The following is a 57,671-nucleotide window of genomic DNA, read 5'->3' as shown; positions in this document are numbered from 1 at the left end:
GGTAACTCAACCGAATGCCATCTTTAGGCTTCGATTCAGCAAAGAAAATTCTGGCGATGTTATGATATTGCTGGATCTGAATAAATACCAGGAAATTAAATCCCCTGGATATCTTCAAACGTTCATTCGCAATGATTGATCTGTAAGTAAGTAGCCGGGCCAGCGACATCCGTTTTAACTTATAGTACAGATAGGCTTTTTTCGGATATAGGGAATCAAACAAAACAGCGTTCAGATCTGATCCTTTGTTCTCATTTCCAAGTTTCTTCTCACCTTCTTCAAAAACCCTGATACTTTCCTCCAATTTCTTGTTTTTCGCCAGGTTTAGCGCATTTTGAAAAACCGTTTCATAGTAATCATATTTACCAAATTCCTCTCCACGAGCCACCTTTGCCAGGACCTCCCGGGAATATATATTGGAGAAAAAGTCCTCACTGGCTATATTATACATGGCTGTATTCATTACTATTACTTTTATCAATTATGTTCAACAGTTTCTTCAACACTATTTCCTTCTTCTTTTCCTCGTCAAAATCGTATACACAATAATCTTTTCCTGCATTCTCGATGGCGTGTTGAGAACAACCTCCATTACACAATGGCATGATAGGACATTCCAGGCAGGGCTTATTTTTAAACTTAATATCCATCCTGGTATGGAATTTTGAATTCCATTCAATACTTCCATCATCCTTCAGCACTCCTTCCTTAGCATCTGGTGCAAAATTTCGCGCGGTGCACTTATACACATCACCATTATAATTAATCGTTGCATTATTTATTTTATCCGCATAACAGGAGTGCCTTACATTATCCGGAACAGCCCCTTCTGACGACACGAATCCGATGTCTCTGACAAGCCTGATCAGGCTTCTTACCCTTTCAGACATTGCTTTATCATCGCTCACCTGCCAGACTTTGTGAAATGATATGGTGGCAAAATGTCTCTTTTCATTAGAAATAGCGCACAGATCGTCAAACACTTCTTCAAAACCGTCCATGTTGGTGGCAGTATAGTTCACTCTTATACCCACGTGAAAGTCGTTCTCACACAACTTCACAATATTACTTATAATGGTATCGTACGACCCCCTGGTGGCACTAACATACCTTACCGTATTGTGTGTTTCCTTATTTCCGTCCAGCGTAATCTGCAGGCCGGTTATCGTATATTTCTTCAGCGATTGAATAATCTCATCCGTAAGCAGAAAGCCATTAGTAGTCATATGGCAGGAGAGATAAATGTTATGGATGGCACAAAAGTCCTCTGCAAAATCCATGATAGGTTCGATAACATCCCGGTAATACATCAGCGGTTCTCCACCAAACCATGCAATATGAAAAGATTTAAGGTTGGGATTGGATTCAATTATATTCGCAATTAAAGAACAGGTTTTGTTAACTGTTTCCTTATTCATCTTCGATCCCTTCACGTGCGACTCATAACAATACCAGCATTTAAAATTGCAGTTCATGGTAGGGTTAACGATCAATTCAAAATGGGTATCGTTCTTATCAACTTTGGCACTCAGGTCCTTCACTTTCTGGATCTCATCGACATCATCGCCGACAAAAAATCCATTTTTACAAAGAGAATTGTACAAAGTAGGATGATACTCGGAAAGCTCTTCTATATTCTCCGGCGTTCTGATAGCGTTAAAAATGTCAGAAATTGTCGGATCTATGGCAATGAATTTATTGCTGAATGCATTATAGATATAATTTTTGTTTTCATAAACCAGACTGGTGTTAAACTGACTTTTTTTCATAATACATCATTTAAGTATGATAAGAAACAAAACAACATTATCAGAAGTCGAACAAAGAATAGATCGTATCTTAGAAATGAATAGCCTGTCTTTTCTTGATCTGACAGGCTATTCATCTATTAATTGAAGGAATGCCTTCCAGAAATAAAGCTTCAAGCCAGCATATACTATTCAGTAGGCTTGGTAGGGTTAGTAGTACAATGACATTTAGAGATATTAATGTCACCCGCGCTGAGGCTTTCGGCATCCAAAGCATCTGAAAACCCGCCTGCTAGCTGACCAGCTTCATTTTCACTCAATTTTTCAAAATCGAGGGATTTAGCTGCTTTCTCAATAGCTGATTTTTTTTCTGTGGACATAGCTGTAAGATTTTAATTTTTTAGCCTACTCTTTATAATGGTTTTCGGCAGCCCCATTGTTGCAACAAGCATTTTATTTAGCCTGCTTCTCTCGTCAGCACTGCTATTTCCTTGTCGCTTTTGAATAAAATACTTCTACCAGATTACAACAGATGATCAGGTTGTAACAGGCGTAGAAGTACAGTGGCATTTAGAAATGTTAATTTCGAATCCACCATCATCGGCGTCACTTTCAGAAATAGCTTCTGAAAAGCCTCCGGCTAATTGGCCGGCTTCATTTTCACTCAATTTTTCAAACTCAAGAGATTTAGCAGCTTTCTCGATAGCTGATTTTTTTTCTGTAGACATAGTGTTAAATTTGAAAGTTGCGCCTACTCTTGGTAATGGTTTTCGGCATCCCCATATTGTTGCAACCAATATTTTATTTTAGCCTGCCTTTTTCATCAGCATGCTAATTTTTGTCGCATTTGATATAATATCTTTTACCAGATTAAATCCTATTACGCTCAGGTAGTAGTAGGCGTACCGGTGCAATAACATTTTGAAATATTTAGTCCTCCACTACCCTCATCACTCTCAGAAATAGCATTTGAAAAACCTCCTTCTAACTTGCCGGCTTCATTCTCAGTCAATTTTTCAACTTCAAGAGATTCAGCAGCTTTCTCGATTGCTGATTTTTTTTCTGTAGACATAGTTTTAAATTTGAGAGTTGTGCCTACTCTTTGTAATGGTTTTCGGCATCCCCATATTGTTGCAACCAATATTTTATTTTAGCCTGCTCTTTTCATCAGCATTGCTACTTTTTATCTCTTTTGATTTAAAGGCTTTCCCCAGGTTGAAGTTGTACACCGATGTAATTGACAGAACACGGCTTTGTTCTTTCTGTCTTATGCTGATAACCGATTCATTGTAATAGCTCGTCGCCTTAAAGTTATTTGTGTAAAAAATATCGCTTACAGATGCTTTTACAGTAAGTTTATTGTTCAGGAGTCTCTTCTGTATACCGAAGTCGATACTTGCGATACGTCCTGTAACGATATTGCCGGTAACGATCCTCGGTGTATAAAACCCATTCAGGTTCACACCAAATCCATTTGGAAGGCTGATGTCCTGTTGTGTTTGCAGTACGAATGATCCTTTTTTAATGGAAAACTCAGGTGCAATAGATTCCGTATAGGTTAACAATAGATTATTGCTCGTATTCCACCAGTCAGTAATTTTCACAGGAATGCTGAATGTGCCGGTGTATACGGTATTACTGCCCGTATTCTTCCGCAATATGGTCATTTGCTTGAGGGCAGGATCATTTTCGATCACCTGGTTAATAACATCTTTTGTATGAGAATAACTTAAGCCAATATAATACTCACTTTTAAAAATGTATCCCAGTTCAACAGCATCGGTGAATTGTGGATTTAAAAACGGATTACCTGTTTGTATCGTATAGTTATCAATGAAGTATTTATATGGGTTCAACTCAAAGTAAGAAGGACGCTTAATTCGCCTGTTATAGGACAGTGTAAGCGCATTGCTTTCATCTTTATTGAGATTTTTCTTTAAAAAGACAGTTGGGAAAAGATTAAAATAATTCCGCTTCACAATGGTATCCTGCCCACCACCTGCCAGGGTGCCGGAAATATCGCTGTTTTCACCGCGTAGCCCCAGCTTATATTCTATACCAGCCGCATTTCCACTAAAATTCACAAAGCCGGCATATATCTTCTCGCTGTATTTGTAATTAAATCCAAGCCCCGGAATATGTCCCCATTCGCCGTTATTGTAATTCTCATAGGTATTGTCATTATCAATATCGGTAATGGTGGCTTTTCCTCCGAAAGACAGCGCCCTTCCGTGCCTGAACACTTTGTTATACTTAACATCTGCCGTAAAGATCTTCGCAATACTGGGATACAGGAAATTGAAGACAGTATCTGCAATTACGGCATTATTAAAATCAAGTGTCTTGCTATAGGTTCCACTTATCCCACTTCTATCGTTATAGGTATAGTCAGAAACAAGGGTGAATTTAGAACCTAAAGAATCTGTCGTGATACCGTAATTCAGGCCTACATTCGAAAACTTTGTTTTTGTAAAGGAAGGGAATATCCCTTCAGAAACGGTATTATTCTGTTGGAGTGGATAATTTATAGTGGTTAGTGAACGACTGGTGTCCTTATACCACCCAAACTGACCCGTATAGTCAATTGCAATGTATTCTTTATTGCTGATATCGTAAGTAGCGCCCAGTTTTACATTATTCGAATTCCTCCACCCGGTTGAAGATGTAACCGCATGGTACTGTCCATTATCAGTGAAAGTCCGGTCCTGGGTGATATCCTGAAAATTCTTCTCCCGTCCGTAAGAATAACTTCCACTTAACCCTACTTTCTTCTTTCTGTAGTTCAAACTCAGATAAGGCTGATAGGCGGGGTATTTTCCTATACCAATAGAATAGTCTGCGCCTATATAACCATTCAGGCCACTGTTCAGATTCTTTTTCAGCACGATATTAATAATACCGCCACTGCCTTCTGCATCATACTCTGCCGGCGGATGAGCGATAATCTCTATGGACTTAATATCGTTTGATTTCAAATTAGCCAGATAGTTCTTTAAATCATCCCCTTTCAGATTAAGCATTCTTCCATTCACCATTACACGGGTACCCCATACGCCATTGATAGAGATATTACCGTTGTTTACAAAAACTCCCGGAGCTAAACGGAACAGGTCGATAGAGGATTTGCCTGTGGCGATGGCATTATCCTGCACATTCATTACAACGCGATCTATCTTTCTGGTAACGAAAGGTTTACTAGCTGTCACTGTTACTTCGCGTAACTGTTTCTCACCTTTCTTCAAAACAAATACTTCCGCATCCAATGAAGCTTGCAGGTCTATTTCCCGTGAAAATTCTACGTATGATGTATGGCGGATTTTAATTGTATATCTACCAACACTATCAATCATGATCTTAAAACTTCCATCTTCAGAGGCAATTTTTTCGCCAACGACTAAAGTGCCCTTTAATACAGCAACTGAGGCAAACGAAGCAGGTTGCCCCGTTTCGTCAGTAATTTTTCCCCCAACAGAAACTGCCTGCGCACTGGCTCCCATAACAAACAACATACTCACCAGGTAAAAAACGATAATTTTCATAAAATAAAATTTGACAATGACCATGTCATTTGAAGCAGTTATCCTTATCTGAACTGAATTTCTAAAACATTCTTTTGACTAGAAAACGACTTCGATGAGTATATGGGGATTTTCGACGAGAATGGGGAGTGGTTCGATCAAGTTGGTTTTCCGGGGGGAGCGCATCAGGAATAAACACACTGTTAATCAATCCATTAACAGAAATGACGGCATATATAGAAACAGACCTACTGAACAGCCAGCAGGGTCAATTCATCAGCTAGTTTGGACAAGTGTAAATCAGTACTTTATAGCTGGTCCGAAAGTCCACTTCCAGACACTAAAAACGAGAGACCCGCCGTTACAGCGGGTCTCTCGTTTACATTCTTTTTCACTTCTCGCTGGTGTCAGGTTATATTTCTTCCAGGTAAAAGTGTAATACTGACTGTATGTTCTGCACCTTCGGCACAATTACCGGAGTGAGCTATCATCCACGCAGCCATTTTATCATGCGAGGATATGCCGTCTCATCAGATTTTATCTGTTTTTCAGCTGTACTCATACCAATGCTCTGCAACATAAACATTCCTATATATTCGTTCTTACTACAACTATTCATTATAGCATTACTGCCGCCCCGGTAACCATCCTCATGAAAAACAAATACAGGGTCTATCATCAGATGCATGCAGGCTGCATACGACCAGGCAATAGCCATTACTTCTTCCGCCTCCCGATCTTTTCTTTTGATGATCGCTTTTTCTGTCAGATGAAGGCGATCTGCCGATGGCACAACTGCAATATGACCGGCTTCATGCAGGAGATCGCCCGGATATTGCAGCATATTTTTATCAATAAAGATTGTCCCATTTTCAATCAGAAAACCAGGCAAAAAACTATCCTGCCCTACGCTGCGATAGAATGTCTGAATACCTATATCATTAAGAAAAGTAATACATCTCTCAAATGTGACCATTTCTTCATGTCTGTTATATTTCATATCTGTGTAAGGTATGAATACAAAGCGACAATAGCTTATTTATGCTGTAATTTTCCTAAAGCGAGCACCGCCATCGATAATAATTCAAAGAATATTAAATTAGGTAGCCAGAATAATAATCCATACCTTTAGAAAGATCAAATGTTTGAGTCTACCCGCACTTAGTAAGCAAGTCTCCTTTCTCAGCTTTCTTTTTTACCACCTGCGTTATCTCAATCAACTAATTTTCCAAAATTAAAATTTCAAGAAATGGATATTTATGTATCTAATCTGAGTCCTTATGTTTTAGGTGAGGATTTAAAAAAACAATTTTCCAAATTCGGAGTCGTAAGTTCTGCAAATATCATCATTGATAAATACACGAATCGCAGCAGAGGGTTTGGTTTTGTCACCATGCCCAATGATGCAGAGGCCGAAAAAGCCATCCTGGAAATGGACGGCTCTTCGCTTGACGGCAAAGCAATAGCTGCTAGTAAAGCCAGGCCCCGGGAGGAAAAAACTAACAGGTCTTCCTATAATAGTCGTTGGTAAATTTTTAGGGAAAGGGTTAAATAACCCTTTCTCATTACTAAAACATGAAAATATGACAGTAAGTGATATATACGATAAATTACATAGCAGGTCCTACTATGAAAAAACGGGACAACATAAATTTAGATTTCTCAACAGCTGTCTTTTTTTAGATCGCTGCGCTAACATTCCGATTGTAATTCATATGTTAGATGGGATCTTCTATCTGCAGGCAGCAAAACAAATTGCAAATGAGAGTTTGTTTCGCCTTGAAATGAATGGTGATGAGATCATGTTATATGGCGAGAATAAGGATAATCCTTTATGGACCCTCGAATGAACCATACATGCACCACGATTACATTCCTGGCTTATATTGTACCCATTGTATTTCAATCTATCGACACTCCGCAATCAATAAAACGTTTTGTAGCCCGGTCTGGAAATACTGATCAGTTCATAAACATAAAACGAAGTATATGTATAACAACGAGGAAAAACTGCTAACTAATTTTGACAGGACAGCACTTGCCTCTGTCAATGCCCTATATGTGGAATTCTTATCTTCAAGCAAAGATGTAGATAGACTCAAAAATGAGGATACCTTCCAGTTGTGGATACGTAAATACGTAGAGAAGCTAAAACGAAGCCTGGAAGGAAAAGCACTGGAATATATTTCAATAAACAGAGATTTGCCTACAATTGACTGGTTTCATAAAAAACTGGCGTATATGATCAGGCTGTATCTTCAGGAATTTTTACAACGAACCAAATCATTTAAATATCGTTTATTAAACGATGTTAACTGATCATTCCCAGATCAGCGTTTACTGTCCATCACCTCAGGCACATTTTCCAGTATCCGCGCATCTGGTCTGCGATAGCTGAATTCTATAACGCCAACTAAGCAACAGGCAATATCATATGCAATGTTGTTTCCCGCTGATTCTGCACTTCTCAATGCCAGACTGAACACCTGGCTATTATCAATTAATGGATTATGCCTCCACGGACCATTCGGCGCGGGCGATAGCTCCATCTCGTACTACGAAAAAGGCCCTTGTATTAAAAGATTGGTTACGATGAGTGCATAACCGTTATCCTACCAGGAAACATCCCGGCAGGATAAACCGGTTATACTAAACCTCCAGAATAAAATAGCTTAATCAATCGCTCCTGCCTTCATCTTTTCCTTTTGCTGGGGCAGCGTGCCTGCTACTCTTCCATTTACTTCCACTTTTATCACCGTAGCAATCTTGTCTGATGCACCGGCAGGCACCTCTATCGCCAATCCTTCACTGTCGGCGCCTGTTTTCAATGCTTTATTATTGGCAAGTAATTTTGCTGACGTCACTTTATTCTTTAAACCTGGTATCACCAGTTTTCCATCTTTGGGCCATTCAAATACCGAGAAATAAAGTGTGGTATTGCCGGCGCTTTCTTTCTTAGTACAACGTCCCCAGGTAAATAACCCAAAAGGACTGGCTTCTGTATCATAGATAGCCTCGCCGTTCACCTTCATCCAGTCGCCTACCTGTTTGAGCAGATCAATGCTCTCCTGTGGGAAGGTACCATCTGCTTTAGGCCCTACATTCAACAGATAATTGCCACCTTTGGAAGCTATATCCACCAGGTTACGCACCAGGGTTTCTGAACTCTTCCAGTTGTTTGCATAGCTTTTATATCCCCAGGTTTCATTCATCGTCATACAGGTTTCCCAATCCTTTCCATCCAGTTCATTCAGGCTCGGGATCCTTTGTTCCGGCGTTTTATAATCGCCCGGGTAATTAGGCCGTTTGAGGCGGTCATTGGTAATAATCTGAGGTTGCAGCTTTAGAAGTTTATTGAACTTCTCTGCGTACTCGTCGGTCATGTTGGTGGGTGTATCCCACCAGAGAACAGCCACATCGCCATAATTAGTCAGCAGTTCCTTTACCTGCGGTACCGCCACATCATCGATGTATTGCGACATGGTTCTGGTAGTCTGAGCAGGATCCCAGTGACCATTGTTTGCAGCGGTATAAGCGTCGATGCGGGCAGAATCAGGATTAGCCCAACCTTCGGTGGTTACCTTACGGGAAGCCGCTCCGCCAGGGTTGTTCCAGTCCTGCGCCTGCGAATAATAAAAACCGAGTTTGACGCCATATTTACGGCAGGCTTCAGCCAGTGGCTTCAACAGATCTTTATGATACGGCGTAGCGTCTGCAATATCCCAGGTACTGGCTTTTGAATCGAACAGGGCAAATCCGTCGTGGTGTTTGGCGGTAATGACAATGTATTTCATACCCGCATCTTTCGCCATCCTTACCCATGCATCAGGATCATATTTTGTGGGATTAAACTGTTTGGCGAATTCCTGGTAATCCGCCACCGGTATTTTACCACGGTTCATAATCCATTCGCCAATGCGGTTGATGCGCTGACCTTTATAAGTACCGGCCGGAACAGCATATACGCCCCAATGGATAAACATACCAAAGCGTGCTTCGCGCCACCATTGCATTTTTCCGTCATGGTTAACATTCTGCTGAGCGGAAAGCAGCTTGGGGGTGAGGGAAAGCGTGAATAAAAGGATAGCAAGTTTTTTCATTTTAAATTTTCTACGATTAATTAATATAGGTTGCTAAAAATTTCGACCTGTTACTTTACGGATGAATGCTTCGAATAGCTGCCGCTTGCTGCTTATTCAGGCACTTTATAGATTACCCTTAGCAGTGTATGAGCAATAAACAATTATGCACGGAACCATCAAAGGAAATCTATCGTACAACTGCAACCATAGTTATGGCAGCAGTCAACGCCGATTCCATCCCAGATATTTTTCCCTGAGATTGGAGATGATCAGTTGATCAACACATCATACAAATTCAGCTATTGCTTAAACGGCTATGGCCATATCCTGATAGATATCATTGACAGGGGAACAGTTTTTCATACTCCGCGGAATCCAATACAGGAGCAGCTATGCGCTGTGCTCCCTGATCAATACAACATCAGGTTAAATACTGCCGTAAATGGGTAACACGCATCCGGGCTGCTGGTTATTCGTGCTTTTCTATCAATCGTAATGCGTTAAAAATTCCCGGTTCCGGGCATTGGCGTTTATTTTATGCAAACGTTAGCATAACATTTCAAAAAAAACGTGGATTTATTTAAAATTGAAATTATGGATTAATCCATGATATTAAATATCCAATTTTCGCCAAAGCTGATTGTTTTTTAACACAGAAAAAATTGATCGGCCTGATCGGGTAAGAAGATAAGCACATTGTCATACCTGTATTAAAGCGATGTACTTCGTTATTGTCTTCTACATGAATTTCAAGAGAGCCAGTATCAAAAGCATGATACTGGCTCCTTTCATTCGGGTACCTGATGGAGTCAGGTAGCGGCTCCCACTCCCCGCACCTTAACCGCGTTAGGCTCACCGGCATTTCACGTTATTTAACCTGCATAAATCCCTGGCTGTAACCGGTCATTGCGACCTCTGTTCTAGTCTGTTCTATTTTCTGTTTGTCCAGCACTATTTACACAACTACAAAATTGTAGTTTCGTGTCCTTGAAAAACCATCTCCATTACTAAAAGAACCTTCTTACCAATGAAAACGCTAAGACAATTTAGCCTTGCCTTCCTGGTTTTATTCCATTTTGGTTGTGTCAAAACGCAGATCGCGGAGCCTGCGTTAGATGGCAGCAACAACCTGAAAGCAAAGATGACATCCAGTGCTGCTGCAGTTCCGGGCGACCTCGCCGATGGGAACATTAAGTACTTCGGCCGCTGGGATTTCAGTAATCCGGCGGAATATGCAAGTTACTGGGGCGGCGCTTACTTCCGTGTAAACTTCACCGGTACTACCGTGAAGATCAAAGTGGGATATCCTACCCACTATTATGCAAAGATCGATAATGGTCCCTGGGTAAGTTACTATAACGCTTCGGGCATCATCAATCTGACACCTACCCCCCTGGCCAGCGGTACGCATACCCTTAGCGTAGCACAAGGCAAAGACTATGACTATCAGTTTAAGTTCCAGGGCCTGATACTGGATGCCGGCGCTGCTACCAGTGCCCCTTCCTCATTCGCCGAGCTGATTGAATGGATAGGTGACTCTATCACCTGCGGCTATACTGACGAACAGGCCAACGTCTCAGGTTATGGCTGGGTATGCTCAGAACAACTCTTACATACAGAGCACACTCAGATCGCATATCCGGGTATACGACTGGTAAGCGGTGATAACGGCCCCGGTATGGACGTACAGTACTTCAAATTGCAGAACCCTTCTTTTAGCACTGCACCGGCCTGGGATTTCACGCGATATATCCCTAAAGTGATCGTTATTAACCTCGGTACAAACGATAACGGTCATGTACCGGAAAATCAGTTCCGTGACGCTTATATCACCTTCCTGGCTAACATCCGTGCAAAGTTCTCTAATGTAGAGATCTTCGTGATGCGCACTTTTAACGGCTATCTGGTAACGCCTACAATAGCTGCTGTAAATGCCCGTAATGCTGCCGGTGACACCAAAGTACACTACATTGACACCAACGGCTGGTTGACGAACGCTGATTACACAGATGGTCTGCATCCCAGCGTAGCAGGCAATATCAAAGCAGCTAATCTGCTGCAACCTATCCTGCAGCCTTATCTGACAGGTACAGCAAACAGCGGTGTTACATTTTACCGCGACACTGACTATGGCGGACCGGCCAGCCAGGTTTTACCCGTAGGCAACTACACCCTGGCACAACTGGCAGCGAGAGGCATGCCAAATGATTGGGCGTCTTCCGTAAAAGTACCTGCAGGAAGAACACTGATCATGTACGCTGATGATAACTTTAGTGGTACCTCCTGGACAAGAACAGGCGATACACCTACTTTTACGACCCTCAGTCCGAATGCAAACGATCTGGTATCATCTGTACGCGTGCAGTAATTGTTTAGTCCTGGCTTGATCATACCAATTTAATTATCAGTCGGCCCTTTTTCTGGCAAAGGAAAAGGGCCGACCTTTTGCTGGTCAGCCCCTTCATGTAGCTATCGGTATCCGTTCACTTAACCCCCTTCTCCGCATTCCAGTTCCCTGCCTGCTTACGGATATAAAGGATCTGCCCCGTATGATAGGCATTATGCGCGTTCATATTCGCAATATTCTCATACCATGTTTGCAGCTTGGCATCATCGGCTGCTGCAATCGCCTTCTCCCAGTCTTCCATCACCTGCTTTAGTTGCTGCACGGTAGCATTCCAGGAAGCTTCTGTAAAAGCATCAAAGGTCTCATTATTGTTTCCGCTGAATGCGTCTTTTGCTTTTCCGTTGAATTCGTTGAGCAGCCGTTTATTCCAGAACAACAGGTGATATGCCAGCTCACCAACGGAATGACTGGAATCTGAAGGCTTCCAGGAGGCTTGTTCTGCAGTAACACCTTCTATTCCTTTGGCAACCGGTACAAACCACTCCTGCTTATCCCAGGTGGTTTTATATTGTGCCAGTAAAACGGATTTCAGGGTAGCCGGTGCTTTGCTTTCCTTCACTTGCGCGAAGCTCTGTTGAAAACAAAAACAGCTGAGGAGAAGAATAAGTCTGAACATGCGTGTAATTTTTTAGGGTTGAAGTTGCAGCAAATATAATTTATATAACGATCACTCAAACTGCCGGTAGCCAGGTACAGAACACTGATCGCTTCAACGCAAAAGAAGTGTACCGGCCGCTCGCTAAAAGGGGTTAACTGCCTCCCATTTTCCCCACCCGCTTGCCTAATGCAAAAAAAAGCCCTATATAGTGCCTTATTTTTGGGTTGTATTGGACAATAAGCATTATATAGATCAGGAGTTGTTGCAGCTTGTGGCGGATGGCGACAGGCATGCCTATCAGTACTTATTTGAAACTTACTGGAATCAGGTATTCGGCGCCTGCCTGCAGCTGACAAAGTCTCCCGAGCAGGCCAAAGATCTGACCCAGGACATTTTTCTGAAGATCTGGGATCACCGGCAAAAACTGCCGGCAGTCAGAAATTTTGACAGTTATTTATATACTATTGCCCGCAATCTGGTGCGGGACCAACTGAGAACAACCATATTCCGGGAATCCAACCGGGAATTCCTGCAACACTATTTTTCCACCAAAGCCGTCTCCCCACAGGAGATACTGGAAGGAAAACAGCTTAGCGAAAACATGAAAGCGGCTATTAGCAGACTGCCCCTCAAATTGCAGCAGGTATTCACACTTAGCCAGCTGGAAGGACTGAGCCATAAAGAAATTGCCGGACGCCTGGAAATATCCCCCCTTTCCTCCAAAACCTATATGGTGCGCGCCCTCCTGATGTTACGAAAACTGCTCGTAAAGGACGCTGACAGCTTATTGATCATTGCCCTCCTGCACCTGGGACATACCTTTTTTCATTTTTTTTAACAACCCATGTTTTCCTTTTTACAACTCATCCGTCTATTTATGGAACGGGGTATTTCCTGTTGAGACACTACCATGAAAAAGGAGGAATTCGAACAATTATTGAAACAATACCGGGATGATACCCTGCAGGAAGGCGACCTGGAAAAGCTGTATGCCTGTATCCGGGAAGGTAGCTATCCGGAAGTTATAGACGAGTGGCTGGATGAGACATTCCAGAACCCGGTGTACGCCGTTCATACGAAGGACTACGATCCTGCGGAGGTATTTGCTTTGCTGGAAACCAGACTGGAAAAAAAGAAACAGATCTTCCGCTGGTGGAAACCGGTAGCAGCAACAGCAGCCGCAGCAGCGATCCTGTTGTTTGTCACCATCTCGCTACAACAGCGTAATAAGCCTGTGCCCATCAATGTGACGGCGGCGACTGATTTTGATGCACCGCCCGGCAAGAACGGCGCAGTACTGACACTTGCCAATGGCAGCCAGATACTGTTGGACAGCTCGTCCAACGGGGTACTGGCGCAACAGGGTGATGCCCGTCTGTTGAAAGAAGAAGGACGACTTAATTATCGTAAGGATGGCATACAAGGGAAAGGGACGCCTGTATATAATATGGTGACCACCCCACGTGGCCGGCAGTTCAAACTGATGTTGTCTGACGGTACACAGGTATTGCTGAATGCCGGCAGTAGTATCCGGTTCCCTACCGTATTCGCAGGCAGGGAACGCAGGGTGGAAATATCCGGAGAGGCCTACCTGGAGGTAGCACAAACGGCAGATATGCCATTTGTAATACAGCTGAACAAATCAGAAGTGGTAGTACTGGGCACCCAATTCAATGTGACCGACTACAGCGATGAAGATAATTCCAGAACCACACTGTTGGAAGGCGCCGTAAAACTCCGCACCGCTGCCCAGGAAATGGTACTCAGGCCAGGCCAGCAGGTGCGCATGGACAGGAACAATGGTCACCTTTCTGCAAAAACTGTAGATACAGATCAGATCATCGCATGGACAAGGAACAGGCTGTCTTTTGACAATACCGATTTTGCGGACCTGATGCGCCAGATATCGAGGTGGTATGATGTAGATATAGTTTATAAGGGAAAAGTCCCCGATATCCACTTCGGCGGCTCCCTGCACAGGAACGTGAATCTATCAATAGTAATGGAATTTTTAGGAGCAAATGGCGTACACTATAGCGTTAGCGACAGAACAATAACGATACTGCCATAGCTGCCATAGGGATCACTTTTCCACGAATATGTTTTTTCCACAATTAAACTGAACCACGTATGGACTATTAGCCGACTTTTTATCCAGCATACGGAGATTTACAGAATGCGGATCCTGATTGCAGTCAGGACCCGCGGGGATGAATTTTCCGTTATCCAACCAAGTTGCTTGAATTGACTGTTTAACTATTAAATCCACTTTCACAAAAGTATGGAACTACACGCTTGCGGCAAAGTACCCGCCAGGGGAAGGCGTTTGCCTGCCAAATTGCTATTAATTATGAGGATCACTGCTACACTGCTTCTTTTCGGATCATTGCATGTATGTGCTGCCGGTTTTTCTCAAAGCCTGACCATTTCATCAAAAAGGATCACGCTTGAGAAAGTATTCAGGTACATTGAGGCCCGCACTGACTATTCTTTCCTGTGGAATGAAACAGTGCTGGACAAATCCACCGTTATCAGCATAGATATTAAAGATGCTTCCCTTACCACTGCCCTGAATGAAAGTCTGAAGGGCTTACCTGTCACCTATACTATCCGGGAAAAAGTGGTATTGATCGAAGCCAGTCAGCGGCAGCAGCGGGACACAACGGCGCCTGCCAGTTTTGTCCTGCGTGGAAAAGTATCTGATGAAAACGGCGTACCACTGGCCGGAGCTACAGTGGCCATCAAAGGCACCACCAATGGCGCCATCACCAATGAGAAAGGAGAATTTACCCTGCAGCATGCAGCGGCTAATATAACAATAATAGTGTCATATCTCGGCTACCAGGAAAGAACCATTGCCGTAGGCAACAGGAACCAGGTCAGCGTAACGCTTTCTGCATCCGGTACCACCCTGGGCGGTGTGAATGTGGTAAGTGTTGGTTATGGTACCTTGAACAAGAAAGAAGTTTCCAGTGCTATTACCCATCTTTCTTCCAAAGAGTTGTTATCTGTAGGTGGCAACGGCGCATTGATGTCCATGCAGGGTAAAGTAGCTGGTCTGACGATCTCCAACAACGCGGCGGCAGATCCCAACTCTACGCCCAGCATACAGTTACGCGGTGTTTCCTCCCGTAATGCGGGACTGGGACCTTTATATGTGATCAATGGTGTTCCCGGTGGCAATATCGATAACCTGAACCAGAACGATATTGAGTCTATAGATGTGCTGAAAGGCGGTGCAGCTTCTGCCATATATGGTACACGTGGCAGCAACGGCGTAATCGTTATCACTACCAAGAAAGGCACCGGCGATTCCCGTTTGTTCTACGACGGATACATGGGTCTGGATTTCATCACCAACAAACTATCCGTACTTTCCAGGGATGAATTCCTGGCACACAAACGCGGTGTAGACCATGGTGGTAATACCGACTGGCTGAAAGCGGTAAGCAGAAACCCTGCCCTGTCGCAGAAACATACGTTGCAGTTTTCCGGTGGCTCAGAACGTACCAATTTTATGGCGTCTGCTGACTACCGGAAGGCCAATGGTATTGATTACCGCTCATCCAAAGAAGAATATGGCGCACGCGTCAACCTGAATCACAACTCTGCCAACGGTCTGTATAGTGTAAACCTGAACGTGGCGCCGAGGCTGGCGAAGACCAACATGGCAGACTATTCGGGCTTCAACTATGCGCTGACGCTAAATCCAACATTGTCGCCCTATGACAGTGCCGGCAGATACGCCTATATCAGGACTGGCTTCTTTTCCAATAACCCGGTGGAGGCAGCAAAAACGGTACTCGCAGAGCAGGATATCAAATACCTGGACATCAACGGTTCCTTCAAGATAAACCTGTTGAAGAACCTGAATACCATCCTCACGGTAGGTCAGGTGAATTCCGTTTTCCGTGAAATGCATTTTACGCCCAGTACCAATACGAACGTAGCTCCTATCAACGGAGGAACCGGCAGGAACACTGCTTCACAGAAATATGACGAGAGAGACCAGAAGAGCTTTGAATGGATTGGCAACTACTCTCTCAATTTTGGCAAACATGCTATCAGACTGCTTGGCGGTTATTCCTTCCAGCAGTTCACCTATTCCGGCTTGTCCGGCTCCAACGAAAACTTCCCATCTGATGTGCTGACCTGGAATAACCTGGGCTCAGGCTTGTGGAACCTGGAAGAGGGGCAGAACAATGTTGGCTCGTACAAGAACAGCTCCAGGCTGGTGGCCTTCTTTGGCCGCATAAACTACGACCTGGATCAGAAATATTTCCTGTCTGCCAGCATCAGAAGGGAAGGTTCTTCCAAGTTTGGTCGCAATAACAAATGGGGATATTTCCCGGCAGTATCCGCTGCATGGAGGATTAGCCAGGAGAAATTCATGGAAGGCATTTCCTGGTTGGATGAGTTGAAGCTGAGGGCTGACTATGGCGAAACGGGCAACCAGGACTTCGACAACTATCTGTCGCTGGATACATATAGCGGTTATGGCTATTACGTATTCAACGGGGTGACCTACCAGGTATGGGGTCCCAGCCAGAATACCAACTACGACCTGCACTGGGAAAAAGCGCTCAACTTCAACCTGGGTTTGGATTTTGAGGTACTGGATAGCCGTATTACCGGTAGCCTGAACTACTATATCCGCACCAACAAAGATTTGCTTGGATATTACGCCGTATCCAATCCGCCAAACATTCAGGGCCAGACATACGCCAACGTAGGTACTATGAAAAATTCCGGTCTGGAATTACAGCTGAATGCCAACGTAATAAAGCGGAAGCATTTCAATTACAATGTTTCTTTCGCGGGAGCCAGCAACAGCAATAAATTCGTTTCCTTTTCCAATGAGCTTTTTCAGGGACAGAAGTATATAGATGTAGTGGGTATGCCTGCGCCGGGCAGTCCGGGTAACCTGCAGCGTTTGCAGGAAAACAAGCGTATCGGTAGCTTCTATGCACTGAAATCGGCCGGTGTAAATGACAATGGCGCACTGCTGGTGTACAACAGAAAAGGAGAGGTTGTTACGGCCGATAAAGCCAATAATGACGACAAACAGTTTGTAGGTAACGGTCTTCCACAATTCACTGCCAGCCTGGGAAATACGTTTACATACAAGCACTGGGACCTGAACATCTTCCTGCGCGGTTCCTTTGGATATAAAGTATTCAATACTGTAGCATTCTACCTCGGCACGCCGGCAACACAATCAGATGCCAATGTACTGACCACCGCCTATGATGGCAGCAAATATTCAAAGCTGACCAGTGCTTCTACCAGCTCTGCCTTGTCTGACTACTTCCTGGAACCCGGCAGCTTTGTCAAGATAGATAACGTGTCACTGGGATATACGCAACCTGTGCGGTTCAGGTACCTCAGCTCCCTGCGCATATACGTTACCGCCAGGAACCTGTACACGTTTACGAAATTTACCGGAGGGGATCCCGATCTTATTCCTGTGAATGGCTTGTATCCAGGGGTCAACAGCAGCCTGAATTATTATCCTGCTACCACGCAACTGCTTTTTGGTGCTCAACTTAATTTCTAAAGTCTAATTCCGTCTGAAAATGAAACGCAATATAAAAAGCTGTTTTATCCTGCTGGCAGGATTACTGTTAAGCGGCAGCTGTACTGATCTCGATGAAAAACTATATGACAGAATCACTTCCGATAACTTTCTGCAGACAAAAGCGGATGTGATACGCGACTTCCTGCGTCCCTTTGAACACTCCTACTGGAGCATACAGGGTGGCGCTACGTTCATGCTGCAGGAGAACAGCACAGATGAGCTGATGACGCTCAACAGGCAGGGCGACTGGTACGATGGTGCACAGTATCAGCGTGTGCATTATCACACCTGGACGCCCAACGACAACTACGCCAGTGATGCCTGGAATGCCCTGTACCAGGGTATTAACCTTGCCACCAACTCGCTGGAAGACCTGCAGGGCATTCAGGATCCCGGCAAATTCGGGATGACCCAGGCAGAGCTGGACGACTACATTGCAGAACTGAAAACCTTGCGCGCCTGGCTCAATATCCGCGTGCTTGATCTTTACAGGAATATGGTGATCGTTACCAAAGTGAAAGGACAAACACAATCCGGACCGCAGGTAACGCCACAGGAGGCTTTCGATTTCATTGAAAAGGAACTGAAAGATGCTATCCCTGCCCTGCCTACCAGGCAGGACCTGGGTATCAATGCCATCGGCCGGTGGACAAAGGGCGGCGCGGCAGCACTGCTGGTGCGCCTTTATCTGAATGCGAAGGTATATACCGGCCAGGAAAGGTTCACTGATTGTGCTACGGTATGTCAGGATATCATTGATGGTAAATATGGTACTTATGCACTCGAAAGCAGATGGGATGCTCCTTTTGATTATAACAACAGTCAATCGGCAGAAACCGTTTTCGGTTTCCCGGGCAGCTTCGGACTTACACACTGGCAGTATTCAAGTGATATGTATTTCTGGATGATGCCTTATCAGGCTACCCGTTATCTTGGCTTTACAGATTTTGGCGAAGCAAATCCGAAGTATGCTTTACAGCCAGGCCGCGATGTGGATAGTGTAGAATATCCTTTCGCATTGGGGAAACCCTTCATAAAGTTCCAGCGCTATCCGGACGACTACCGCCTGCTGAAATACAAAAACCTGGGCAACAGTAAGCGAGAAGGCATGTTCCTGTATGGCTACCTGCCATACGTAAACGCAGACGGAAAGACGGATACAGTAAGAGGTAACAAGGGGCCTTATCCCTTGTTCCTGCGCGATCAGGTAGGTATGTTCCTGGGTACACCGCCGGGCACTAAGATCAGCGACAAAGAGTCGAATATGAACCATGGCGATCATAACTCAGGCATATTCCCGATAAAATATCCTTACTATCCCAATAATGATGATAATAAAATAAGTTCTGCCTATGCAGAAATAAGGCTGGCGGAGATCTATTACTCCTATGCCGAATGCAAATACAGGGCGGAAGATCGCGCTGGTGCAGCTGCCTTGTTAAACGCAGTGCGTGCACGCAACTATCCTGCAGGTTCACCTAGCTTGTACAAGGCTGACGGTAGCCAGCTGACAGACCAGGAGATGCTGGATGAATGGGGCCGTGAGTTCCTTGTGGAAGGCAGAAGGAGAACAGACCTGGTTCGCTGGGGTGTTTTTCATACAGGCACCTGGTGGGACAAACAACCAGACGCAGACGATCATACGACAATATTCCCGCTGGGTCAGAATGTGCTGAACGCTTCGCGCATATTGAAACAGAATCCCGGTTACTAAGTATCATAAGATGGCTCTTAGCAGCCAATAGCTTTTTTAACAGATTTCATATCTGGCAGGTTTCAACCCCACGTTACCAGGTACACTGGTGGAAGGTCGGAGATTTCTCCGGCCTTCTTTATTTCATTCATCTGCTTAAGGTCGGGTTAGCTGTCATGTGGAAGTTTAGTAAGTTTCCGCAATTGCATAATTAGTGCATAAGCTACCCGGTCATACAAATAAACCAAAGAGAATAGCCTGTGTCTGGTTTTTGATACAGGCTATTCTTTTTGCGGCTACCCGACGGGTTGTGTAATCTTTTATGCGCTTCCGAGATGGTTTATTTTGACACATGCTCTTCTTCGCTTGTTATAACAGTTCAATTAATAAAAGAACTGTTCCGATACAATTTTTCCCTCTCTAACCTGGAATATACCGATCTCTTCCAGCTGTACGCGGGATTTATTTTTAAACGTAATATCCCTTTTCAGTATCACACTGAAGAAGTCGCCCGAAACAAATGGTTCGCTGCAGGATTGGCTGTGCAGCTCTTCCCGTAATTCACGAAAAGCAACGCCTTTAGCCACTACAGCTGGTTTCCCTTTTGTAACGATCTGCATTCCCTTTAAGGCAGCGTGTTCCGGTTCTACGGAGATCACGTTGTCATCATAATATTCATCCTGTATCCGGATGTATTGGTTTTCGCAAGCCAGCTCATAATATTTGTTGGCAATTTCTCTTGTAGTCATATATGTCCGTTTTAGTATGTAGGACAAAATTGAAAGACGGGAGTGACAACCCTATGTCAGCAGGATGGACAGGAACGGAAAAAATTTACGCAAGAGGGCTGTCAACAGGTCGTTTTGATTGCTAACAGCTTCACGGGGAACAATTTTGATCTGAGCTTCATAATCCTCCTCAGAATATACAATCCTGACGGGATCTATCTTATCGAAGTCTGCTCTTGTCATAAAAGGGATCTGATTGTCAGCCGTTAAGCCACTATTCAGGAAGGATATGAGCGCATGCAGGTTTTGATAACGTCTCAGCGGTGCATCCCGCTCAAGTTTCTCCCGCTCTTTTTCTGTCCACTCCCATGGTTTATCCCCCTCTGATTTGTACATTACATAATACAGCTGATTATAATAGCTATACCACTTACGCCAGGTATGATCGACCTCTCTCGGCTGAAAAAGAGTTTTCTCTCTATTTATTTTATTGGCTATGATCTCATATTGCCCCGACGTAATGTTAGCAAACCAGATTAAATGATTGGGATTAGGATTATTGTGCGTCGTACAAAGATAGATTTGCCTTTTTTTGACTGTCAGTACATAAGAGCCATCGATATAGTATGAAGGCCATTGGATCTCAAATCCATACTTATCGGTGGTGGGTACGGTATCAAACTCCTCAGTCAGGTACAAAAGGTCTGGCTGCATAGAGAAAATACTGTCAGGAATGATGGATGTCTTATTAACGGAGTCGTAGGTCGCTTTAAAAACCTTCAGATTGTCAAAGGGTCTTTGCTCTGTCGTTACTCTATTAAGTAACATTACAATTCCAATGATCAGGCACTGTTGCAACATAAGCTAATCAATATTTTCTTTTAGGTTAAATGGGATCTTTAGATTTTCACCAATTGGCCATTACGGATGGGGGCCGGCAAGAGTATGATGCCCCGGTGGTTGTCATGCCGTGCGACGGCCATTTGAATATCGATCGGCAAAGCATAACTCTTAAGGGATGACAGGAGAATAAACAGGAAGTTCATGAGGTAGTTTATAACCAGATGCGGAAAGGCTGTTTTTCCACACTTTTATTTCAAAAAAATTTTACCGACGTTAGCCGCATGTATAGCATTATCCTCCATTGTCTGCAGACGGGGAGCTACTAACCAAATAAAAAAGCCATCTCATGGTTGAGATGACCTTTCTATTGACTTAAAATTACACACAATTATTTCCAGGCCTTCTTCCTGTAATTATTCTCCATAAAGATTAATAGTAGCTGTTCTTTGGAAATCAGCGATCCAATCCTCCGTATACTTTATCAGATCCTTTTTCTCCGGACTTGTTTTCAGTTCTCCCTGGGCGCCAAATACGATCAGTCCGAGCGCAATACAATGTGCCATACTAAGTCCCAGCGCCAATCCGGTACTAAAACCAACTATATAATTCAAACGAGCATCCGGCGCCGCTTCTATTTCATGATCCACTATTTTCCGGGTGATGACAAATTGCTCTTTCTCTGTAAATACCAGGGCATTAGAGGCTGAATAGATCAATACACGGGCAATATCCATCGTTCTGAAAATGGAGTAATATTTCTTCCGGAGATCCACATAGGTTTGTTCTCCCAGTGAAACGTCTTTACTGACACCATTCAGCATCTTCCATAAGCTGACAGCCTCACTTTCATCAAGGGCAAAAGTCACCCGGCCATGTAATGAAAAATCGCTTACAATATCGAGTGCTTCACCGACCTGAAAAGACAGCTTCGTGCCCGGGTCTCCAAGGTAGAACAGGAATTCAAGATCGTCCCGCTCGAGAGGTTTGATCACATCACAAAGCAGCCCGTCCCATACACTCGAAGCACTTGCAATGGCAGACCAGTTGTCAAAACCCACCATACAGCAATTTCTGAACAGGGATTGCAGCTCCCCTATCACTTCATCTTTTCTTAGATAAGGCCATAAATACTCTTCCTTATTCGCTTCGGGGACGTCAATGCGCAATGCATTTAATCGTGTACGATCATAACTACTATTCACGATAAGGCTGCGAATACCTAACACCTGCAATATCTCGGGCAATGTATCTTCCATGATACCCAATGCGTTCCTGTGAAGTGCTGTAGCAGAGCGGTTTAAAAATACATATTCCGGAATAGCTTCTTTCTTTATTGTTACAAGCAGGTCGTCCAGTATTGGACCCACGTTTACCACATTCATGTTGTTCGTTTCCATCAGGTAAGTTTTGAAGGGGGAGTGTTTAATGTTCCATTTTATCCTAACTATTCCTTGCAACGGACATGCCACCGAATATAAAGCATGATTATCAATAGCTTACACGTAAACATCAACAACTCGGCGCACTAAATATCGCGTCATGGCGGTGGGATTGACGAAATACAGTGAGCAGATATCACTCAACTGCAACTACTCTTTTTTGGGCCCTTACATAATATAATTTTCGATTCTTAAATGATTTTTGATATATTTAAATAGCCCAACGCAAGTTAACCATGAGAAAACGCCCGATTAGTACCCAGTTGCCCGGTTAGCGCTCAGCCAACATCCGGGGTAAAACCCTTTCTGCAGAAGATACGTTCACATACAGCATATTAACCCGTTTCCCGTTTGTGACGTCGATCGTTTGCAGCCCTGTGTATGTGTCTATAGCATTCTTTTTTCTTAATATAAACCCTAATTACATGAAGAAAGTTCTACTCTTTGCATTGTTGTTGTTATCCGGAAAAATGTACGCCCAGATCAAATACGATAATGGCGGTATTTCCCTAACTAATCCCCAGATAGGAGAATATACGATCCAGGGTAATAGCTGGGATCACCGGATCATTACTTACTTTTTTCAGAACGGAACAGATGATATTGCGGGCGACCAGGAAAGACAGGCTGTCCGGGATGCATTTGCCTTGTGGGCGGCCCAGACCAATCTCGCTTTTGTGGAGAGTTGCGCGGCGAACGCGGATATCGTCATCAGCTGGGTAACAGGAGATCATGGCGATGGTTATCCCTTTAATGACGGCGCAGGCGGCGTGTTGGCCCATACTTTCTATCCGCCACCTTCTGGTCCAAATGGTCTTCCGGGAGATATGCACTTTGACGATGCCGAAACCTGGACCCTATCCACCAGAAGTGGTAGTTCACAGCCTATCGACCTGGTGTCGGTAGCGGCCCATGAAATAGGCCATGCGTTAGGATTGGCGCATTCTACTGTGGAAGGAGCTTTAATGTATCCTTATTATAACGGAAGCCATAGGTATTTAGCTCAGGATGATATCAATGGCATAAGGGCTATTTACGGCGCTCCAACTGGTACACTGTTGAGGATCGATGGCAACAATAATGTTTGTGGCCCTACCGTCTATTCTCTACCTAATGCCCATGGCGCCCTGGACATCACCTGGACGGTGTCATCCGGCGTAGTTACCTTAGCACCAGCAGGTAACCAGGTAACGTTGACGAGGACTGCATCTATGGCAAATGCTACCATTACTCTAAACGCTTTTATTTGCAATGGCACTGCATTACTGGCATCCAGGACGATCAATGTGGGGCCTGACAGGCCAGTAGTAAGCGCTGAGTATGATCCCCTGCACAACCGTATTATGGCCAGCGCAACTTCTAATGGTCCGGGTGTTACTTCTTACGAATTTCACCTGGATGGGCACGTAGTGACAACAAACACCTCCGGCGGAGCAAGGCTTAATATTACTAACAGTTTCTGCAACCATGAAGTAGCAGTAAGGGTAAATACGGCTGCCTGCGGAACATCCGATTTCGGGTATGCTTTCGTTAACTCCTGTACAGAACTTGCGGCAGATAATTTTAATGTTTATCCGAATCCGGCAAGAGGCAGTATAGCGATATCAACCGGGGCTTCACAGACGGGTAAAACTGCTAAACTGGCAAGTACCGCGGGTGATATACGGGAAGTGCGTATTATCGGGCAGAAAGGAGATGTGGTGAAGATACAGAGATTTGGAGCGGGCACACGGCAAACAACTGTTGATCTTTCAGGTATTATACCGGGTACTTATATCGTCCGCATTTTTGATGGTAAACAGTGGGTGGCGAAGCGGCTGGTGGTAGTGGAGTAGAAGGCACGATGATGGTGTTGGAAGTCTAATCTGCTTATTAGAAGAATAAACAACAAGGGCAGGGACCGGGGAACTATTTCACGGTTCTTGCCCTTGCTGTTTATTTACATTAATCAATCACCCTTCCTCTCACTTCTTCACCTCCTCTCCATGGTTCGCCAGTCATCTCGGTCAGGGTCCATTCAATCACCCGGCACATTTCATTCAACGCAAGATCATTTGCCTCTATCCCAAACGGATCTTCAATCTCATCTGCTATTGCCTCCAGGGCAACAAACGTATAAGCGATAAACGTCACGATAAACGGGGTAAACCAGCTAAGGCTATCCACCAATCCGAATGGCAGCAGAAAACAATATATGTATACCGTGCGGTGCAGGAGTACGCGGTAGCTATATGGAATAGGCGTAGACGCGATCCGTTCACAACCACCTATTATGTCGGAAAGCTTGTCAAGGTTCTGATCTATAGCAGCCTGCTGAATAGTATCTATCTTTCCCTGCACCTTCAATTGTTGTGCCCATTCGGCCATCAGTTGCATAATAATGACAGGCTTGAACCGTGCGTTCATAACAGTTTGAAACTGCGATTCCGACAGTCTTTTCTTCAGATCATCCTGTGCATCTGTCCCTCTCAGTTGGTGTTTGAGCGCATAGGTACAAGAGATCAGCAGTTGTACAAAGTTAAGGGCCGTCTTATCGCCATTAGCGAAATTGGTAAAAGACAATGCTTGCCGGGCCAGGGAACGTGTATCATTAAGCAATGCACCCCAAAGCTTGCGCCCTTCCCAAAAACGGTCGTAACTCGCATTATTGCGGAAGCCCAGAAACAGCGCCAGTGCAATTCCAAAGAGGGTGAAAGGCGCCGGATTAAGGGGAATTTTATATGTCAGGAATGTTCCGTGAAAATAGACCACCCCTACAGCCACGGCAAAAAGGAGCGTCAATCGTGGTAACAGTTTGGGGAGTACTGAGCCATGCCAGACAAATAACATTCTGAACCAATGTTCTCTTTTACGGATGATCATACTACAAATGTGCGCTTATTTTACAATAGATTCAGTGAGCTTTATCAAGTTTTTAAGTGCATCGCCAATAGTATTGTTGAAATAAACATAAACGGTCTTCCCTTCTTTTAACCAGGCATCGATCTTATCTGCATATACCTGTAACACTTCATCAGTATAACCGCCTTTATAGTCACCTGCAGGTCCGTGAAACCGCACATATTCGAATTTGAGCCGGGATGCTATCTGCGGAGGAAGGGATTTAGGCATATCGTGCATGACCATTGCCGCGTGATATTTCTTTAACAACTTATAGGTCTCCTTCTGGTACCACGACATATGTCTGAACTCAATACATAAGTCCCATGTCTTCTTCGGATCGCACTGCCGGATGCTGCTCAGCAGACGTTCCAATTGTGAGCAACTGTCGTAATGAATACCGGCAGGGAATTGTACTAATAAAGCGCCTTTCTTGTCCCCTACCTGATCAATCACATGCATAAACTTTTGTACCAGTTCCTCTTCAAAAACAAGCTCTTTATTATGGGTAATGCCTTTGAATAATTTAAATGTAAACTTAAAGTCCTCCGGTACTTCTGTTGCCCATCGCCTGGTAGTAGTAGGCATGGGAACCTTATAAAATGAGCTGTTCACTTCCAGACTGTTGAACATAGACGCATAATAGGAAAGCCTGCTTTTATCCTTGTAAGCTGGCGGGAAAGCCAGCTTGTTTGCAACGGGCAGCACCAGTCCGCTCGTGCCGGAGTAGAATTTACCTTTTGTATTCATCAGTCAGAGCCATTATTCCCGTAAAAAGGTTCAAATATTACGCCAGTGGTGCGCTGTTGCTAAAGTCCCCAACCAAAAAAGGCCGCCTCTCCCGAGACGGCCCCTTTTCATTTCACCTATTTAAAACTACATGCGAACTACCTTCGCACTTTCTTTACGCGTACCAGCCGCATTAACCGTCTTAATAATCCACGTACCCTGCGGCACGCTACTAATATCAACACTGATCAGTTGCTGACCTTTTCCATTAGCCACATACTCCTTACGCAACACAGGTTTTCCGCCTTTAATCCCCCATATCTCCACATAAATCTTCTCAGCCGCTGCTGCATTCACCTGAATCTGCATGGTTGAACCAGTGACAGGATTCGGATAAACAACCAGTGACTTAACCACCGGCGCAGGACTGACAGTTTTCACATTTACAGCCGCCAGCTTCGCACTGCCGGAACAAGCGCCCAGTGGCTTCCACCAATAATCCGCCGTTCCCGGTGTTACATTATACAGCCCATTAGCGAGCGACTCATACAGATAACCATTATACACCACCTTGTCGCCGATATTATACACAGAAGGATATGCTGCATAAGCAGCCACACCGGCACAGTTACCTGTTCCTCCTGATCCGTTCACTGTGATATTCACACCAGCGCTGGTAGTGGTAGCGCCACCATTATCTGTAGCAATCGCAGTCAGCGTATAACTGCCTCCTGCTACATTGGTCCAGGTATAAGTATATGGCGCACCGCTCGCTTCACCCAGTTTAGTACTACCATTATAGAACGCTACTTTCGCAATACTACCATCTGCATCGCTTGCAGCAGCTGTAATAGTCACTGAAGCAGGAGCTGTGAATGAAGCACCACCTGCAGGAGAAGTAATACTTACTACAGGAGACGTGTTACCTGGATTGGTACCACCACCGCAATCTCTTTCATACTTCCACACCTGTCCATCACCACTATGCGTATCAGGTTGTTCATTCTGCGTCCACCATTTAGCAGTATATATTTTGTTGTTGTAAACAACCTGCATGTTGCCGGTATAAACTGCGCTGGCAGACCATGCGGCAATACCATCACAGGAATTACCACCAGTGCCGTTTACTACAATAGCCACAGTCGCAGAAGTAGTAACCGCGCCAGCGTTATCAGTAGCCTTGGCACTCAGCGTATAATTACCAGCTCCTACATTTGTCCATGTATAGCTATAAGGGCTGGAAGTAGCCTCTCCCAGCTTAACACTGCCGTTGTAAAACTCCACTTTAGTAACGGATCCATCCGGATCAGAAGCAGATGCTGTGATAGTAACAGCAGCCGGTGCATTAAATGAAGCATTCGCTGCAGGAGATGTAATATTCACTACCGGCGCTTTGTTACCTCCGCCGCCACCGCCTCTTACAATCACCTGATCGTGGATAGCGGAAAGCAGTGAATAAGTGCCAACAGCATCCTGGGAAAGTTCCCAGATCATAATACCACTACCCTGATCCCAGGCCAGATCAGTCTTGCTTTTCATAGTAGTAATACCGTTATAACCAACACCGTTATAAGTGTCTGCATAAGGACTAGCACCTCTTGCTATCAATGCAGCATAACTTTCCCAGCTCGGACGACCATAAAAAGGCACACCCAGTACAGTCTTGCTCGCAGGCAATCCCCTACCCTTCCAGTAAGCTATGGATTGTGATGCATATGCATAAGTGGAGTGATCAAAGTTGTTAAAATCATACGCCATCAGGTTCAGGAAATCTACCTGAGAAAATACGGCGCTTGATACACCTTCACCACCAGTACCTATAACAGCCGCAGTCAACAGTTTACCCTGTGCATGTAAAGCAGTGGCCAGCTGTGTCATCAACGCAACATAGTTATTGGCAGAAGCTCCCGGATCCGGATACTCCCAGTCAATATCAGCACCATCCAGGTTATACTGATTAACAAAATTCATGATACTGTTAGTGAAGTTGGTACGGTAGGTACTATTCGCTGCTAACGATTCAAATCCGCTGTCATCTCCATTGTTCCAGCCACCAACAGAGATCAGTACTTTAACGCCATTAGCGTGGGCCAGAGAAACAAGGCTTTGCAGCTTGGAAGGATTGTCAACGCCCTGCAAGCCACCTGTAGCGGTGGGTAATACAAATGCGTAATTAATATGAGTCAGCTTACTGTATTGCACAGCATTTACATCGCCCGACCACGAGGGCACATATCCGATCACTCTAAACTGCGCAAAAGATAATAGGGAGGTCATCATAAAAGCAAAGGACATCACCCCTGCTCTGATCCATTGTTTTGTTCTCATTGATTTGATTTTAAGGCTTGATGCTGAGTGGTCTACACCAGGGTAGCCCCGCACCTTTTCAAGGATAGCTAATGGTTATTAATAGGATGTCAATAAGATGTCGTACTAGTAACCGGATAGTACCATTTCTGAGAAAAAAACTAATGCTGCCCCTCTACCCCTTCTTCATCAGATCCTCCACATCCTGCGCACCGGGCTTCGTTTTATTATCGGCATACTCTTTTGGCGTTACCTTAAACTGTTGTAAAAAACACTTCGAAAAATAAGACGGTGAACTAAATCCGGTCATATAAGCAACCTCCGTCACGGTATGCTCGCCTGCCTGCAGCAATCTTGCCGCATGTTTCAGCCTCACCACCTTTATCAGCTCATTGGGTACATATCCCGAAAGGGATTTCAGTTTCTTATGCAGATTGGAACGACTCATCGCCATATCCCGGCTCAGTTCCTCTACGGAAAGTTGCGGGTCGATGATACGTGCTTCAATAATGCTTACCACCTTCTCCATAAATGCCTTGTCGCGGCTGTTAGTAGCCAGCACACTCACATCACTGTTGGGTTGTTCTGAGTATTTCAGGCGCAGCTTTTCTCTGGAAGCGATCAGGTTCTTTACCACCGCCGCAATATGTTTCCACTTGAACGGCTTCATAATATAGGCATCAGCGCCCGCCTCTATGCCCTTCAGTTCCGATTCGCTGTTTCCCTTGGCTGTAAGCAATATGAAAGGAATATGACTGTATTCGATATTGGTTTTCACCTGGTAACATAACTCCAGACCATCCATCTCCGCCATCATAATATCGGAGATGATCAGATCTATGGAATGAGCCTCTATCAGCTGCATGGCTACTTTCCCATTAGCTGCTTTCACCACATTATACCCGCTTTCCTGGAAACTTCCTGCAAGGAATGCTTGTATGGACGCATCGTCCTCCACCACCAAGATCAATGGTTGCTCTTCGTCCATCATTCCTTCTTCATAGTGCTGCTCCTGCCGTACCGGGTGCTGTTCCGTGACCGGCAGTTCCAACGTGAAAATAGTCTTCTCACCTTCCCTGCTTTCCACCAGCAACTTTCCACCGTGCTTCTCAGCTAGTGAACTGGCCAGCGCCAGGCCAATGCCTGTGCCACCCAGATTGTGGTATTCCTGGCTTTCCCTGGCTGTGGTAAAAAACTGTTTGAAGATATTCTTCATATTTGCAGCTGGTATACCAATGCCGTCATCCTCCACACTAATGCAAAGACGCGGTTCTTCACCTTCAGCACCTGCCATATCAAATACGGTGATGTTCACTTTCTTCTTTGCAAACTTGAATGCGTTGATGAGAAGATTACTCAATATCTTGTTCAATACTTCAGGATCTGCCTGCAGCAATAACCGGCTCACCCGGGTACTCATCGTGAACTCAATATCTTTCTGGTAAGGCAGGGAAGAAAAACGGGAATAGATGGACTGCACCAGCGATATGATCTCCACCTCCTCTTTCCGGATCTCATACGCATCACTTTCTATTCTGCGGAAATCGAGCAGCTGATTTACGAGGTCCATCAATCGCTCCGCATTCTCATCCATAATAGCCAGTTGCTCTTTTTCTTCGCGTTGCCATTTATTCATAGCAAGCAACTTCTCCAATGGCGCAATGATCAGTGATAAAGGTGTTCTTATTTCATGCGCCATCACCGTAAAGAATTCAATCTTCCTGGCATAAAACGCCTGCTCTTCCTTGTTCTTCAGACGTTCTATCTTAATCTGATTTTTTCTGCGGATGTAATTGGACGAATACCGGTATATACAGTAGGCCACCGCCAGCGCCAGCAAAGTGAATATGATATATGCTACTGTGGTTTTGTAGAATGGCGGTCGTATGACCAGTTTCATCGTAGATTCAGGCACATCCCAGTTATTTTTTTCAGCCGTAGCCTTTACCCTGAACGTATAAGAGCCGGGCGACAAATTCGTATACGTTGCCTTGCGCTGATCACCCACGTAGTTCCAGTCCGGATCAAACCCTTCCATCTTGTAGGCATAGCTCAGTTTCTCCGGCGCACTGAAATTGAGGGCTGCAAATTCAAAGCTGATGACCGACTGGTCATGCTGTAACACAAGTCTATCGGTGTAATTGATCTGCTTCTGCAATGGCCCGTCTTCAGACACAGGTACCTGCTTATTGAATAGTTGGAAGTTGGTGAAAGATACACGGACCTTATCTGTAGCAGTAGCTACCTTCTCAGGATAAAAAGCATTAAAGCCCTTAATACCGCCGGCAAACAGCTTACCATCAGATGTTTTATAAAATGCCCTGTAATTGAACTGCCGGCTTTGGAGATTGTCCTGCGGGGTAAAGTGTCTCGCTTTCCCTTTTGCAGGATCTATACTATAAATACCGTTATTAGTAGTGATCCAGATCTGCCCTGCATCATCCTGCCGGATGCCATACACCACATTCGCATTGATGCCTGCTTTATCATTGTATGGCTCCACCTGTTTTGTGCTAAAGTTATACTTATGCAGGCCTCCACCATCTGAACCGATCCAAAGATTACCCTGGCGATCATCAAGCAGACAAGTCAGCTTGATCATGCCATCTGCCGTTACCTTACCCCACTGCTCCGTTTTCTTGTTGTGGTATATCAGACCATTGTTATAGGTGGCAAACCATAAGGTTTTATTATCGTCTTCATAAATGTCATAGATGATAGTATTGTTTACGCCTTCCTGCAGTACTCTTGTAAAATCACGACGTCCGCTGTCATACTGGTCTAGCCCCTTGTCCGTCCCAATCCACATCGTATTATCCCTGTCCTGGTAAATGCAGAAAACATGATTACTGTTTAGTGAATGAATATTTTCCGGCTGATGCTTAAAATATGCTACCCTGCCTGTTTTTGGATCAAGCACATTCACACCGCCGGCAAACAAACCTATCCAGATGTTACCAGCTTTGTCTCTTAGTAATGTATGAATATTATGATACGATAGTGGCTGCTGACCGGGCAGAAAAGGGTATTGCTGAAAGGTGCGTGTGAGGGTGTTGAAGTATTGAAGACCGCCATCTTCCGTACCTACCCACAATTTCCCCGGACCATCTTCCAGGAAAGAGCTCACGGCACGGCCGGACAGGGAATGTTGCTCTCCTGTAGGATAGTACAGCTCAAAAGCCGGCCCCTTCTCATTAAAGTAACTGGCTCCTCCAAAGAAGGTACCCACCCACATGGTGCCTGCCTTATCAGGGAACAGTGAATAGATAGCATTATCGCTGATGCTGAACGGATCGTTACCATGGTTGGTATATACAGTGAACCTGTCTGTTGCAATATCAAGCACATTCAGCCCTTTCTCGGTACCTACATATAGCTTGTCGGGAGACACCTGGCACAAAGCCCGTACAATATTGTCGTTAATGGAATAACCACTTCTGTCATTACGGTAAGCACGGAAAGTGCGTTGCTGCGGTTGCCATTTACACAAACCACCATTCATGGTGCCTACCCACATTACACCATCCGTTCCTTTGTATACCGCATTGATGAAATCATTACTCAGACCACTTGTTCCGGAACGCACGTTGGTGAACGATCCGGTTGATGGGTTGTAAATATCAATACCACTTCCAAAGGTGCCAATCCAGATATTCCCATCGTCATCCTGCGCCATCCGGGTAACCTGGTCGCTGGACAAGCGTGAATTGCCAGCCCTGAAATTGTTCAGCATTTTTTTCACAGGATCATAGCGGTATAAGCCATTCAGCCGCGAGGTATACCAGACGATACCATCTTTATCCCGCATGATGTCAAAAACACTTTGTTCCTTCGGTGAACCGAAATGAGAGAACTGCTCTTTCTCCAGGTCAAGTATGTAGACGCCGTTTTCAGTACCTATCCACAAGTGGATACTGTCTATCTGCGCGATGCAGTGTATGAAGTTGTTGCCCAGGGAAGTCGAGTCATTCTTTTTATACTGGAAGTTCCTGAACTGGTAACCGTCAAAACGGCTGATCCCGTTCTTCGTACCAAACCAGAGATAACCCTGATCATCCTGCGCAATAGCCCGCACAGTGCTGGAGGGCAGCCCTTCTGCCACCGAATAGTTCCGGAAGCGTATCTGCTGCCCAACGCTCTGATTGTATAGGAATAGCAGACAGTAAAAAATCAATCTCTTCATCCACTAATGTTTGTCCTTTTCGTTCCCTTATGGAACCTCACATGAATACTGCTTTTATTTACACAGCTTTTTTATAAAGGTCTCTTCCTCTTTACTGAAAGGTGTTCCATCTTTTCTGTAAATGTCATGGAACCATAACTGCGGTTCTTTGCCATCTGGCATTGGCGTATCCCAGGCATAGATGGTATTGGTTTTCCCACTTACAAATCCCCAGTTGATAGCACCTACATTTTCCGCCTTCAGCAACGGCATGATCAGCTGGAATAAACTGCCGTTCCTTCTCGCCATATATTCCGTACAGATCATAGGCCTGCCGTACTTTCTCAATGTATCGATGGTATGCTTGTGATCGTCAATGTACGCATAATTGTGATAGGTAGTCACATCCGAATTTTCCAGCTGGAATTTGTTCAGTTCTTTAAAGGCAGGCCCATCATTCCAAACGCCCGCGCTTACCGGCTGCGAAGGTCTTACTTCCCATGCCCATTGAAATACCTTTTGCAACAAAGGCATGCTTTTACCGAACTGTTTGTTGTTGCCCGGTTCATTGTAAAGGTCCCACAGCAGGATGCGGTCATCATTTTTGAAAGTCGTCAGCACGTCCTTTACGTATGCTTCCAGTACTTTCATGGTATCTGGATGGGTGTAGATCATCGTGCCCGGATCTCTTACCCAGCCGGAATTATGCACACCTGTTTTAGGCGCCGGCTGTTTTCCCAGCCAGGCCGTATCATTCCAGCAATCATCAAAAAACACGAACAGGGTTTTAATGTGGTGCCTGGAAGAGATCGCCAGATAGGTATCCAATCGCTTCTTGAATCCGGCTTTATCTGCTGCCCAGGCCAGGTGATGCAGGTATACCCTCATCACATTGAGCCCCAGGTTTTCGGCCCAGCCGAGCTCGCGGTTGATAGTAGCGGTATCAAACGATTCTGCCTGGAACATCTCCAGCTGATTGATGGCAGTGGAGGGCTGGAAATTACTTCCTCTCAGCCATCCCTGTTTAGCATACCATTCATTCGCCTTTTCGGCAGACCATCTGTTTTGTGCTGAAACTATGTTGATAAATAACAGGCTACAGGCCATCAGCATCATTACTCTTCTTGTAAACATGTATTTTACTTTTTACCGGGTTTAGGAAAAACATTGTGTGTATTGGCCCACTGCCTCCATTGAGCGGCCATTCTGGAGACTACATCCGGATGCTGGCCAGCCAGGTTGTTCAGCTCCGTTTCGTCCTGATCAATCTTGTACAAACGCCAGGTAGTATCGCCGGCCAACGATACCAGTTTCCACTCTCCTTCACGTACATAGCGGGCGTTGAAGTGCTCGTTGTACAATGCTTTATGTTCCTGGCGTTCCTTTCCTTCAAATGTGGGCAGCAAGCTGACACCGGTATATGGCGTGATATTATGCCCCTTATAAGTTTCAGGATAACGGGCTTTTGCCACCTGCAGGAAAGTGGGCATAAAATCCATCACATGTCCCATATGATCCGTAAATCCTCCTTTCGCCTTCACACCTTTGGGCCAGTATACGATCATAGGCGTGCGTACGCCTCCTTCATAAGACTGTGCCTTGGCATACTGATACGGCGTATTCGCCACATTGGCCCACCTGTCGCCAATGGAAGCAAAAGAGGTCTGCGGACCAGGGAGTACATCTTTTTTCACAGGATAGTGGATCTCCTGTCCATCCCTGGTTTGACCCGGACGATCAAAGCCAGGTCCATACCGCATACAGTTTTCAGGACTTGCACCATTGTCGCTCAGGAACACGATGATCGTGTTGTCTAGCTTACCGGTTTCCCGCAATGCCTGGATGATGCGGCCAATACCCTGGTCCATGCGGTCTATCATCGCCGCATGCACCGCCATCGCTCTTGCATCCCATTCCTTATCGGGATTGTTTTCCCAGCTCAGGTTCTTGTTGAGACGAGGTGATAAGGGCGTAGTCGCCGGATTGATCAGCCCTTGTGCCACCATCTTTTTATAGCGGGCTTCCCTGATGGCATCCCAGCCTGCTTTATAGGTCTGCTCATATTTCTTTATATCCTCCGGCAATGCCTGCAGGGGCCAGTGTGGCGCTGTTTGCGCTACATACAGGAAAAAGGGTTTATCGTTCTTACTGAATGTTTTGATATAGCTGACAGCAGTGTCATTGATGGCGTCTGTATGATAATAGTCTTTAGGCACATTCTCGACAGGTGTAGTGCCATTCACCAGACTGAAAGGATCAAAATAATCCACCACCCCGAAGATGTTGCCATAGTACTTTTCAAATCCCCTGTTCACCGGGTATTGCTCCACGGGCGAAAAATAAGGATGGGAAGCCTGATGGTTCAGCCATTTCAACTGTGCTTCGGCTGACGGCTGCTCAACTGTATTGGATACATGCCACTTGCCCGACATAGCGGTGTGATAACCCGCATCTTTCAGCACTTCTGCCAGCGTAACGGTGTTCTCTGTAATGTAACCACGGTACCCTGGTTCGCTCCTTTCTGCGGTCATTTCGCCAATGCCCGCCTGCTGGTTATATAAACCGGTAAGCAATGAAGCCCTCGTAGGACAGCAACGCGAAGTATTGTAGAAACGCCTGAACCGCAGGCCGTTTGCTGCCAGGTAATCCAGGTTGGGCGTTTGTATTTCGCCGCCATAACAGCCAATGTCAGAATACCCGAGGTCATCTGCCAATATCAGTACAATATTAGGCCGCTCGTCCGTGCCCGCTGCAGTCTTGTTGTTCTTACGACTTCCCGCACAGGATAATAAAACGATCGATGATAAAAATACAGCCAGCGCTTTCATAGTATTATTTTTTCCAGTTCTGCTTTCAATGCTTTTACAATTTCAGGATGCTGATCCGCCACATTATGCTTTTCGCCGGGATCCTTTTTCAGATCATACAGCTGTGGCACCTGCTCCAGCCCCGGTTCAATTTTCTTGTTCTTCAGCCATTCAGGTACCGGATTCTCCTGCGGAGCAATATACTTCCACATATGCCTGCGGAGGGAAAGTGTATAAGACTCTTCCAGCAGATATGTCCGGCCCTGCTTTGACCTCCCCAACCATACGTCCAATGCATTACGACTATCCTGCCCTGCACCTGCCGGCAGCTGTTGACCAGTTAATGCTGCCAGAGATGCCAGCAGATCTACCTGTGAACTCAGAGCAGCCGAAACGCCGGGCTTAATGGTTCCGGGCCAGTAAGTGATGGTAGGCATCCGGGTACCCGCTTCAAATGCACTGTATTTGCCACCTCTGAATATGCGTGCGGGCTGGTGACCATTGTTGCGCTTATCGGCAAGGTCTTCATAGCCGTCATTCAGCACAGGACCGTTATCGCTGCTGAATATAATCAATGTATTTTCTGCTATCCCCAGCGAATCCAGTAGCTGTGTGACCTCGCCCACCATCCAGTCCATCTCCGCAATCACATCGCCGCGGGGACCCAGCTTTGTTACACCTGCAAATCGCTTGTTGGGCGCCCGGGGCACATGTATATTCGGGAAAGGATAATAAAGAAAAAATGGCTGGTTCTTATGGTGGATAATAAAATCCTTTGCCTTATCGTTCAGAACCAGCGGAATGTCCTCATCAATCCACCTGGCCTGCTTTCCTCCTGTCATAAAGCCAATCCTGCTGATGCCATTGACAATGGTATTACTATGCTGCGTATCGGCGCGCTGCTTCAGCAACTGCGGATCTGACAGCCCGGTAGGTTCATTTCCGATCTTTCCGGCGTAACTCACAGCGATAGGATCTTTTGGGTCCAGGTTAGGTACGCTCCCATTTTCCACAAATACCGTGGGTACCCGGTCTGTTGTGGCGGGAATAATAAAAGAGTAGTCAAACCCAAGCTGGTTAGGTCCCGGCGCAATATGTCCGTTCCAGTCAATGACACCATTACCTAAACCTAAATGCCATTTACCTATTACGGCAGTGGTATACCCGGCCTGTTGTAACATGCCGGGCAAGGTAACTGTACCCGGCTGGATCAACAGCGGAGCATCGCCTGGCAGCACAGCCGCCTTCTTTCTGAAAGCATAGATGCCGGTAAGCAATGAAACCCTCGACGGCGTACAGGTAGCTGCAGTACAATGTGCATCGGTAAACCGTACGCCCTTAGCTGCCAGACGGTCAACATTGGGCGTTTTCACAGCTGATGCGCCATAACATCCCACATCGCCGTAGCCCAGATCGTCAGCATACAGGATAATGATGTTGGGCCCCGACTGGGCCGCTGCATCTGTCCATCGTACTGCAAAAAGCGCAAGCAGAAGCAGTATGATAGCACCTTTATTTTTTCTTTCCATGATTGACAATATCTATAAAGTCATTAAACCATAGAGGATTGGGCGTATAGGACCCATCTGCCTGCGGCTGCAGGCTTTTCATAGGGAAGATCGGATTGACGAACCATATAGCAGTGCCGGGACCGACCTTCGCAGGCGCAGACTGGCTAAGGTATCCGTAGGTAGCCAGCACTACACCATACTTCCTGAAGTACCTGTAATACGTCTGCATAAAATGTGGCGGAAACCAGGAACGCGATGCAAACAGATCAGCCCATTCACCTGCGCTTACCTTCTCCGTATTGGCCTTGCTATACCACTGGTACAACTTCATGCCGGGAGGATAGTGATACTTGTTGGCAAAGTTGATACCTGCTTTACTACTCCCTAGTTCATCTGACACATGGCCGTTATACAGGCGGAAGAGAGAGTACTCCGGAACAATGATTGGCTTGTCTGGCATGATACTGCGAACAAAGCGGAAAGCATTTTCCATGTCAAGTGAGTCGCTGATGTGTAAATGAATGGCCAGTCCTTTAATGCGGCTATTCTCCTGTGCCAACCGTATCAATCCTGTCACACCCGGTTTCTGCTGCTGTTCTTTCTCAAAAAGGGCCGGTAATGAGCCCGCATAAATATCCGGCCGTTTAAGACCCGGATGCTGCCTGTAATACGGCTCCACCACTTCATTCAACAGCCGCTCCGTAAACCTTACCAGCGGCGCCACTCCTGCTGTATTCAACTGCAGGTCGGGTTCCATCGTCTCAAGATTGGGCTCATTGCCTAACTTGAACATATCCACATAAGCGCCTACACGATCGAGTATAGCAGTTGCTGTTGCGAAATACTTTTTCTCTTCTGCGGAGCCGGGTTCAGGAATCCGCAATTTATATTTCTTAAAATCCCAGCGAAAACCGAACGCTACTTTATAACCAGCTTTTTTGGCGTCAATTACCTTTTGCAGTCCCGGTGCCGTAGCTGGATCTTTCTCGCCTCTTATATACTCAAAAATGTAAGGAGTGGTGCGGATCCATTCTACAGGCGTTTTCCGCAGATATACAAGATCAATGATCTCAGGATCATGATTAAAGTTAGCGCCTATTTCCTGAGCATACATCACAGTAGGAAACAGTGCAATGATAGCTGTAAATATTTTCCTGATCATGTTTAATTTGATTTTATAGCGCTGTAAAAACTGGCCGCGCGCTCAGCATCTGGCCTTAATTTACCATCTGCCCACTTTACCGGCACCAGGCCAGGCCTGCATGTTACCGTAAACTTTGTACCCATGATCCCCCTTGGATTAAAGAAGGTGGTTGACCACCACTGGCCACTTTTGTCCTTAAAGATATTGTTATGACCACCTTGTAAAATAGCAGCATAACGGGGACCGTAAGGACCGTAAATATTATCAGCTTCTGCTACCACTACATCATAACTGTATAAAGAATCCTGCCTGTTCTTATCATTGCGCAGATAAGTAAAAGTGCCATCCGCTTTTTTAACAGACCAAACGGTTTGCAGCAACTGATACCTGTTGTTATGTTTCGTGATGAAAACGCCTTCAATATACGGGTCCGGATTGTAGGGCTTTTCTATCAGCTTTCGGAACGGCTCGGCCACATCGCTGAGGTCCGCTTTCATTCTCGCAATAAAGTGATTGTGCCCTATCAGATATACCTGACCCTTCTCATCTTCAAAAAGGCTGAGATCAATATTGGGAAAAATAGCCTTCCGCTCATTCCCTTTAATATTCCTGTATGGTCCTTCCGGCTTACCTGAAATGCTTTCCAGCACAAAAGAACCGGCCCCGCCATTCATACAGGCTATTAACAACCACTTCTTCTTACTGCTGATGTAATGCAACTCCGGCGCCCATACAGCACGATAAAACGAATCCAGCAGATCTTTGTTGGGCGACATGGCGCCCGGTTCCAATGGTTTTCCTTTTTTCTGCCAATCTGCGGCGTCCTTGTCAAAGCTCCAGATCAATCCCATGGCCTCCCACTGCTGCAGGTCTTTCGACCGCCACAGATACAGGCCATCATTGTAATCCCAGCAATGCACCCGGCCGGCCGGGAATGAGCGGCCGGGTGTTGCAGTAGTACCTGTCATGTAATAATATCCGTCCGGTCCTGTCATTACGTAAGTGTCCCGCATCCACTGATCCATCACCGGTACAACGGATGATGGCACTGTTAAAGCCGGGTTGCCTACAGGCGCTGCCGGGTTACTGTACTTATCAGACTGTCCATAGGATACTTGCGCAATCAGGCATACCAGTCCTGCAATTGCAATACTTAACTTCATCATGTATAATACTTCCTTTAGCTAACGATGTTGATCAATAATCCGGGTTTTGCTTACACGCGCGGTTCGCATCAATCTCTGTCTGAGGTATAGGAAAGACCTTATGTTTATCAGCAGCAGCGGTAATGCCTCTTGCCTTCGCCAGAGAGATGAATTTATCATGACGAAGCAGGTCTTCCCTTCTCAGTCCTTCGCTGTAGAACTCCCATGCTCTTTCACGGAGTATCAGGTCTTTGAATACCTCTTTACCGGTAGCTTCCGTCGAAGTAAGGTCGGCAATGCCCGCTCTCCTTCTTACCTGGTTGATCAGATCCAGCGCTTCCTGCGTAGGGCCGGTCAATTCATTCAAGGCTTCTGCACGGCTCAACAGAATATCTGCATACCGGATGATAGGCACATCGTTGCCACTGTGATTACCCACGGTAGCATTGTCCCAGTATTTCAGGCTTCTCACATTGTCGGGTGTAGATAGCAGGTTTACCCATTGATTGTTTGCATTCACGTAGTGACGCAGCAACAGTATCGACCGTTTGTCGTTGATGGTATCGAAGGTGTTGGTGAATGCTGAGCGCATTCTGTACTGTGTGGCAAAGTTGGCCATTGATGAAGTCCATACATACTCGGGGATCTGGTCAGATGTTCTGAAGCCTGGAGGCAGCGCTCCTGCTGTGTACCAGTTGCCAAAACCTTCCTGGTTCCGGCAGGGATGCACCAGGATCATTTCCCTGTTCCCTTCGTTCTCCACTCTGAACATATTCTGATAAGCCGGGAACAACTGATAATAGTTAAAACCGATTACCTGCTGACAAGCATCTGCTGCCTTCTGCCACTGCCGGGTATTGAGATAGAATTTTGCCAGCACACTCCAGGCCATACCTTTGTTGGCCCTTGCGAAAGCCTCTTCCTTCCCGGGTTCCGGCAGATCGGTAATAGCTGCTGTCAGCTCTGCTTCAATAAAAGTCTTCATTTGTTCGTCAGTAGCTCTCGCAAGCGTGGCTTCAGAAGCTGTTGATGTACGCAACGGAACAGGGCCAAACCATTTGTACAACAGGTCATAGGCATATGCTCTCAGAAACCGGGCCTCCGCAGCGTATATCTTGCGGTTTGCATCTGATGTATTTACATTGGCAATATTCTCCAGTACAATATTCGCATCGCGGATAGTGCGGTAGGTAGGCGCCCATACATCCGCCTGCAAAGTGCCCAGCGACGCATCCCATGTAAAATTGATCAGCTGCACCAGGGTCAGGTTCTCTGCGCCACCGGTATTATAACCGATGTCTGTAGTCACTTCTGCATTATTGATCAGGTAACGTGAAGGTGTCGGATTTTGTATACCGGCATAGGAAGAGAACAATACAGAACGGATACCTTTTTCCGTTGTCAACACATTGCCCGGCGCAAACTCCCCCGGAGGCGTTACGTCGAGCGTCTTCTCACATGCTGTATGCGTTAGCAGGGAAACGATAATGAAAGATAGTATGATGAATTTCTGCATAAAACCGTTTTTAGAATTGAACATTTACCCCAAATAAAAAGCTGCGGGTCATCGGATAAGAGCTGTAGTCTATCTTCAGGATATCATCACCGATAGAGTTCACAGCCGGATCAATACCTGAATAGTTGGTAATGGTGAACAGGTTCTGACCTGTCACGTAAGCCTGCAATCCTTTTATCACTTTGTTGCGCAGGTTGAAGTCGTAGCTGAGCCGCACAGATTGCAGACGCAGGTAAGACGCATCTTCCACCGTCCTTGAGTTGACCGTTTGCTGTCCCTGTGAAGTAGGGTTTACAAATGATGGGTATTTGTTGGTAGGATTCTCCGGTGTCCATCGATTCAGGTAAAGCTCTGCCAGTTTGTTTCTCCTGAAGCTGACAGGGAAATAACTGTCTATGGCGGCATTGTTCAATATGCTGGCGCCCTGTGAGCCTTCCAGGAATACTGACAGAGAGAGCCTTCTGAATGCAAACGTATTGGTGATACCGTAGGTAAAGTCTGGTAATGACTTACCGAGGATAACCCGGTCGTCAGCATTGATCTGTTTATTATTATCAAGATCCCTGTATTTCATATCTCCCGGCTTAACACCTGTTGGCGCATTGGAGAAGTCATCGTGCGTTTGCCATACGCCCAGCACGTCATATCCGTAATAAGATCCCAGGGAGGCACCTGGCTTGATGATGCTGGCATTAGCAATAAAGCCTGCACCACCGGTAAGGATCTGCGACAAGGGTCCAAGGCTCAGCACCTCATTTTTCACGGTAGACAACACAGCACCTATATTCCAGTTAAATCCTCCCTTGCTGCGTATTACGTCGCCGGCAAGATGCAAGTCTATACCGGTATTTTTCATACGGCCGATGTTCTGTGTTTTTACACCGAAACCGGTGCTTAAAGGCTGCGGAAGATCCAGCAACAGGTCGGAGGTACGCCGGTCATAATATTCAATGGAACCCGTAAGGCGACTGTTGAACAACGCAAAGTCGATACCGATATCTGCCTGTTTAGCCGCTTCCCATTTCAGGTCAGGATTGGCCACACGGGAAGGCGCCAGGGAAGTATAACGGTTTCCACCAAATACAGCATCCCCTCCACCGGAGAATGTAGTGATATAAAGATAGTTGGCGATGGATTGGTTGCCGATTACACCATAGCTCACCCTGAACTTCAGTTCATCAATAAAATTGGCTCTCTTCAGGAAAGATTCTTCATGCATTTTCCAGGCCAGCGCGGCAGAAGGAAAATAGCCGAAGCGGTGATTGGGACCAAACCTGGAAGAGCCATCTGCCCTGAAGCTGGCGGTGAGCAGGTAACGGTCCTTAAAGGTATAGTTCACTCGTCCCAGGAAGGAAACGATCTTCGTAGACGCCCGGCCGCTGCCGATCTGGTTCAATGTACTGTTGCCGGTGCCTATCGCATTGTAGGTAAGATCAGGCAAGGCATACCCGCGGCCATTGCCGCCGAAGGAATTGGAACCGAAGTGCTCATATGTGCTACCCGCTACTGCGTTCACGACATGGTCCTTTCCAAAGTCCTTTTTGTAGTTCACTGTCGCCTCTCCCATGTAATAGTTCACATTACCGGTGTTGATAGAGGCGACACCTCCGGTAGGAGATCCGAGTATCGTGGATGGGTCCAGCCAGGTATTCCGCTGGGTGATATTCACATCGCCAGATCCCTTCAGCTTAAGTGAAAGACCAGGTATAAAGAAATACTCGCCATACACGGTACCGAAGGTCCTGAAACCATCACTGTTGGCATACTGCCCGTTTATGAGTATCAGCGGATGGTCGATGGTGGTCATATAAGGCGAGCGGTTATAACCACCAGTCTCATTATACACCGGATAGGAAGGATCATAATTGATAGCGGCATACAATGCGCTGCCGTTCTCATTCACGCCTATACCGATGGAATTGTAGTTATCCCTGATATAAGATGTATTAAAATTAACACCGAACGCGTATTTCTGTGCAACGCTGTTCTCGAGGTTGAACCGGGCGGTGTATCGTTTTACGGAAGAATTTTGCACCACGCCCTCCTGGTTGAAATAACCCAGGGATGCGTAGAACCGTGTATTGTCCTTCCCGCCGGAGAAAGAAAGGTCATGACTTTGCACATTGGCAGAACGGTACAGCTCCTGTTGCCAGTCTACATTCACCGGGTCGTTGGTCACCCTTTCGGAGGCCACCCCACCGCCGGCATCAATGATGGCGTTCAATACCTCTTTATATTGCGGGCCTGTCAGCAGGTCCAGCGAGTTGGAAGCTTTCTGCACACCATAGTAGGTGCTGTAGTTGACGCTTAACTTTCCGCTCTTGCCTTTTTTGGTGGTGATCATCACCACACCGTTGGAACCACGGGAACCGTAGATGGCCGTAGCGGAAGCGTCCTTTAATATCTCGATGGACTCAATATCCGAAGGGTTCAGACTGTTCAGCGGGTTACGGGGATTGGGCGTGGCCACAAAACCGGCTCCGCTACCTGTTACGGGGGCAAGGTTGTTCACCGGCATTCCGTCTATCACATACAAAGGGTCGTTGCCTGCCGTAATGGAACTGGCCCCACGGATCTTTACACTCATCGCGCTGCCCGGCTCACCACTTTTCTGGTATACCTGCACACCGGAGGCACGCCCCATCAATGTCTGTTCGACGTTAATATTGGCGCCGGGTGTGAGGTCTTTCGATTTCAGCGACACAACAGATCCGGTGACGTCCGACTTTTTCACCGTTCCGTATCCCACCACGATAACTTCGCCCAGGTTCTCGTTTTTCAGTTCCAGGGCCACGTCCAGCGTAGTCTTGTCCCCTACCGGGATCTCCCGGGTAGTATAATCCACTAAATAAAACAACAGTACGGCATTGTTGCCAGGTACAGGGATAGAAAAGTTACCATTTGCATCAGTTGTAGTCCTGGTATTGGCCCCTTTTAATAATACTGTTACATTGGCCAGCGGCGCCCCTTTGTCGGCCGACGCGACCTTCCCCCTGACAGTACGGTTCTGGGCATTGGCCAGAAACGTGGAAAATAAGAGCAGCTTGACAAGCAGCAAACATGCGGTAATTTTTGGCATTTTGTTCATATAGAAATTGGTTTTAAAGGGGGTAATGGCAAACCGGGATGCAAGACTGGAAGTCTGAGGATGGATGGTGGATTGTCGCTCAGTTCCTGGAATAGAATTAAAACTTGGCCGTAGGTGGTGTTGGCCAGGTAAGAAATGCAACACAGGCATAAGCCATGTTACGTGCTTACATAACGTGATACTCTCTTCATGGTGGAATTTTGTATTGTCGGTATAAAGTACCGATCAATACGTCGCCGGGGCTGTAACTTTTGTAGCAAAAAATGAGAAAATTGTAGCGACAGGAACAGGACAAAACACTCAACTAATTGATTATCAAACAACATACCTTAACAACGTTCCAATGCTTACGATGGAAATAGTATCGTCGTTCGTCATTGCCATGGCGAGGCCAAATACTGTCTGAACTGGTTATGTCCTGCATGTAACTAGCATATGACTAGCATTAACCTCCGATTATCTTCCGATTTGATCGGAGGATTATCGGAAGTTAATCCTGGTCATATGCTAGTTACATGCTAGTCACATGCACACTTGAACCGATAATAAGGGACTTAAAACACAACCTTTTTTTAAACCCTGTCTATTTTATAACACCTCCCCAAACTCATATCAGCATTTTCTCTGGAATCAGATATTACGTATCGTCAAAATATATGTTGGTTCATCCTCATTTAATATATCTTCACTTTAATAAGCTGGCACGACAGGAGCTTCGATCTATATGCGATATGGCCGGGCGGTATAACTTTTAACAAAAACAGGGAGCCATTGGCACCGGATGCTATGACACATACAGGAAAAAAGATATTGATCATTAATGGTTCCCTCCGGGGAGCAGCAGGCAACTCAGGAGCACTAGCAAAACAGGCGGCACAGGTGCTGGTAAACGACCTTCAGCAGGAGGTATCCGTGTTGACGCTTACCGACCCCTTGCCGGGAATCCGGGAAGTCTATGACCTGCTGACCAGTTGCGACGGCTTTCTGGTAATAACAGGCGTATATTGGAATAACTGGAGTTCACCCCTCCAGCAGTTTATTGAAGTAACTACTGCTTTTGAAAATACGCCTGCTTTTTTCGGCAAGCCGGTTGCCTGTGCGGTGACGATGGATTCGGTGGGGGGTATCGAGGTGGCGGGAAGATTGCAGGCCGTATTTGGAGGTCTGGGTTGCTGGAGTCCACCCTGCTCAGTGATCGTATTGTCGCGAACGGGTCAGGAAGCAGTGGCTGCCTCTGCCGGTCAGGAAGATGATCCGAACGAAGATGTGTGGCGCATGGCCGACCTTTCTGCCGTGCTCCAAAACCTGGTTACAGCTGCGGGCATGCCCCGCAACAACTGGATTGCCTGGCCTCATTCAGCACTCACGATTCCCGATGGCCCCTGGCCTGGCAAGGGACCACTCGATCTGGGCTCTCCCAGATTCCTGCCGTAACCAGTACCCTGGTAATTCCGCCCATCCGATTTCGGGAACAACATTTGTACACTTACTAATAAAAACATGTTACTTCCGATAGGCGATGACAACAGGGACAGGAAGATTTTCCCGATAGTTAACTATATGCTTATTGCTATTAATATCCTGGTCTTCATCTTCCTGCAGCAGGCGGGAGCAAATCTGTACTTTACTTTTGCGTATGCCGCTGTACCGGCAGAAATACTGACAGGACGCGATATTGTTACTCCGGACCAGGTACTGATCGATCCCTATACAGGAAACTCCTTTCCTATGCCTGGCTTGCAGGTAACTGGGGTATCGGTCTTTCTAACCCTGCTTACTTCCATGTTCCTCCATGGAGGCTGGGCGCACCTGGGAGGTAATATGTTATTCCTGGTCATTTTTGGAGACAACCTGGAAAATGCCATGGGGCACAGGAATTATCTCGTCTTTTATCTGCTCTGCGGGGTGCTGGCAGGGCTCAGTCATGTCTTCACTACATTTATCCTTGGACAAGACCCACTGATCCCGGTGATGGGAGCATCAGGCGCTATCTCCGCAGTATTGGCAGGGTATATGGTATTATTTCCCCATAAAAAGGTGCATGTCTGGCTATTATTCTTCATTATTTCGGTGCCCGCGTTAATAGTTGTCGGACTCTGGTTCATATTCCAGGTGGTGAACGGACTTGGAACCTTAGGCGGACAGGAAGCAGGGGGTGTAGCATATGCTGCCCATATCGGCGGGTTTATATTCGGGCTTTTGCTGGTAAGGAAATTTGCTAAAAAGTTCCTGCTCCTCCGGTCACGGTCCTCGGGCAGATTTCGTTAAACCGCTTAACGCCCGATCGCCGTACGTATGTTTGTAGTCCTCCGAAATATTCTCTAATTTGGATGCCGATATCCCAACTTGAAATAAAAACCAAAGAATGTTCAATACCCTTAAGGATCTTGTAGGACTACGGATCGACGATGACAAAATCAAATCATTTATTGAGAACAATGGATTCAAATACCCTAAGAAACCCTTTATTTCCAATCGCAGTACCGACACCAACTATTGGGTGCAGAATAAAAAACTGGAGATCGATCTGTTATTTGAAGCGAAGACCTATCTTGACAACTATCCCCTGATCCAGGGAGATAAAAAGGGAATTTTTGTACCTGTTCTGAGCAGCGTAAGATGGTATGGCAATAAATCGAATACAGAATTCCCCCTGGAGCTGGATTTCAAGGCCAATTTTGAAACGCTTAAATTGAAACTGGGCGAGCCAACATTAAAGAGCAGTGAGATTTCCCCTATCTGGTTAAATGACGATGGAAGTGAAAGCTTCTACAGATGGAAAAAACCTTTAGACGCCGGGGGGGATATTGTCTGGGGCCTCGAGTTTACTGATGATCAAACCATCGGGTATTTTTCCCTCGGACTGAATTACGTCAAGCCTCTCTACTATTTCTATTCTGAATGGCAGTATGAGAGTTTTGAAAAGTTCCTGTCATCGAAGCGTTTTGACGACACAGCACATCTGATGTTCCTGCAGTGGGCCATAGCGCATGACCTAGTAAAAACCGATGGACATACGTCAGCCCTGGCAAAAGATATTAAAGAAGGCAAACAGCCTGTTACCGAGTGGGTACGTGCCCTTAAAAGAGGATATATCCTGGAAGATGATTTTTCCGCTGAACAGGCTTTCATTCATGCTTATCTCAAAAACCTAAGGCACGATATACTTTATACCCGTGATGTTGCATATGCCTTCTTAGAAAGCGCCGAACTAAAAGAAAACTACTTCGGAGCAGCTGCAACAAAGCAATTAAATGAGATAGCCTATAATGAAGGCAATTATCAAATAGTGAAAGCGATCATCGACAAACGGCTGGCAGAATATAAAGAGCATAAATTCAGTAAGAGTCCACAAAGCTACTAGTCAGGCAACATAGACATGTCTACAAATAATAACAATAAACCCCGGACAATCATCCCGGGGTTTGTTGCTTTCAGGAGGTCGTGATCACTGCCCGATCTGTCCCGCGCTACGCTCTACAAATCAGATCAGCATGATGGCTATTGGTAACAATTGATAGTTCGTCCTGCTTTTATCTGGATGTCAGTCAACTGCGGCAATAACGGCAGCAACATGTACATCTTTTATCCCGAATGTTAAACCGATCTGTACACCATTGTTGCTCTTAATCTCTAAATCTCCTTCCAGCTGTGTGCTTAGCAGATGAATAAGCGAAAGTCCTAAAGATCCGCTGGATGCGACATCGAAGTTTGGCGGTAAACCTACACCGTTGTCACTGATCGAGAAAAAGATCCTGCTTCCCACTACCCTTAAAATAATATCTACCTGTCCCTGTGAACTACCGGGAAAAGCGTATTTAAAAATGTTGGTAACTGCTTCATTTAAAATCAGGCCCAATGAAACGGCCTTGCCAACGTCAAGATCTACTTCGTCCATGCTCAGATTAAACCGCATACGCCTGCCCGCACCGAAACTATCTTTTAAATACTCCAGCATCTCATACATGTAACTTTTGATATTGATCAGTCCTTCATTCTCTCCCTGATATAATTTCTGGTGTACTAATGAAATGGACCTCAGGCGATGCTGGCTGTCATTTATAGCCTGGATGGCGGCTTCATTATTCAGATATTTGCTTTGCGTATTCAGTAAACTCATGGTTAGCTGCAAATTGTTCTTTACCCTGTGGTGTATTTCTTTCAGCAGGAACTCTTTTTCATTCAGCAACTTACTTTTCTCTCCAACCAATTTTTCCTGGGCTAAGTATGCAGTGCGGATTTCCGCTTTCTGCCCTTCCAATATGGCATTGGTCTTTATTTTAACTCTATAACGGTTGTACAACAGCGCTAGTAACAGTAACAGAATAACACATCCGGCAATAATGACATTTCTGACCAGTGTTTCTTTTTCTATGGTCTTTGCTTGTAGTGCACTTTGCTCTCTTAATAGCTCATTATCCTTTTCTTTATTCTGTAAATCAAACCTTGCCTGCATCTCTTCCGCCTGTTTTACCTTTTCGATAGCAAAGGCAGAATCAGCCAGTTTATTATAATGCTGTAAGTGTTTCATTGCCGACAGCAGATTTCCCGACGCTGAGTCCACTTTAAATCGCAATAAGCTAACTTCCCTGCTGGTAGTCAAATCCCAGTGCTCCGGATTGTCATCCAGTATTCTTTTCAAATAGATAGCCGCCTTTTTATACTGCTGACGCCCTAAATAAAACCGGCAGATCTTAATCAGATCAGTGTTCACATCATCCCCTGACCCTAAAATATCCGCATACTGCAGGTAATAGAACTCAGCATGATCGTAATCTTTCAGTGCCAGGTAACAATCTGCAGTAGAAAAAGAAAGGCTGATCCTGTCATGAATATCTGCTGGCGGTTGCTGCTTATTTACAAGCAATAAAAGATCAAGCGCCTCCTTCACCTGGCCGCTGATGATAAGCTGATCAGTCAGTTCGGCCAATACATGATATAATAAGGCTGAGGGATGGTTCAATTGAACAGACAGTGATTTTTTCAGGTACTCCTGATTTTTCACATGATTTTTAGCGTCTTTATAAGCTACAGCGAGGCGCCAGTAAAAAGTACCCAGCATCGCGGAATCTTTTTGCTTCTCAGCGGCCTGTATGGCCGCGATAGCATTTTCCTGCGCTTTGGCAAAATCCCCCTTCCAGTGATAGACGGCTGAAAGCAGATCATAAGTGAAATAGATCCTTTTATAGCCTAAATCTTTATATATGAGCAGTGCCTGATTTAATTCGTTTTCAGACAATTCATATTTACCCTGGTTTAAATGCACATCAGCCATCTCTTTCACTGTTTCCGCTTCCTTTAATCGATTATTTACAGACCGGAATAACTTTAAGGCCTTGTCCTGATAAGTCAGTCTGATATCGCCATCATCTTCACATTTGGCCATTTCTATCCACAGAGCGGCTTCTTGTTCCTTATAACCTGCCTTTCTACAAAAGTCAATTCCTTTTGCAAAAGCGGCCCTCCCCTTCTCCGGCTCTCCGCTGTTAAAATACATCACACCCAGGTACTCAGCTATGTCACTTTTCATCCAGTACAGGTCCTGTTGCATGATGATCCTTTCAGCCTCACCCAGGTACTTTCTGGCACTGTCCATATCCTCTTTTATACTACCAGGCTTATATTCTGTTTTAGTTCCCAGTGCGATAAGGAGCTTGGCTTTTACAGAGTCTTCCGGCTGCTGATCGATCAGGCGGAGCAGCTGCTTACTTGACAGCTTGTAAAGCTCCCAATACGTCATGTGGCGTATATCCTGGCCCAGACAATAATAGTTGGAAAGCAGGAACAGGACGGCCGTCCAATAAATGGTTAAAATTATCTTGCGACACATGCATCCTAAGTTTTGAATAAGTTTCCTGATCCTGGCATCTCTCAGGACCGGCATCATCAGCTAATTTGAATAGTATCAATATAAAATCAGACAGTCTGGGAAAGCTGTCATTCATCCCGAAAATCGGCTCTTTGTATACGATTATTGTTAATTGTACAATTCACACGACAAAATAGAGAAAAGTATATCATAATACAAAAGTGGCATGATAAAACCTTATCATGTTAAATTATACCATCTCAACATTAGTCAGGATAACTAATTATTCTACGTTACTGTAAAATGAGATCACCGAACAACAACCGCTGCCCGGAGATCTTTTTGAAAACAGTAGATGTGTTTACCCGTATAAGAGCTTACAGCGCGAAACAGAGCGCAGTAAATATCACTTCAATGATGAGAGCTATGAAGTAAAGTTTAAACAGGAAATGCTTGTAGCTAAGCTTTTCGGTATATTGGGTTGGAGAACAATTTTTATACCTGTGCTGGTTCATTGGATCTTGCTGCGTATATGGCATAAAACGCAAAAAGAGATTGGCATCCGGACCGTAGAGGGTATATCTGTGCAACAGGTTTCACCGCTGCTTCCAAGCCATTGATATCTTCATTCAGCTTCCGGCAAATGGTGTCCCGAAAATGCCTACTGCCAGCTCCGCCCAGATCAGGAAGAAAACAACAAAAAGAACTACACATAAAACCAAACGCGATTGCAGGCTCTTCGCCCTTCTCATTATTAACTCTAATAGCAGCCCGGCGCCGAATAATAAGAACCCCGCAACAATGAAATCGGACAGTGTCCATTTCACTTCGCTGGTGAACTGCATCGCGATCAATGGCACGAGCAATAGCAGTCCCGCGGTAAGTATAATACCGGCAAGTCTTTTGTTTTGTGTGATCATAGTATTGGATTTTTAAAGCGAAAAACTCATTAATAAAGCACTTTGTTATTCAAAGTAACTAAATATTTTTGAGATTAACAAATGGAGATGTTATATCCATAATGGTTTATCCGGCAGCAAAGCTGCTGGCAAAGGTTGGTTTAGATGAAATCCGCAACGGCTGACTGAGCAACGGGCCGGTTCTCTTGTTGGCTCTATAAGGATTTATTTCGAACTGAGTTCAGGCTTGAAGAAGAGTAATTCCGTCCAGCGGAATTTTACTGCACCGGCATAATCTTTCAGCCAGGTGTCAAATCCTCCGGAACCATGAGTCTCATCGAATCTTACTGATAGTGGTTTACGGTAGTCGGTAGCTAATTCTTTTAAGCCCTCCCTTAATCGTGTTACAGCAATATAACCTGGCTCTCCCGAAGAGGCCACTGAATAGACAGCGACAGATTCCTTACCGCCTTCCCATACTTTTTTCAATTTCCTGATAAGCTCCTGCACATCTGCAATCTTACCGGGATTTGCTGTTACATGGTTGATCACTATCTTGTCCGCATAGTCAGTAAGTTGTACAGTACTCAAATCTCCCTGGAAAACGTAATATCCACCCTTTGCACGACCATCGGTCAATGGCATGATATTATTGTTCCAGTCTGCCGTATGTGCGGTACTAATATCGCCCCGGCTGTTCAGTGAATCCCAGGTATTAGGCCCCTCAACGATCAGGTAGCCACCGAAGTCCGGACCGGATTCAATACTCCATACCCGCCAGCTCAGATCTCCTTTATGAAATCTCTGCGCATGGCTGGCAAGTGCTTTTTCAAACTGGACTACCTTATCATTTTTTGCAAATACGCGGTTAGTTGAAAGAACCGTTTTTGTTGTTTGTCCTGTTCCCAATAAAGGAATAAGCAGGAAAAGGAGGAAAACCTTTTTCATGGCGTATGATTTTGGTGATAAAAAAAATGGAGCAGCTACAGACAGTAGCGACAAAAGCTATGATTAACCAGCGCTTTATACACTGCTAAAGTTCGGAGCATAGAATTTCATTGCACTGCTTTGTTTCTTGCGAATTCGCGTTGCTGATAAGTGGATTTGCCCAATAGTAACAAATTGGTTATTTAATGCTTGTGCTCATTCAACAATACCTGTATACTATCCCGTCTTTCAGGTAGAAGCCTGTTGCTGTTTTGGAGTTGTTTATTAAGGAGAATCTTGTCTTAAAGGTACGCATATTTTTTGTTAATGTCCGTCGGCACTTCTGCAGTGATGGTTGTTTTTCTTTGATCTCAACATGCTTCCTCACGCCAGCAGCCTGATACACAACGCACCTCTTCGCAGCAGCAAATATATGAACAGCATGATGACTTATCAGGCGAAGCAGCAACCAAATCAACAGACTTATCCATATTAGTCGCCCTAGATATACTGACTGCTGATATATTAAACTTAATAACCCTATAGCCAGCTCCCAGAAACGGCTCGAAGGTCCCATCCAGACGCCGTTTATCAGTCTTCTGAATTTAAAATCCACATTTAAAGTTGTTTTTATTCAAAAAAAGCCTAACTTAATAGTAAAGTCACTTCCTTAAATTCTTTGTTATGGATACTGTTAGAAATATCCTGCAAATAAAAGGAAACATGGTCTACACGATCTGCACCACCTGCACCGTGTACGAAGCACTGGAAGTACTCGAAGAAAAAAATTTAGGCGCACTGGTAGTAGTGGACGAAAGTGGACAACTGATAGGAATATTCACAGAACGGGATTACGCACGCAAAGTCATCCTGAAAGGACGCTCCTCCAAAGAAACACTAGTCAGGGACATTATGACCGATAGTCCGGTATTTGTTACACCTGATACAGAAGTAGAATACTGCATGCAATTGATGACGAATAAGTTCATCCGCCATCTCCCCGTTATCGAAAACAATCAACTGACCGGCCTTATCTCCATCGGTGACATTCTGAAATATGTCATCAGCAACAAGGACTTCATTATTCAGAATCTTGAACATTACATCATTAGCTAAGTACTAAGTACGTTAGACTGTCTGTACCACTTCTGCGCTTTCGTTAGTCAGGTATACGGTATGTCAAATCGGATTAAGGACCATCTTTCTTTTTTATTAAAAGAAGAGGGTACCCCTGTATTCCTCTTCCGGGAAAATTTTACGTTATGGGAAACGAAACACAAGGTATTCCCTTATGGCCTCTATTGCTCTATTCCAGCCTGGTAGTCATATTACTTGCTGCTATCCTTTCATTGTCCTATATACTTGGACAACGTCACAATGACCGCGCCACCAACAGGCCCTATGAAGGTGGTATAGAACAGACAGGTTCTGCACGCATTCGTTTCTCTGTACAATTTTATCTGGTCGCCATGTTGTTCGTCATCTTCGACGTGGAGGCCGTTTTCATCATGCTATGGGCCCTTGGCTTCTATGACCTTGGTTGGCCCGGTTACATCGGCGTTGCTCTTTTTATTGCGCAACTCGTAGTCGTATTGATATACGAATGGGGTATCGGCGCTCTCAACATAGGAGCTGACGCAAAGAAAATATTAAAAGCCCTCAAACAAAAACAGAAACAAAATGAAATGGTGGCTAAGTAAAGCAGGCGATCAGTCGGGCCATATCTCGGGAAACGGCAGCATGGAAGAAGCTGTCAGCAGAAGTATTATGCTCACCACCGTCCAGGACCTCCTGGCATGGGGACGCAAAAATTCCATGTGGCCATTCCACTTCGGTTTAAGTTGCTGTTTCGTTGAAATGGCTACCAGCATTACCAGTAAATACGACGTTGCAAGATTCGGTGCTGAAGTGATCCGCGGCACTCCCCGCGAAGCAGACGTCATGGTGATCGCCGGTACCGTTTTCATCAAAATGGTTCCTATTATCAAACGGCTGCATGAACAGATGATGGAGCCCCGCTGGGTCATTTCTATGGGCAGCTGCGCCAATAGCGGCGGCATGTATGATATATACAGCGTCGTCCAGGGCGTAGATAAATTCCTGCCCGTTGATGTATATGTGCCCGGTTGTCCTCCGAGACCTGACGCCTTCATGCAGGGACTCACACTGCTCGCAGATGCAGTAGGTAAGGAAGCCCGCCCCCTCAGCTGGACCATCGGTGAGCAGGGAGTAATAAAACCACACATGCTTTCAATGAAAGAAAGCAGACGTGATATACGTACTAACATGACCTCCTTCCGAGGAATCGACGAAATATAAAACCGGATAAATATGCTGGAGACGGAACATTTAATATACGGACAACTGATACAACGCTTCGGCCCCGATACATTTCAACAACAGATAACCGCCGATGGAATACTTACGCTATGGACCAGTAAGAGAAGTATTCTATCCGTTATCGGATACCTGAAATCAAATCACTTTCTGTTCCTGTACGATCTATGTGGGATAGACGAACGGGACAGGGCCGGCAAAGAGAAACTACCTGTTGCTGATTTTACCGTTGTTTATCACCTGTTCTCTTTCAAACATAATGAGTTCATTCGCATCAAGGTAGCACTGGCAGGCGAATACCCAACCCTCCCTTCTATCACTACCATCTTTCAAAATGCCAACTGGTATGAACGCGAAATATATGACATGTTCGGCATCCGCTTCGAAGGCCATCCTCATCTGAAACGCCTGCTGATGCCCCTCACCTGGGAAGGCCATCCCCTCCGTAAAGAATACCCCGCCAGAGCAACAGAAATGGGCCCCTTTCGCCTGTGGGACGAAAAACAGGACAGGGAACAGGAAGCCCTGCGCTTCAAACCGGAAGAATGGGGTATGCAATCACAAAGCGACGACTCCGATTTCATGTTCCTGAACATAGGTCCGCAGCACCCCGGTACCCACGGCGTACTGCGCATCATCCTCCAACTGGACGGTGAAGAGATCGTAGACGCTGTGCCCGAGATCGGCTTTCATCACCGCGGTGCGGAGAAGATGGGCGAACGCCAGAGCTGGCACACTTATATCCCGTATACTGACCGCGTGGATTACCTCGGAGGAGTAATGAACAACCTCGCCTATCTGCTGGCAGTTGAAGAAATGGCGGGCATCAAAGTGCCCGAGAAAGTGAAAGTGATCAGGGTGATGCTGTGCGAACTATTCCGCATTAACAGCCACCTGGTATGGTTCGGCACATTTGCTCAGGACCTCGGACAACTGTCTCCCGTATTCTACATGTTCACTCAAAGGGAAAAGATCTTCGACATTATCGAGGCCATCTGCGGCGACCGCATGCACCCTAACTGGTTCCGCATTGGTGGCGTGGCGCAGGATCTTCCGGTAGGATGGGAAAAACTGGTACGTGAGTTCGTAGACAACTTCCCTAAGCAACTAAAGGAATATAACGACATGGTGCTACGGAATAGCCTCATAAAAGCCCGTACTAAAGGCATCGGTGTCTATACATTGGAAGAGGCTATCGAATGGGGGGTGACGGGGCCGGGATTGAGGGCCTGCGGATTCGAATGGGACTTCCGCAAAAAAAGGCCCTACTCCGGTTACGAAATGTTCGATTTCGATATCCCCATTGCCCAGAATGGCGACTGTTATGACCGCTCTGTTGTAAGAGTGGAAGAAATGAGACAAAGCCTCCGCATCGTCGAACAATGCCTTAACAATATGCCCGAAGGAAGCTATAAGGCAGACCACCCACTCACCACTCCCCCCATTAAAAAACATACCATGCAGGACATAGAAACCCTCATCAATCACTTCCTGAATGTGAGCTGGGGGCCCGTTATCCCTCCGGGAGAAGCGATGAGCTGCGTGGAAGCTACAAAGGGAGCTAACAGTTATTACCTCGTGAGCGACGGTAACACATCATCTTACCGTACGCGCATACGCACTCCGTCGTTTGCGCATATGCAGATGGTACCCTACATCAGTAAAGGTTATACAGTGGCAGACCTGCTTTCTATCCTGGGAAGCGTGGATTATGTACTGGCAGATATAGACAGATAGTGAAATCATTTTTTATGCTTACAGCAACAGAAAAACAAGCAATAGATCACGAAATAAGCCTGGTGCCTTACAAAAAGGCATCCGTCATCGAGGCATTGAAAATAGTACAGCAGCACCGTGGATGGATCAGTGACGAAAGTGTGGATGCCATTGCAGACTATCTGGAAATAAGTCCGGCGGAAGTAGACAGCGTAGCTACTTTCTATAATCTCATCTTCCGCAGACCGGTGGGCCGGCATGTTATCCTGTTGTGCGACAGCATCTCCTGTTATGTAATGGGCTATCGCGCCTTACATAAAGCCCTTGAAGAAAAGCTGCATATCCGCATGGGAGAAACAAGCACCGATCAACGGTTTACTTTGCTGCCCAACGTCTGCCTGGGCTGCTGTGACCATGCGCCTGCCCTGATGATAGACAAAGACCTGTATAGTGATGTGGAACCTGCCATGCTGGATGAAATCTTAAAAAAATATACTTAATAAAATGGAACGCCCGCTTACCAGAAACATTCATCCGGATCGCCCGCCGCTCAACCTGAAAGAATATGAAATGACGGGCGGATATGCTGCCGTGCGCAAGGTATGTGGTGGTGGAATGTCCCCAGCTGCATTGCAAAAGCTGGTACAGGACAGTAATCTCAAAGGACGCGGTGGCGCCGGCTTTAATACCGGCATCAAATGGAGCCTTGTCCCCATGGGTGACCAGGCCCCTCATCCCAAGTATCTTATTGCCAATGCAGACGAAATGGAGCCCGGTACGTTCAAAGACCGGGTGTTGCTGGAAGGCAATCCGCATCAGCTCATAGAAGGCATGATCCTGGCCGCTTACGCTATCCAGGCGGAGGTCTCTTATGTGTTCCTGCGCTGGGCGTATCACAAGGCTGCAGACCTTATCCGGAAAAGTATCCATGAAGCATATGAGGCAGGCTACCTTGGCAAGAATATTCTGGGAAGTGGTTTCCACCTGGACATGCACCTGCATACAGGCGTAGGCCGCTATATGTGCGGAGAAGAAACTGCATTGCTGAATGCACTGGAAGGGAAACGCGCCACACCAAGGGCAAAACCGCCCTTCCCCCAGATCAGTGGCCTGTTTGGTAAACCCACTATTGTCAATAATGTAGAAACCCTTTGCTGTGTTCCTCATATTGTCAACAATGGCGCTGACTGGTTCAAAGGTCTCAGCTACAGCGAAGACGGTGGCACCAAACTATATGGCGTAAGTGGTAAAGTAAAAAGGCCCGGTGCATGGGAATTGCCTATGGGTGTTACTATGCGTGAGCTGATAGAAGAACATGCCGGCGGTATGAAAAATGGCGTGCAGCTGAAAGGCGTATTACCGGGTGGTGCTTCCACAGACTTTCTCACCACGCAGCACCTGGATATTAAAATGGATTATAAGTCTGTGGCAGCGGCAGGCAGCCGTTTAGGTACAGGCACCATGATCGTGATGGATAGCGGGACCTGTCCTGTCGGATTCGTGCACAACCTCCAGCATTTCTTTGCACAGGAAAGCTGCGGATGGTGTACTCCCTGCCGGGAAGGCCTGCCCTGGGTGGAAAAGATCCTGCTCTCTCTCGAAAAAGGAGATGGCACACCGCAAGATCTCGACCTGCTGAACATGCACGCACAATTCCTTGGCCCTGGTAATACATTCTGCGCATTGGCGCCCGGAGCGATGGAACCATTGCAGAGTGCATTGAAATATTTCCGTGATGATTTCGAAAAACATATTGAACATAAGAAATGTCCGTATGACTAAGGAAGCATAGTTATATAAATATATCGTCAACATGCCTACAATTTATATTGATAACAAACCCTTCGATGTAAAGACAGGTAAGAACCTGCTGGAAGCCTGTCTGAACCTGGGAATTGATCTGCCCTATTTCTGCTGGCATCCTGCCATGGGAAGCGTTGGCGCATGCCGCCAGTGTGCAATAAAAGTCTTTAAAGATGAAGAAGATACACGTGGCCGCCTGGTCATGAGTTGTATGGAAGGTGTAAAAGACGGAATGCGCATTTCTGTAAATGATGAAA

The 57,671-nt window shown here is 45.7% G+C and carries 45 protein-coding genes (2 of these 45 cut by a window edge); 18 read left to right on the top strand and 27 right to left on the bottom strand.

Annotation, left to right across the window (positions count from 1 at the left end):
* The 7 genes from L3C95_RS08650 to L3C95_RS08620 all read right to left on the bottom strand — a co-directional run.
* Positions 1-463: the 5' portion of a hypothetical protein gene (locus L3C95_RS08650; RefSeq protein WP_236386758.1), read on the bottom strand. It extends 380 nt beyond the left edge of the window; the window shows 463 of its 843 coding nt (coding positions 1-463); it begins with the start codon at positions 461-463; its stop codon lies off the left edge, out of view.
* Entirely contained in the window at positions 444-1,769 is a 1,326-nt protein-coding gene (locus tag L3C95_RS08645; protein ID WP_236386755.1) for a radical SAM/SPASM domain-containing protein, read from the bottom strand. Before L3C95_RS08645 ends, L3C95_RS08650 begins: the two co-directional genes overlap by 20 nt.
* 167 nt (positions 1,770-1,936) lie before the next feature.
* Positions 1,937-2,128, bottom strand: a complete 192-nt coding sequence (locus L3C95_RS08640) for a hypothetical protein (RefSeq protein WP_236386753.1) — start codon at positions 2,126-2,128, stop codon at positions 1,937-1,939.
* Positions 2,129-2,284: 156 nt separating this feature from the next.
* Complete coding sequence (locus tag L3C95_RS08635; RefSeq protein ID WP_236386752.1) at positions 2,285-2,476, bottom strand: hypothetical protein; 192 nt, start codon at positions 2,474-2,476, stop codon at positions 2,285-2,287.
* Between the two features lie 158 nt (positions 2,477-2,634).
* Positions 2,635-2,820 carry a hypothetical protein gene (locus L3C95_RS08630; RefSeq protein WP_236386748.1) on the bottom strand — a complete coding sequence of 62 codons (186 nt, stop codon included), beginning with the start codon at positions 2,818-2,820 and terminating at the stop codon, positions 2,635-2,637.
* A 73-nt stretch (positions 2,821-2,893) separates the two neighbouring features.
* On the bottom strand, positions 2,894-5,287 hold the full coding sequence (locus L3C95_RS08625) for an outer membrane beta-barrel family protein (protein ID WP_236386744.1): 2,394 nt from the start codon (positions 5,285-5,287) through the stop codon (positions 2,894-2,896).
* A 466-nt stretch (positions 5,288-5,753) separates the two neighbouring features.
* Positions 5,754-6,266 (bottom strand): hypothetical protein, encoded by a 513-nt coding sequence (locus tag L3C95_RS08620; protein ID WP_236386741.1) that lies wholly within the window; start codon positions 6,264-6,266, stop codon positions 5,754-5,756.
* A 249-nt stretch (positions 6,267-6,515) separates the two neighbouring features.
* On the opposite strand from L3C95_RS08620, the gene L3C95_RS08615 reads away from it, so the two are divergent.
* Positions 6,516-6,797 carry an RNA recognition motif domain-containing protein gene (locus L3C95_RS08615; protein WP_236386739.1) on the top strand — a complete coding sequence of 94 codons (282 nt, stop codon included), beginning with the start codon at positions 6,516-6,518 and terminating at the stop codon, positions 6,795-6,797.
* Between the two features lie 458 nt (positions 6,798-7,255).
* The gene (locus L3C95_RS08610) at positions 7,256-7,585 is read left to right on the top strand and encodes a hypothetical protein (protein ID WP_236386737.1); all 330 of its coding nucleotides are present in this window, start codon (positions 7,256-7,258) and stop codon (positions 7,583-7,585) included.
* Between the two features lie 11 nt (positions 7,586-7,596).
* Here the strand turns inward: L3C95_RS08610 and L3C95_RS08605 are convergent, their stop codons facing one another.
* The gene (locus tag L3C95_RS08605) at positions 7,597-7,815 is read right to left on the bottom strand and encodes a hypothetical protein (RefSeq protein WP_236386734.1); all 219 of its coding nucleotides are present in this window, start codon (positions 7,813-7,815) and stop codon (positions 7,597-7,599) included.
* Between the two features lie 123 nt (positions 7,816-7,938).
* Positions 7,939-9,366, bottom strand: coding sequence for an alpha-L-fucosidase (locus tag L3C95_RS08600; RefSeq protein WP_236386731.1), 1,428 nt, complete (start codon positions 9,364-9,366; stop codon positions 7,939-7,941).
* Positions 9,367-10,375: 1,009 nt separating this feature from the next.
* On the opposite strand from L3C95_RS08600, the gene L3C95_RS08595 reads away from it, so the two are divergent.
* Positions 10,376-11,716 carry an SGNH/GDSL hydrolase family protein gene (locus L3C95_RS08595; RefSeq protein ID WP_236386728.1) on the top strand — a complete coding sequence of 447 codons (1,341 nt, stop codon included), beginning with the start codon at positions 10,376-10,378 and terminating at the stop codon, positions 11,714-11,716.
* A 115-nt stretch (positions 11,717-11,831) separates the two neighbouring features.
* Here the strand turns inward: L3C95_RS08595 and L3C95_RS08590 are convergent, their stop codons facing one another.
* Positions 11,832-12,371, bottom strand: a complete 540-nt coding sequence (locus L3C95_RS08590) for a DinB family protein (RefSeq protein ID WP_236386727.1) — start codon at positions 12,369-12,371, stop codon at positions 11,832-11,834.
* 190 nt (positions 12,372-12,561) lie between these two features.
* On the opposite strand from L3C95_RS08590, the gene L3C95_RS08585 reads away from it, so the two are divergent.
* From L3C95_RS08585 to L3C95_RS08570, 4 genes are all read left to right on the top strand, one after another.
* Positions 12,562-13,191, top strand: a complete 630-nt coding sequence (locus L3C95_RS08585) for an RNA polymerase sigma factor (protein WP_236386725.1) — start codon at positions 12,562-12,564, stop codon at positions 13,189-13,191.
* 72 nt (positions 13,192-13,263) lie between these two features.
* Positions 13,264-14,424 (top strand): FecR family protein, encoded by a 1,161-nt coding sequence (locus L3C95_RS08580; RefSeq protein WP_236386722.1) that lies wholly within the window; start codon positions 13,264-13,266, stop codon positions 14,422-14,424.
* A gap of 210 nt (positions 14,425-14,634) precedes the next feature.
* Positions 14,635-17,910 carry a SusC/RagA family TonB-linked outer membrane protein gene (locus L3C95_RS08575; protein WP_236386721.1) on the top strand — a complete coding sequence of 1,092 codons (3,276 nt, stop codon included), beginning with the start codon at positions 14,635-14,637 and terminating at the stop codon, positions 17,908-17,910.
* Between the two features lie 19 nt (positions 17,911-17,929).
* Positions 17,930-19,645, top strand: a complete 1,716-nt coding sequence (locus L3C95_RS08570) for a RagB/SusD family nutrient uptake outer membrane protein (RefSeq protein ID WP_236386719.1) — start codon at positions 17,930-17,932, stop codon at positions 19,643-19,645.
* 362 nt (positions 19,646-20,007) lie between these two features.
* Here L3C95_RS08570 and L3C95_RS08565 read toward each other — a convergent pair whose 3' ends face one another.
* The 3 genes from L3C95_RS08565 to L3C95_RS08555 form a co-directional block, all read right to left on the bottom strand.
* The gene (locus L3C95_RS08565) at positions 20,008-20,373 is read right to left on the bottom strand and encodes a SnoaL-like domain-containing protein (protein ID WP_236386717.1); all 366 of its coding nucleotides are present in this window, start codon (positions 20,371-20,373) and stop codon (positions 20,008-20,010) included.
* Between the two features lie 51 nt (positions 20,374-20,424).
* Positions 20,425-21,180 (bottom strand): hypothetical protein, encoded by a 756-nt coding sequence (locus L3C95_RS08560; protein WP_236386714.1) that lies wholly within the window; start codon positions 21,178-21,180, stop codon positions 20,425-20,427.
* Positions 21,181-21,608: 428 nt separating this feature from the next.
* Positions 21,609-22,592: a hypothetical protein gene (locus L3C95_RS08555; RefSeq protein ID WP_236386712.1), complete on the bottom strand. Its 984-nt coding sequence runs from the start codon at positions 22,590-22,592 to the stop codon at positions 21,609-21,611.
* Positions 22,593-23,059: 467 nt separating this feature from the next.
* Between L3C95_RS08555 and L3C95_RS08550 the strand changes: the two genes are divergently transcribed.
* Positions 23,060-24,469 (top strand): matrixin family metalloprotease, encoded by a 1,410-nt coding sequence (locus tag L3C95_RS08550; RefSeq protein ID WP_236386710.1) that lies wholly within the window; start codon positions 23,060-23,062, stop codon positions 24,467-24,469.
* Positions 24,470-24,578: 109 nt separating this feature from the next.
* Here L3C95_RS08550 and L3C95_RS08545 read toward each other — a convergent pair whose 3' ends face one another.
* From L3C95_RS08545 to L3C95_RS08495, 11 genes are all read right to left on the bottom strand, one after another.
* Complete coding sequence (locus tag L3C95_RS08545; RefSeq protein WP_236386708.1) at positions 24,579-25,496, bottom strand: bestrophin family protein; 918 nt, start codon at positions 25,494-25,496, stop codon at positions 24,579-24,581.
* A gap of 15 nt (positions 25,497-25,511) precedes the next feature.
* Positions 25,512-26,264, bottom strand: coding sequence for a DUF72 domain-containing protein (locus L3C95_RS08540; RefSeq protein ID WP_236386705.1), 753 nt, complete (start codon positions 26,262-26,264; stop codon positions 25,512-25,514).
* Positions 26,265-26,390: 126 nt separating this feature from the next.
* Positions 26,391-28,571, bottom strand: a complete 2,181-nt coding sequence (locus L3C95_RS08535; RefSeq protein WP_236386704.1) for a glycosyl hydrolase family 18 protein — start codon at positions 28,569-28,571, stop codon at positions 26,391-26,393.
* A 154-nt stretch (positions 28,572-28,725) separates the two neighbouring features.
* Positions 28,726-32,733: a hybrid sensor histidine kinase/response regulator transcription factor gene (locus L3C95_RS08530; RefSeq protein ID WP_236386702.1), complete on the bottom strand. Its 4,008-nt coding sequence runs from the start codon at positions 32,731-32,733 to the stop codon at positions 28,726-28,728.
* Between the two features lie 54 nt (positions 32,734-32,787).
* Positions 32,788-33,846, bottom strand: a complete 1,059-nt coding sequence (locus L3C95_RS08525; protein ID WP_236386700.1) for a glycoside hydrolase family 2 TIM barrel-domain containing protein — start codon at positions 33,844-33,846, stop codon at positions 32,788-32,790.
* Between the two features lie 5 nt (positions 33,847-33,851).
* Positions 33,852-35,540: an arylsulfatase gene (locus L3C95_RS08520; RefSeq protein ID WP_236386697.1), complete on the bottom strand. Its 1,689-nt coding sequence runs from the start codon at positions 35,538-35,540 to the stop codon at positions 33,852-33,854.
* Positions 35,537-37,048, bottom strand: a complete 1,512-nt coding sequence (locus L3C95_RS08515; RefSeq protein WP_236386695.1) for a sulfatase-like hydrolase/transferase — start codon at positions 37,046-37,048, stop codon at positions 35,537-35,539. Before L3C95_RS08515 ends, L3C95_RS08520 begins: the two co-directional genes overlap by 4 nt.
* Positions 37,032-38,192, bottom strand: coding sequence for a hypothetical protein (locus L3C95_RS08510; RefSeq protein ID WP_236386691.1), 1,161 nt, complete (start codon positions 38,190-38,192; stop codon positions 37,032-37,034). The genes L3C95_RS08515 and L3C95_RS08510 overlap by 17 nt, the downstream gene beginning before the upstream one ends.
* A gap of 2 nt (positions 38,193-38,194) precedes the next feature.
* Positions 38,195-39,340, bottom strand: a complete 1,146-nt coding sequence (locus tag L3C95_RS08505) for a family 43 glycosylhydrolase (protein WP_236386689.1) — start codon at positions 39,338-39,340, stop codon at positions 38,195-38,197.
* 31 nt (positions 39,341-39,371) lie between these two features.
* Complete coding sequence (locus L3C95_RS08500) at positions 39,372-40,835, bottom strand: RagB/SusD family nutrient uptake outer membrane protein (RefSeq protein WP_236386686.1); 1,464 nt, start codon at positions 40,833-40,835, stop codon at positions 39,372-39,374.
* 10 nt (positions 40,836-40,845) lie between these two features.
* Entirely contained in the window at positions 40,846-43,923 is a 3,078-nt protein-coding gene (locus L3C95_RS08495) for a SusC/RagA family TonB-linked outer membrane protein (protein ID WP_236386682.1), read from the bottom strand.
* Between the two features lie 786 nt (positions 43,924-44,709).
* Here L3C95_RS08495 and L3C95_RS08490 point away from each other — a divergent pair.
* The 3 genes from L3C95_RS08490 to L3C95_RS08480 all read left to right on the top strand — a co-directional run bounded on the left by L3C95_RS08490 (position 44,710) and on the right by L3C95_RS08480 (position 47,287).
* Complete coding sequence (locus tag L3C95_RS08490) at positions 44,710-45,357, top strand: NAD(P)H-dependent oxidoreductase (RefSeq protein WP_236386680.1); 648 nt, start codon at positions 44,710-44,712, stop codon at positions 45,355-45,357.
* A gap of 66 nt (positions 45,358-45,423) precedes the next feature.
* Positions 45,424-46,191, top strand: coding sequence for a rhomboid family intramembrane serine protease (locus tag L3C95_RS08485; protein WP_236386679.1), 768 nt, complete (start codon positions 45,424-45,426; stop codon positions 46,189-46,191).
* A 97-nt stretch (positions 46,192-46,288) separates the two neighbouring features.
* Complete coding sequence (locus L3C95_RS08480; RefSeq protein WP_236386675.1) at positions 46,289-47,287, top strand: hypothetical protein; 999 nt, start codon at positions 46,289-46,291, stop codon at positions 47,285-47,287.
* A gap of 180 nt (positions 47,288-47,467) precedes the next feature.
* On the opposite strand, the gene L3C95_RS08475 is transcribed toward L3C95_RS08480, so the two are convergent.
* The 3 genes from L3C95_RS08475 to L3C95_RS08465 form a co-directional block, all read right to left on the bottom strand.
* A complete protein-coding gene (locus L3C95_RS08475; protein WP_236386673.1) occupies positions 47,468-49,753 on the bottom strand; it encodes a histidine kinase dimerization/phosphoacceptor domain -containing protein in 2,286 nt (761 codons plus the stop codon).
* A 608-nt stretch (positions 49,754-50,361) separates the two neighbouring features.
* Positions 50,362-50,652, bottom strand: a complete 291-nt coding sequence (locus tag L3C95_RS08470; RefSeq protein WP_236386671.1) for a hypothetical protein — start codon at positions 50,650-50,652, stop codon at positions 50,362-50,364.
* Positions 50,653-50,856: 204 nt separating this feature from the next.
* Entirely contained in the window at positions 50,857-51,579 is a 723-nt protein-coding gene (locus L3C95_RS08465; RefSeq protein ID WP_236386670.1) for a hypothetical protein, read from the bottom strand.
* A 663-nt stretch (positions 51,580-52,242) separates the two neighbouring features.
* Between L3C95_RS08465 and L3C95_RS08460 the strand changes: the two genes are divergently transcribed.
* From L3C95_RS08460 to nuoG, 7 genes are all read left to right on the top strand, one after another.
* Positions 52,243-52,674 (top strand): CBS domain-containing protein, encoded by a 432-nt coding sequence (locus tag L3C95_RS08460; RefSeq protein WP_236386667.1) that lies wholly within the window; start codon positions 52,243-52,245, stop codon positions 52,672-52,674.
* Positions 52,675-52,820: 146 nt separating this feature from the next.
* On the top strand, positions 52,821-53,258 hold the full coding sequence (locus L3C95_RS08455) for an NADH-quinone oxidoreductase subunit A (protein ID WP_236386665.1): 438 nt from the start codon (positions 52,821-52,823) through the stop codon (positions 53,256-53,258).
* A complete protein-coding gene (nuoB, locus tag L3C95_RS08450) occupies positions 53,239-53,877 on the top strand; it encodes an NADH-quinone oxidoreductase subunit NuoB (RefSeq protein ID WP_236386663.1) in 639 nt (212 codons plus the stop codon). The genes L3C95_RS08455 and nuoB overlap by 20 nt, the downstream gene beginning before the upstream one ends.
* Before the next feature lie 12 nt (positions 53,878-53,889).
* Complete coding sequence (gene nuoC / locus L3C95_RS08445; RefSeq protein ID WP_236386659.1) at positions 53,890-55,632, top strand: NADH-quinone oxidoreductase subunit C/D; 1,743 nt, start codon at positions 53,890-53,892, stop codon at positions 55,630-55,632.
* A gap of 14 nt (positions 55,633-55,646) precedes the next feature.
* The gene (gene nuoE, locus L3C95_RS08440; RefSeq protein ID WP_236386657.1) at positions 55,647-56,111 is read left to right on the top strand and encodes an NADH-quinone oxidoreductase subunit NuoE; all 465 of its coding nucleotides are present in this window, start codon (positions 55,647-55,649) and stop codon (positions 56,109-56,111) included.
* A gap of 4 nt (positions 56,112-56,115) precedes the next feature.
* Positions 56,116-57,393, top strand: coding sequence for an NADH-quinone oxidoreductase subunit NuoF (gene nuoF / locus L3C95_RS08435; RefSeq protein WP_236386655.1), 1,278 nt, complete (start codon positions 56,116-56,118; stop codon positions 57,391-57,393).
* 31 nt (positions 57,394-57,424) lie between these two features.
* Positions 57,425-57,671, top strand: partial view of an NADH-quinone oxidoreductase subunit NuoG gene (gene nuoG, locus L3C95_RS08430; protein ID WP_236386652.1) — the beginning only. Its footprint extends 2,462 nt past the window's final position; the window shows 247 of its 2,709 coding nt (coding positions 1-247); its start codon is at positions 57,425-57,427; its stop codon lies off the right edge, out of view.

It is taken from the genome of Chitinophaga filiformis, from assembly GCF_021646545.1.
In the GTDB taxonomy this organism is placed as follows: Bacteria; Bacteroidota; Bacteroidia; order Chitinophagales; family Chitinophagaceae; genus Chitinophaga; species Chitinophaga filiformis_A.
This window is presented reverse-complemented; position numbering and strand designations above follow the sequence as displayed.

Bases quoted from the DNA above. Each gene is read 5' to 3' on its own strand.
- L3C95_RS08510 (WP_236386691.1), bottom strand. From the start codon at position 38,192: ATGATCAGGAAAATATTTACAGCTATCATTGCACTGTTTCCTACTGTG.
- L3C95_RS08525 (WP_236386700.1), bottom strand. From the start codon at position 33,846: ATGTTTACAAGAAGAGTAATGATGCTGATGGCCTGTAGCCTGTTATTT.
- L3C95_RS08495 (WP_236386682.1), bottom strand. From the start codon at position 43,923: ATGAACAAAATGCCAAAAATTACCGCATGTTTGCTGCTTGTCAAGCTG.
- L3C95_RS08560 (WP_236386714.1), bottom strand. From the start codon at position 21,180: ATGTTACTTAATAGAGTAACGACAGAGCAAAGACCCTTTGACAATCTG.
- L3C95_RS08465 (WP_236386670.1), bottom strand. From the start codon at position 51,579: ATGAAAAAGGTTTTCCTCCTTTTCCTGCTTATTCCTTTATTGGGAACA.
- L3C95_RS08530 (WP_236386702.1), bottom strand. From the start codon at position 32,733: ATGAAGAGATTGATTTTTTACTGTCTGCTATTCCTATACAATCAGAGC.
- L3C95_RS08485 (WP_236386679.1), top strand. From the start codon at position 45,424: ATGTTACTTCCGATAGGCGATGACAACAGGGACAGGAAGATTTTCCCG.
- L3C95_RS08610 (WP_236386737.1), top strand. From the start codon at position 7,256: ATGTATAACAACGAGGAAAAACTGCTAACTAATTTTGACAGGACAGCA.
- L3C95_RS08550 (WP_236386710.1), top strand. From the start codon at position 23,060: ATGAAGAAAGTTCTACTCTTTGCATTGTTGTTGTTATCCGGAAAAATG.
- L3C95_RS08500 (WP_236386686.1), bottom strand. From the start codon at position 40,835: ATGCAGAAATTCATCATACTATCTTTCATTATCGTTTCCCTGCTAACG.
- L3C95_RS08620 (WP_236386741.1), bottom strand. From the start codon at position 6,266: ATGAAATATAACAGACATGAAGAAATGGTCACATTTGAGAGATGTATT.
- L3C95_RS08565 (WP_236386717.1), bottom strand. From the start codon at position 20,373: ATGACTACAAGAGAAATTGCCAACAAATATTATGAGCTGGCTTGCGAA.
- L3C95_RS08615 (WP_236386739.1), top strand. From the start codon at position 6,516: ATGGATATTTATGTATCTAATCTGAGTCCTTATGTTTTAGGTGAGGAT.
- L3C95_RS08480 (WP_236386675.1), top strand. From the start codon at position 46,289: ATGTTCAATACCCTTAAGGATCTTGTAGGACTACGGATCGACGATGAC.
- L3C95_RS08630 (WP_236386748.1), bottom strand. From the start codon at position 2,820: ATGTCTACAGAAAAAAAATCAGCAATCGAGAAAGCTGCTGAATCTCTT.
- L3C95_RS08605 (WP_236386734.1), bottom strand. From the start codon at position 7,815: ATGGAGCTATCGCCCGCGCCGAATGGTCCGTGGAGGCATAATCCATTA.
- nuoF (WP_236386655.1), top strand. From the start codon at position 56,116: ATGGAACGCCCGCTTACCAGAAACATTCATCCGGATCGCCCGCCGCTC.
- L3C95_RS08545 (WP_236386708.1), bottom strand. From the start codon at position 25,496: ATGATCATCCGTAAAAGAGAACATTGGTTCAGAATGTTATTTGTCTGG.
- L3C95_RS08640 (WP_236386753.1), bottom strand. From the start codon at position 2,128: ATGTCCACAGAAAAAAAATCAGCTATTGAGAAAGCAGCTAAATCCCTC.
- L3C95_RS08540 (WP_236386705.1), bottom strand. From the start codon at position 26,264: ATGAATACAAAAGGTAAATTCTACTCCGGCACGAGCGGACTGGTGCTG.
- L3C95_RS08570 (WP_236386719.1), top strand. From the start codon at position 17,930: ATGAAACGCAATATAAAAAGCTGTTTTATCCTGCTGGCAGGATTACTG.
- L3C95_RS08580 (WP_236386722.1), top strand. From the start codon at position 13,264: ATGAAAAAGGAGGAATTCGAACAATTATTGAAACAATACCGGGATGAT.
- L3C95_RS08595 (WP_236386728.1), top strand. From the start codon at position 10,376: ATGAAAACGCTAAGACAATTTAGCCTTGCCTTCCTGGTTTTATTCCAT.
- nuoE (WP_236386657.1), top strand. From the start codon at position 55,647: ATGCTTACAGCAACAGAAAAACAAGCAATAGATCACGAAATAAGCCTG.
- L3C95_RS08475 (WP_236386673.1), bottom strand. From the start codon at position 49,753: ATGTGTCGCAAGATAATTTTAACCATTTATTGGACGGCCGTCCTGTTC.
- L3C95_RS08470 (WP_236386671.1), bottom strand. From the start codon at position 50,652: ATGATCACACAAAACAAAAGACTTGCCGGTATTATACTTACCGCGGGA.
- L3C95_RS08555 (WP_236386712.1), bottom strand. From the start codon at position 22,592: ATGGAAACGAACAACATGAATGTGGTAAACGTGGGTCCAATACTGGAC.
- L3C95_RS08635 (WP_236386752.1), bottom strand. From the start codon at position 2,476: ATGTCTACAGAAAAAAAATCAGCTATCGAGAAAGCTGCTAAATCTCTT.
- L3C95_RS08575 (WP_236386721.1), top strand. From the start codon at position 14,635: ATGGAACTACACGCTTGCGGCAAAGTACCCGCCAGGGGAAGGCGTTTG.
- L3C95_RS08520 (WP_236386697.1), bottom strand. From the start codon at position 35,540: ATGAAAGCGCTGGCTGTATTTTTATCATCGATCGTTTTATTATCCTGT.
- L3C95_RS08505 (WP_236386689.1), bottom strand. From the start codon at position 39,340: ATGATGAAGTTAAGTATTGCAATTGCAGGACTGGTATGCCTGATTGCG.
- L3C95_RS08460 (WP_236386667.1), top strand. From the start codon at position 52,243: ATGGATACTGTTAGAAATATCCTGCAAATAAAAGGAAACATGGTCTAC.
- L3C95_RS08625 (WP_236386744.1), bottom strand. From the start codon at position 5,287: ATGAAAATTATCGTTTTTTACCTGGTGAGTATGTTGTTTGTTATGGGA.
- L3C95_RS08600 (WP_236386731.1), bottom strand. From the start codon at position 9,366: ATGAAAAAACTTGCTATCCTTTTATTCACGCTTTCCCTCACCCCCAAG.
- L3C95_RS08490 (WP_236386680.1), top strand. From the start codon at position 44,710: ATGACACATACAGGAAAAAAGATATTGATCATTAATGGTTCCCTCCGG.
- L3C95_RS08455 (WP_236386665.1), top strand. From the start codon at position 52,821: ATGGGAAACGAAACACAAGGTATTCCCTTATGGCCTCTATTGCTCTAT.
- nuoB (WP_236386663.1), top strand. From the start codon at position 53,239: ATGAAATGGTGGCTAAGTAAAGCAGGCGATCAGTCGGGCCATATCTCG.
- L3C95_RS08590 (WP_236386727.1), bottom strand. From the start codon at position 12,371: ATGTTCAGACTTATTCTTCTCCTCAGCTGTTTTTGTTTTCAACAGAGC.
- L3C95_RS08515 (WP_236386695.1), bottom strand. From the start codon at position 37,048: ATGGAAAGAAAAAATAAAGGTGCTATCATACTGCTTCTGCTTGCGCTT.
- nuoC (WP_236386659.1), top strand. From the start codon at position 53,890: ATGCTGGAGACGGAACATTTAATATACGGACAACTGATACAACGCTTC.
- L3C95_RS08535 (WP_236386704.1), bottom strand. From the start codon at position 28,571: ATGAGAACAAAACAATGGATCAGAGCAGGGGTGATGTCCTTTGCTTTT.
- L3C95_RS08645 (WP_236386755.1), bottom strand. From the start codon at position 1,769: ATGAAAAAAAGTCAGTTTAACACCAGTCTGGTTTATGAAAACAAAAAT.